Consider the following 56,621-nt stretch of genomic DNA (forward strand, 5'->3'; position numbering starts at 1 on the left):
GGTTCAACTAACCCGCTGATCACCGAGCGCGGCATGAGCGATATGTTCCGCATGTGCGGTCGCGATGACCAGCAGGGACAGGTTGCCAGCGACTTCATCATCGACAAGCTGAAAGCCAAACGCGTGGCGATCATTCACGATAAAGACACCTATGGTCAGGGCCTGGCTGACGCCACCAAAGCGGCGCTGGCAAAACGCGGGGTTCAGGATGTGATGTATGAGGGGTTATCCCGCGGTGAAAAAGACTTTAACGCGCTGGTGACCAAGATTGGCGCGCAAAAACCGGACGTCGTGTTCTTCGGTGGCTGTCACCCGGAAGCCGGTCCGCTGGTTCGCCAGATGCGTGAACAGGGCGTGCAGGCAAAATTCTTCTCCGGCGACTGTATTGTCAACGAAGAGACGGTGACCGCCGCGGGTGGCCCGCAATACACCAACGGCATTTACATGACCTTCGGTAAAGATCCGCGCCTGATCCCGGACGGGAAAGCGGTTATCGAGAAATTCCGCGCCGGTAAATTCGAACCGGAAGGTTACACCCTTTACTCCTATGCCTCAGTACAGGCCATTGCTGCGGCCTTCAAGGCCACCGGTGGCAAGGACTCCGCCAAAGCCAGCGAGTGGCTGAAAGCCAATTCCGTTGACACGGTGATGGGCAAAAAAGCCTGGGACAGCAAAGGCGATCTGAAAGTGTCTGACTACGTGGTTTACCAGTGGGACGACAAAGGAAAATATAAGGAAGTGCAGTAACGGGACGGAGTCACGCTCAACGTCGGCGGGCTTGCCCGTCGGCGCGTAATAAACATCAGGCTGCGCGGCTTGCGCAGCCTATAAAACGAGCGCGCTAAGATGAGTACATTCTTCCTGCAACAGTTAATTAATGGCTTAACGCTGGGCTCCGTCTACGGCCTGATCGCCATCGGTTACACCATGGTGTACGGCATTATCGGGATGATCAATTTCGCCCACGGCGAAGTGTATATGATTTCCGCCTATCTCTGCGCCATTGGCCTGGCGCTACTCTCTTTCTTCGGTCTGCAGTCGTTCCCGCTGCTGATCCTCGGGACGCTGGTGTTCACCATTGTGGTAACCGGGGTGTATGGCTGGACCATCGAACGTATCGCCTACAAGCCGCTGCGCAACTCCACACGCCTGGCGCCGCTGATCTCCGCCATCGGGATGTCACTTATCCTGCAAAACTACGCGCAGCTAAGCCAGGGTCCGCGCCAGCAAGGGGTTCCGACCATGCTGGACGGTGTTATACGCCTGCATCTGGGCGACGGGTTCGTGCAAATAACCTACACCAAAGTGTTTATTCTGGTTGCCTCGTTTGTCGGCATGCTGGTGCTCACCTGGATAATCAACCATACCCGGCTGGGGCGGATGTGCCGCGCGGTACAGCAGGATCGTAAGATGGCCTCCATTCTGGGCATTAACACCGACCGGATTATTTCGCTGGTCTTTGTCATCGGCGCGGCGATGGCCGGTCTGGCGGGGGTGTTGATCACCATGAATTACGGCACCTTTGATTTCTACGTCGGGTTCGTGATCGGCATTAAAGCCTTTACTGCGGCGGTACTCGGCGGCATCGGTTCCCTCCCCGGCGCCATGCTCGGTGGCCTTATCCTGGGCGTGGCGGAAGCCCAGTTCTCAGGCATGGTGAACTCGGACTATAAAGATGTCTTCTCATTTGGCCTGCTGGTCATGATCCTTATTTTCCGTCCCCAGGGACTGCTTGGGCGCCCGATTGTGGCCAAAGTGTGAGGGAGAGAGTGATGACATCACACGGTTTTTCACTTAAACGCTGCAGTCTGGACGCGATTTTTTCCGGGCTGATTGCGCTGATTATCTTCGGTCCCATAGCGGGCGTGGTGCTGGACGGGTACAGCTTTAACTTCGCCGGGCAACGACTGGCCTGGATAGTTGGCATCGTCATGCTCGGGCGTTTTCTGTTGAGCGCCTTTTTAGGTACCGCCGCAGGTGCCCGTTTCCAGGCGCGCTTCGAAGCCGATAGCGCGGGCGTGTATGTCCGGCCACCGGAATACAAAAGCCGCATGCGCTGGATCATTCCTCTGGTGATTACCCTTGCGATTTGCTTTCCGTTTGTCGCCACTAAATATGTGCTGACCGTCGCCATTCTCGGGCTGATCTACGTGCTTCTTGGCCTGGGGCTGAATATCGTCGTGGGTCTGGCCGGTCTGCTGGACCTGGGGTATGTCGCGTTCTACGCGATTGGGGCGTACGGTCTGGCGCTGGGATACGAGTATCTCGGCTTAGGCTTCTGGAGCATGCTGCCGCTGGCGGCAATCATGGCCGCCGCCGCAGGCGCCCTGCTCGGTTTCCCGGTACTGCGCATGCACGGTGACTATCTTGCCATCGTCACCCTCGGGTTCGGGGAGATCATTCGCCTGATACTGAACAACTGGCTGACCTTCACCGGCGGACCCAACGGCGTGTCTGCTCCTCCCCCCACCTTTTTCGGTCTGGAATTTGGACGACGCGCGAAAGAAGGCGGCGTGCCCTTTCACGAATTTTTCCATCTGACCTACAACCCAAACATGAAGTTTATTTTTATCTACGTGGTGCTGTTCCTGGTGGTGATGCTGGTGCTCTATATCAAGCACCGCCTGACGCGGATGCCGATTGGTCGGGCGTGGGAAGCACTGCGTGAAGACGAAATTGCCTGCCGCTCAATGGGGTTAAATCATGTTCTGGTTAAGCTTTCGGCCTTTACGCTGGGCGCGTCGACCGCAGGCATTGCCGGGGTGTTCTTTGCCACCTACCAGGGGTTCGTGAATCCAACCTCCTTTACCTTTTTTGAATCGGCACTGATCCTCGCCATTGTGGTACTGGGCGGTATGGGCTCTACGCTTGGCGTGGTGCTGGCCGCCTTTGTGCTCACGGTAACGCCGGAACTGCTGCGCAGTTTTGCCGAGTACCGCGTCCTGCTGTTTGGCATGCTGATGGTAGTGATGATGATCTGGCGTCCACGCGGTTTGATCCGCATTAACCGCAGCGGGTTTGCCGTGCGTAAGGGCGTCGCGCCATGAACGAAACGATATTACGCGTTGAACATCTGATGATGCACTTCGGCGGGATTAAGGCGCTAAACGACGTCAACCTGGACGTGCAGCGTGGCTCAATCACCGCCCTGATTGGGCCAAACGGGGCGGGAAAAACAACCGTGTTTAACTGCCTGACGGGCTTCTACAGAGCCTCCGGCGGCAACATTTTATTTAATACCCGCAATAAAACGACCAAAGTTATTCAGGTCCTTGGACAAAAATTCCAGCCGGGTGACTGGATTAACCCTGCGCAGTTCGGGCAGCGTCTGTTCTACAAAATGTTTGGCGGAACGCATCTGGTCAACCGCGCAGGGCTGGCGCGCACGTTTCAAAATATCCGTCTTTTTCGCGAAATGTCGGTCGTGGAAAACCTGCTGGTCGCGCAGCATATGCGCGTGAACCGCAATCTGCTCGCCGGGATCTTAAATACGCCGGCATACCGGCGAGCGGAAAGCGACGCCCTGGACAGAGCCTTCTACTGGCTGGAAGTGGTGGATCTGGTGGAGTGCGCCAATCGCCTGGCGGGAGAGATGTCGTACGGCCAGCAGCGGCGTCTGGAAATTGCGCGAGCAATGTGCACCGGGCCGGAAATGATCTGTCTGGATGAACCCGCAGCCGGGCTTAACCCGGTTGAAACGCATAAGCTGAGCAGCATTATTCGCTTTCTGCGGGATCACCATGACCTCACGGTATTACTGATTGAGCATGATATGGGGATGGTGATGGAGATTTCGGATGACATTATCGTGCTCGACCACGGTGATGTTATTGCCAGGGGAAAACCCGAGCAGATCCAGCATGATGAAAAGGTCATTGCCGCCTACCTGGGTACGGATGAAAGTGAGGTCTCTCTATGAGCGAACCACTACTGGCATTTCGCGAGGTGGATGTATTTTACGGCGTCATTCAGGCGCTGAAGCAGGTCTCCCTCGAGGTCAATAAGGGTGAAACCGTGGCGCTGATTGGCGCAAACGGCGCGGGTAAATCGACATTGCTGATGTCCATCTTTGGTCAGCCCCGTATCCGCAACGGGCAGATCCTTTTCGGCGGTGAAGATATCAGTCATAAATCCACCCACTACGTCGCGTCCGGCGGCATTGCGCAGGCGCCGGAAGGCAGACGAATCTTCCCGGATATGACCGTAGAAGAGAATCTGCTGATGGGGACCATCCCCATCGGCAGCCAGTTTGCTGCTGAGGATATGCAAACCATGTTCGACCTCTTCCCTCGCCTTAAAGAGCGACGCAAACAGCGCGCGATGACCATGTCCGGCGGGGAACAGCAGATGCTGGCGATCGCCCGGGCGCTGATGAGCCGCCCGAAGCTGCTGCTGCTGGATGAACCGAGCCTGGGCTTAGCCCCGATTGTGGTGAAACAGATCTTCCAGACGCTGCGCGAACTGGCCCGCAACGGCATGACCATCTTTCTGGTAGAGCAGAATGCGCATCACGCGTTGAAGCTTTCCGATCGCGGGTATGTGATGGTTAACGGGCAGATCCGGCTGAGCGGCAGCGGTGAGGAGCTGCTGGGAAATCAGGAGGTGAGGAAGGCTTATTTGGGCGGGGTGTGAGTGGCGGAAGCTGGTTTTCGACGTCAGCCCCGACAGATCGCCCGCAACTGTTTATCTGCTGAATTTTCCTTTATCCCAACCTTCACCTCGGGCGGTTAAGTCGATTGACGGTGCGACCGCTATTCCCTCTGCGTCATAAAAAAATGCAGAGCTAGTAAAGTCATATATGGTCCCGTGAACAGTGAAAGAGATGTTATTGCCGATCCCATCAACCTTTGCCCGTGGAGTATTCGCCGTGAGCGTCGGGGCGATATTCTGTTTTTCGAGAGCCACCATCGGATCGCCGTCAACCTTGCTTGCTAAAAAATAACGGTAAACGTTGCCCGTCGTCATTTCCGGCTCAGCGTATTCGGTGATGTATAACCACGTCCTTGGTGTGAGCTGGCGAACCTCATAAAGCTTGTCACTTACCGTTAAGCACTGCATATGCTGTAAATAACAGTACCCCGCGATCACAACGGCCATTATTAGAGTGGCGATCCAATGCAGCACTCTAAAAGTGATGCTGTTTAGCATAGTCAATTCCCTGTTTTATCCAGAACTGATCAATCGGGTCATCGCCGAAAGGTGGACCTTGCATGAAATTACCCCATTCTTCTCTTGATGTGCCTGCTTTCCACTGCGCTGCGCCAGCGGCCATATGTAAAATTTTTGCGGGAATACATGCTGCATAACCCACTGAGCCGAAATGGAAGTTACCAAAATCAGCCCATAGCCGATTTTTTTGTTTGTAATCCCACGGCCCGCCATTTCTGACTCGCTGATAAAACCAGATATATGTAAGCGGAGCAGCCATATCCTGTACTTCACGCCGCGCCCTCGCGAGTCTGATGTGTTCCCGCAAAATCTCCAGCCCACGAGGCGGGTAAATTGGTATACATGCCATCATTTATCCCTTTAGCCAGGCAAAGCCTGCAACATAAGAGCAATCGAGGTACGGTGTACTGTCTAAGATCAATTTATTAATTTTATTATTTATTTCAATAAGTAATACATTTCAATCAATAACACAATTTGTATTACATGCGGACCTGTTTTGACCGTTAATTGTCGTTTACTTACCAAAAAGGAGTTTTGAAAATGGCTATTCCTGCTTATCTATGGCTTAAAGACGATGGCGGCGCAGACATCAAAGGATCTGTTGATGTACAGGATCGTGAAGGAAGCATTGAAGTACTTTCTTTTAGTCATGGCTTATTAGTTCCGACCGATAACGGAACTGGCAAAATCACCGGTACGCGCCTCCATGCGCCGCTCGTAATCGAAAAAGAGTTTGATAGCTCAAGTCCGTATCTTTACAAAGCGGTAGCCACCGGACAGACGCTAAAAAGTGCCGAGATTAAATGGTATAAAATTAACGATGCGGGACAAGAAGTGGAATACTTTAACATGCTGCTTGAAAAGGTTCGGGTAGTTAGTATTAACCCTGTTATGCATAACTGCAAAGAGCCAGCGCTACAGATACATAATCACAACGAGGGTATACAGCTCCGTTACGAGCGCATTACCTGGAAGTATTGCGACGGAAACGTCCAATACTCGGACGCATGGAACGAGCGTGTAACAGCGTAAAAGAGAGGCGGTTAATCCGCCCATTGTTTTTCAGCGTCAACACTTCATTAGCCCGCACCGGGTAAGGAGGTTGAGATCGGAAAGATAGTTTGCAGGCACAAAAAAACCACCTTTCGGTGGTTTCACGACACTGCTTATTGCTTTGATTATTCTTTGTTTCCCATGGTAGCCGGAGTGGGACTTGAACCCACACAGCGCGAACGCCGAGGGATTTTAAATCCCTTGTGTCTACCGATTCCACCATCCGGCCAGGGAAGAAAGTGGAGGCGCGTTCCGGAGTCGAACCGGACTAGACGGATTTGCAATCCGCTACATAACCGCTTTGCTAACGCGCCGTAAAACTTTTCAAACTGACACCCGCTGCTGCGCATGCCTTTAATCTGGAGCGGGAAACGAGACTCGAACTCGCGACCCCGACCTTGGCAAGGTCGTGCTCTACCAACTGAGCTATTCCCGCATGTCATCAAGTAAACATCTAACTACTTGATTTCATTATCGTCCGGCTTGCTGTGCCGCCGTTCGATGCGTTGCATTCTACTGATATGACGTTATGAGTCAACGTTATTTTTTGCATCCCCGGATCGTTTGCTGAAAATTACGGCGAAACGATCACTGATCAAGCAGATCCCCACGCGCAGCGTTCAAATATTGCAGCATGGACCACAGCGTCAGCACTGCCGCTACCCACAGCAGACCAATTCCCGCCCATTCAACCCAGGCGTTCGGACGCCAGAGCATCCAGACCAGCGCTGCCATCTGCGCGGTCGTTTTCACTTTACCAATCCACGAAACCGCCACGCTGCTGCGTTTCCCCAGCTCCGCCATCCACTCGCGCAGTGCAGAGATGATGATCTCACGGCCGATCATGGTAGCCGCGGGCAGCGTTACCCACCAGGTATGATAGTGCTCGGCCACCAGCACCATGGCGATAGCGACCATCACTTTGTCTGCCACCGGATCGAGGAAGGCACCGAAACGGGTGCTTTGATTCCAGCGGCGGGCCAGATAGCCATCAAACCAGTCGGTGACCGCCGCGATCAGAAAGAGCAATGCGCAGGCGAAAGGTGCCCAGACGACCGGCAGGTAAAACGCCAGTACAAAGAACGGGATGAGTACAACACGAAAGAGAGTGAGCAACGTAGGGATATTAAATTGCATAGTGACGGTAACTGTTTGTTGTCAGTAAAATTTAGCTCTATGTTGCTACAGAGCCCTCAATGTTTCAACGAGTAGTAGATCTTTTCTGCCAGCCCTTGCGAAATACCCGGCACTTTTGCAATTTCCTCCATGCTGGCGTTGAGTAATCCTTGCAATCCGCCCATATATTTCAGCAGCATCTGGCGACGTTTTGGTCCCACACCTTCAATCGTTTCCAGGCTACTGGTATTTTTCACCTTCGCCCGTTTTTTGCGGTGACCGCTGATGGCATGATCGTGCGATTCATCGCGAATATGCTGGATGACGTGCAGCGCCGGAGAGTCCGGCGGCAGGCTAAAGCCCTCACCTTCCGGCTCGAAGAACAATGTCTCCAGACCGGCCTTACGATCGGCCCCTTTTGCGACGCCAAGCAGCAGCGGATGGTTTTTATCCCAGCTGACATCAAGCGATTCAAATACCGCTTTCGCCTGGCCGAGCTGCCCTTTCCCACCGTCAATCAGGATCACATCCGGGATTTTGCTCTCTTCTATGGCTTTGCCATAGCGACGACGCAGCACCTGATTCATGGCCGCATAGTCATCACCCGGCGTGATCCCGGTGATGTTATAGCGGCGATACTCGGCGCGCAGTGGGCCATTCGCATCAAACACCACGCAGGATGCCACCGTCTGTTCCCCCATCGTATGACTGATGTCGAAACACTCCATCCGTTTCACTTCCGGCAGCTTCAGCAGCGTCGCCAGGGCCGTTAAACGCTGGTTCACCGTCGACTGCTGCGACAGCTTAGTGGTGAGTGCCGTCGCCGCGTTGGTTCGCGCCAGCTTCAGATAACGCGCACGATCGCCGCGCGGTTTGGTTTGTACATTGACCCGACGACCCGCCAGTTCAGAGAGTGAATCGGCCAGCAGGGTTTTATCGTCAAGATTAAAATCGAGCAGGATCTCAGAAGGCAGCGTTCGCATCTGGCTCCCCTGCAGATAGAACTGACCGACAAAGGTTTCCACCACTTCACCCAGCTCGGTACCGCCGGGCACTTTCGGGAAATAGCTGCGGCTGCCGAGCACTTTGCCCTGGCGAATAAACAGCACGTGCACGCAGGCCATCCCGGCGTCAAAGGCCACACCGATGACGTCGAGATCGTCACCGGTGTTCGAGACAAACTGTTTCTCAGTGACTCTGCGCACCGCCTGGATTTGGTCGCGGATCCGCGCGGCCTCTTCGAACTCGAGTGCGGCGCTGGCTTTTTCCATCCGCGCGATCAGCTGCGTTAAGACCTGATCGTCTTTTCCGGCTAAGAACAGGCGCACATACTCGACCTGCTGCGCATACTCTTCTTCACTCACCAGTCCGGCCACGCAGGGGCCCAGGCAGCGTCCAATCTGGTACTGCAGGCACGGGCGCGAGCGGTTACGGTAAACGCTGTTCTCACACTGGCGGATCGGGAAGATTTTTTGCAGCAGCGCCAGCGTTTCACGCACGGCATAGCCGTTAGGGAACGGCCCGAAATATTCACCCTTGGCGTGTTTCGCACCGCGGTGCATGGCGAGGCGCGGATGGGTGTCGCCGCTCAGAAAAATAAACGGGTAGGATTTATCATCACGCAACAGGACGTTATAGCGCGGCTGGTAGAGCTTAATATAGTTGTGCTCAAGCAGCAGCGCTTCTGTCTCGGTGTGCGTGACGGTGACATCAATATTCTGAATGAGTGAGACCAGCGCTTCGGTCTTACGGGAGGCCAGGTTGCTGCGAAAATAGCTGGAGAGACGTTTTTTAAGATCTTTTGCCTTCCCCACATAGATAACCGTACCGCCAGCGTCATACATGCGATAGACGCCAGGCTGGCTGGTTACGGTTTTCAGAAATGCTTTTGAATCGAACACATCACTCACTGACTTAACAACGTCTCCGCATTACACAAACCATGCCGGATGGCCAGATGCGTCAGTTCGACGTCACCATGAATGTTCAGTTTACTGAACATCCGGTAACGATAGCTGTTCACCGTTTTCGGGCTGAGATTCAGCTGTTCCGAGATCTCATTCACCTTCTGACCTTTGGTGATCATCAGCATAATCTGCAATTCACGCTCAGACAAACTCGCAAACGGTGATTCGGTTTTCTCGGGCTCGATCTGACTCAGCGCCATCTGCTGAGCAATGTCGGACGCAATATAACGCTGTCCGGCAAACACGGAACGGATTGCATTGACGACTTCCTGCGGCGCAGCACCTTTACTCAGGTAGCCCGCTGCGCCCGCCTGCATCACTTTCGCGGGCAGTGGGTTTTCGGTATGCACGGTCAGCATGATGACTTTTGTATCAACAAAGGTACGCGCGATTTTGCGTGTGGCTTCAAGACCACCGATACCGGGCATGTTCATATCCATCAGCACCACATCGGCCGAGTTTGTGCGGCACCATTTTACCGCATCTTCGCCACAGCACGCCTCACCGGCAACTTTAATACCTTTAATATCTTCTAGAATGCGTCGTATCCCTGCGCGCACCAGTTCGTGGTCATCAACAAGAAGGACGTTGATCAAAGGAAATGTCTCCAGAATAGGGATAACGCTACTGAGTGATAATTTGGTTTATATTAACGGTTTTCCTCACAAGATTAAAACGTTAAAAAACTGGCTATTCGATTTTGCTCTCGTTTTTGGAAATTAGGCTGTACAGTCCGTGGAAAGAGAGCCCATGCATTCAGGGCTTTTGCAGCTTTTTTTAAGCATCTGTATTCAAAAAGTTACAAAAAACCTGCTGGCTTTCCCTGCAAAAAAACAGATCTCAAATTTTTGTAACAATAATTAACGGCAAGCGAACCAGGCATAGACAATTAATAGCCTTTAAGCAGTTCAGTTTACCGGTGCGTTCTGTTTACGCAATTAAACATTCGCGTAAAAGTACGAAAAACAACCGCTGCATTTTTTGCTTCAGCTTGTGGTATACTCCGCCGCCTTGACTTTCGTCGTCGCGCTTTAGCGCCGTTTAATAATGAGGAAAATAAATGAGCACACCTGAATTTGCCACTGCTGAGAATAACCAGGAACTGGCACAGGAAGTAAACTGCCTGAAAGCGCTGCTAACGTTGATGCTACAGGCGATGGGCCAGGCGGATGCCGGTCGTGTGATCATTAAAATGGAAAAACAAATCGCGGAGATGGAAGACCAGGCTGAATCTTCAGTATTTGCTAACACCGTTAAGCAAATCAAACAAGCCTACCGCCAGTAACAAAAAACGGCTGGATGCAGTGCATTCAGCCGTTCGCTCGTCTGTCACGCAGAACGTATTATCCAGTCAGATCAGTCCCGTTGCCGCCGCGTAGCACGCGATCTGGGTTTTGTTGGGCGCGTTGAATTTCTTCTGCATATTTTTCTGATGGAAGTTCACGGTATTCTCGGAGATGGAGAGAATGATCGCTATTTCCGCAGACGTCTTCCCTTCCGCAGTCCATTTCAGAATTTCGCGTTCGCGTTTGCTGAATTTCATTTCGGGTGGCATGACCATCTCATCTTCAAAACGTATCAGAGAAGTTAAGGCCATTTGCACCAGCATCTGCAGCCGCAGTTCTATTTCCTCACGGGTAAACGGCCCTTCCAGTACACTAGTACAGGAAACTGACAGGAAGCCAAGCGCGTGATTAGGCAGCATCAGACACTGCGTTATTCCCGCGCGTAAACCGTGGTCCTGCGCGCTATGCCATAATTCCTGCGCATCAGCGAATAATGCGTCGGTCCAGGGTAAATGCCCCTGAATGAAATTCTCCGGTTTTAAGACGGGATCAATAGCGAAATAGTTCGCGGACTGATATTGCGCCATCCACTGCTTTGGGTAAGTGGTATGCACAGAGATCTTAGGCCGGGTAAATGGCACGGGATGACGCACGCAGAGCGAATAATAATCAAATTCAAGCGTCTGAGTTTGTCGCTGTAGTTCCTGATATACCTCGTCGGCACAGGTCAATTCCTGAAACCGGTGGGAGCAATCCCGTCGCCAGGTGAAAAAATCTGAATCCTTCATACTTACTAAATGAAGCCTCTGAAAAGATAATCATTATTATGGTGAATATAACCTAACACATAAAACTTTTTTCTAACTACAAAATATCGGCAATAGCACAATTAACTTTACTATTGATAAGGTTTATCCGATCTGGATGGAATAAAAAAACAAAGGACGGCGCACAGGGGGAGAATAATTTGCTCCAGGCTAAATTTCTGGAGCAAATTAGTGCAAAAATGCTACTGCATAAGGAATTTTTCAAGGAACTGACGGGTTCGCGGCTGTTGAGGGTTAGCGAACAGGCTTTTCGCCGGCCCCTGCTCCACAATCCGCCCCTGATCCATGAAGATGGCTCTGTCAGCAACATCGCGTGCAAAGCTCATTTCATGCGTCACGATCACCATCGTCCGTTTTTCCTTTGCCAGCTGGCGAATGGTGTTCAGCACCTCACCCACCAGTTCCGGATCGAGCGCAGAGGTCGGTTCATCAAAAAGGATCACGTCAGGGCGCATAGCCAGCGCACGTGCTATCGCCACGCGCTGCTGTTGCCCTCCCGACAGACGGCGTGGATAGCTGGTCTCTTTCCCCGCCAGCCCGACTTTGGCGAGCAGTTCGCGCGCGCGCGCCGTCGCGTCCTCTTTCGATTCACCTTTTACAATGACCGGCCCTTCAATAATGTTCTCCAGCACCGTACGGTGCGGGAAGAGATTGAAGTTCTGGAACACGAAGCCGACGTGCTGGCGCAGGCGGCGAATCAACCCTTTCTGCTGGCTGATGGATTTTCCGGTATCAATCGTTATCTCCCCTACCCGAATGGTGCCGCCTTCCGGCTGTTCAAGCAGGTTAATACTGCGCAACAGCGTCGTCTTTCCCGACCCGCTCGGTCCGATAATCGCCACCACTTCACCCTGCTCAACTTCAAGATCGATCCCGTGGAGCACCGTTTGACCGTGGAATTTTTTCACCAGGTTTTTGACGTCGATAGCACTCATTTTGGATCACGCTCCTGGCGGTTAAGCTGGTTTTCGAAGTAGTTTTGCAGGGCAGACAGCACCGTCGCCATCACCCAGTAAATCAGCGAGGCGGCCAGATACATGGTAAAGACTTCAAGGGTGCGCGAAGTAATGAGCTGTGCCTGACGGAACAGCTCCGGTACCTGAATCGTTGCCGCCAGGGAAGTATCTTTAACCAGACTGATGAAGCTGTTGCTCAGCGGTGGAAGCGCCACGCGCGCCGCCTGCGGCAGAATGGCCCGGCGCAGCGTCTGCCATGGCGTCATCCCGATACTGGCCGCCGCCTCCCACTGCCCTTTGTCAATGGAGGAGATGGCTGCTCGCAGGGTTTCTGAGGTGTACGCCGCGGTATTGAGCGACAGACCAATCATCGCTGCGGGGATCGGATCGAGCTCGATACCAAACTGCGGTAAGCCGTAGTAGATCATAAAGAGCTGGGCGATAAGCGGCGTACCGCGAAACACGGAGATATAAAAACGCGCCAGCCAACGTACCGGCAGGATGGGTGACATGCGCATTAATGCCAGTACAAATCCCAGCACCAGCCCGAAGAACATCCCGCCGATACTGAGCTGTAACGTAAATACCGCACCTTTCAGCAGATACGGCAGAGAATCAATAACCAGTTGAATACTTTCTTGCATTATTATTTTTCGACCTGATTTTTAGACATGAGGATGGTAGGCAAACAGCGCAGGCGCCCCGCCGGTATGGACAAATAAAATCGGCCCTTCATCCTTAAAGCGTTTCTGCGCAATGCCATCAATCAGTCCGGCCATCGCTTTGCCGGTATACACCGGATCGAGCAGTATCCCCTCAAGGCGCGCCAGCAGTTTCACCGCTTCCATGCCCTCTTCGTTAGGCGTACCGTAACCCGGCGCAAAATAGTCATCCCAGAGCAGAATATCGGCCTTTGCCTTCAGCTCCAGCTGCGCGGCTACCGCCTGCTGTAAAGTGACCACTTTCGGCTTCTGATCCGCGACGCTGCGGGACACCGTCACGCCAATCAGCTCGACATCCGGCAGCAGTTGTTCCAGCCCCACCGCCAGCCCGGCATGCGTGCCCGCACTGCCGGACGCGACAACCACGGAGGAGAGGCTCACCGCCCCCTCGCACTGCTGCGCGATTTCCAGCGCACTTTCCACATACCCCAGCGCGCCCAGCGCATTCGAACCGCCGACGGGGATAACGTAGGGGCGGAAACCCTGCGCTTCCAGACGCGTCGCCAGTTCATCAAGCTGGGCCGTCGGGTCGGTCAACGCATCCACCATTTCGACCTGCACATTAAACAGGTCCAGCAGCAGGCGGTTACCGTTGGTCAGATAGTTTTCTGCCCGCGTGCCAATCGGATTTTCCAGCAATGCCACGCAATGGAGCCCGAGTTTTGCCGCCACTGCCGCCGTTTGACGAACGTGGTTGGACTGGATAGCCCCGGCAGTAATGAGCGTATCCGCGCCTTCGCGCAGTGCGTCAGCCGCCAGAAACTCCAGCTTGCGCAGCTTATTGCCCCCCATCGCCATCGGCGTCACGTCGTCACGCTTAATAAAAATATCGCGCCCTAAATAATCAGAAAATCGTGGCAGGTACTCCAGCGGCGTCGGCGCGCCGATAAACTCCAGGCGGGGAAAGCGCGTTAAATTCTGTAGTGACATGGGTTCTCCGGTAACTCTGACAAAATGTGATATTTTTCATTATGCACGCAGACGCGAAAGAAATAAAAAAGGCGCTTTTAAAAGCGCCTTTTTTTACGTCAGAAACTTATTTCGTGACGTCTGCACCGAACCACTTCTCGGAGAGCGCTTTCAGGCTTCCGTCTTTTTGCATGTCAGCAATCGCGGAATCAATCGCTTTGACCAGGTCTTCGTTACCTTTACGAACGGCCACGCCTGATTCCTGACGAGAGAACGCATCACCCGCTACCGCCAGGGTATTGTTGGTTTTCTTCACCAGATCCAGCGCTGCCAGGCGGTCAACCAGAATGGCGTCGATACGGCCCACGCGCAGATCCTGGTATTTCGTCGGGTCATCATCATAGGTGCGGATATCCACGCCCTGCACGTTCTGGCGCAGCCACTCTTCGTAGTTGGTGCCCAGACCAACACCGACTTTTTTACCTTTCAGGTCCGCGGCCGTTTTAATGGAGCCTTCGTTGCCTTTCTTCACCAGCGCCTGAATACCGGACACGGTGTACGGCGTAGAGAAGTCATATTTCTTCTTACGCTCGTCAGAAATGGTCACCTGATTAATCACCACATCAATACGTTTGGAATCCAGCGACGCCAGCATACCGTCCCATTTGGTCGGTTTCAGTGACGCTTTAACGCCGAGGTGCTTCGCCAGCTCTTCAGCAAACTCCACTTCAAAACCGGTCAGCTTACCGTCATCGCCCTGGAAGCTGAACGGAGGATAGGTTCCTTCCAGCCCGACCAGCAGCGTACCGCGCTCTTTTACTTTATTCAGCAGGTTTTCTGCGGCGAACGTTTTCACGCTCATGCCCGCAACCAGCGCAACGGCCATAACACCCATCAGCGCCTGACGACCCAGAAGTGCAAATTTCATAAATACCCCGATATAGTGGAATTTTTACGTAGTGTAGAGAAATCGCCTGCAACGTCAAAGGCGACTGCGCTACATCTTATTCTTTTTTAATATATATCAGAAGTTGTTCCTGCGTGGGCTTTCTGCTTTATGGCACCCGGCATTTGTACCTTGTATTGTGCATACTTGCGCAGCGCAATCCGGTAGTTGTTGGTGCTGGTCGCAGGCAGCCACGGCTCCAGATTTTCATCCAGATAACCGGTTTTCAGCAGATCGCGAGAAATATTGTTTACGGTCAGATGTTGCCCAAGGCGACGCAGGCGAACCACATATTCGCGAACGGTGCCGTGGCTCATCTCCGTTTGTTCAAACAGGAATTGCTTGAAGCCGATAATGTCGAAGAAGTCGCTTTGCTCTTTGCAGTGGAGATCCCCACAGAAACGGCAAAGCGCCACCCACTCTTTTTGCTCTTCGAGCCATGCTGCTTCGTCCATCAACGTGTCGAGACGCGAAATCGCAATCTTATTGACGATTTCGCCCCGGCGAACCAGCGTGATACGATCGAGTAACTTGTTACAGTGGGCGCAATGCGTCTGGCTGTGTTTAAAGTCTTTCAGGTAGCGGCTTAAAGGCCGTCTTTTAGATTGCTGCACCGTCATGATAACTCCTGGTTGTCAATACGTTGTGCGGCATTTTTCAGGTGAATCAATCACCTATAACTTACCCAGCTTGGTTCGTAAGCGTTTAATGGCCTGGCTGTGCAGCTGGCTCACCCGTGACTCTCCCACCTCCAGAACAGCGCCAATCTCTTTGAGGTTAAGCTCTTCCTGGTAATAAAGGGTCAACACCAGCTGTTCGCGTTCAGGCAGAGCCTCAATAGCCTCCATGACGCGATGGCGTAAATTCCCTTCCATTAAATGGTGTAACGGGTTTTCCTGCTGGTGCTCATCCGTCACCAGCTCGATGCTATCGCCATGCTCTTCGCGCCACTCGTCATAAGAGAAGAGTTGGCTATTATTGGTATCGAGCAACATCTGACGATACTCTTCAACAGCAATGCCAAGACGTTCCGCCACTTCAGTTTCCGATGCGTTACGTCCCAGTTCCTGTTCCAGCTGCCCCATCGCATGCGCCACTTCGCGCGCGTTACGGCGAACACTGCGCGGCACCCAGTCGCGGCTGCGCAGCTCGTCCAGCATCGCACCACGAATACGCTGAACTGCGTAAGTCGTAAATGCCGTTCCTTGCAGAGCGTCGTATCGGTCAACTGCATTCAATAACCCGATACCGCCCGCCTGTAGCAGATCGTCGAGTTCCACGCTCGCCGGCAAGCGCACCTGGAGGCGCAATGCTTCGTGACGCACCAGCGGGACATAACGCTGCCACAGCGAGTGTTTATCCATTACACCTTCAGCGGTATAGAGTGAATTCACGATAAACAGCCCTGCGTTAGTTGAGTTATCGGCATGATTATCCGATTCTGCAGGGCGTTCAATTGGATGAAAAAGGGGGATAAAGTGAGGTTATTCTGAGGTTGCCCACAACAGGGGCAACTTTTCTGCCTAAATTAACAGTTGTAACAATGAAAGATCGTCGCCCAGTTTGACGCTATCTATATGTTGATGAAAGAGCTTTCCCGCTTCCTGATTATGCTGGCTAAGGGAGTGGAAGCTGTAAATAACATCAACGATATTATCTTGTTCAATTTTTCCCGCCACGAGTGCCTGACCGGCAAGTAACGTTTTAAGGAAATAGAACTCCGCAACGATTAAATAAAGATTATTCAACATGCTGCGGCCATTGTTCTGCGGGAAGCCCTGCTCCCAGAGTTTGTATTTAAAAAAGTTCTTAAATAAATGGTCATTGGTCGCCAGGTAACTACCCGCCACATCGCGCCAGACGGACTCGATGTTCTCCATGACCTTCTCTGCCGGCACGGTGTCGCCAGCAGACTCAAATTGTTGATAAAGCTGGGTAAAATAACGGTTTAATACCGCACCGCCGCGGGCTGTCGCTTTCTTCGTAAAGTAGCTCTGAATGAGCGAAATTAACCCGAATTTCAGGCTGTAGTTCTGATTAAATCCGCCTAATTCCGTTTTGATTTTACCGCTCACCAGTTCATTAACCAGTGAGAAATAGACCGTTTCGAGCGTGCCGATATTCTCTTCGAGATTATCGAGCTTTTCAGCCACCATGAGGAATTTCACCACGGCGTAAACCTGTTCTTCAACGCAGACCGTCTCAACGCTGAAAATGTTCTGGCAGAAGAGATTGATGACTTTTGCCTTCAAATCAATCATCGGCGCATTATTGACGTCCTGCTGAACGCTGATGGATTCCATCATCGACATAGACTCCCGATCGTTCAACATAAGTCGGGTCACTTCCGGACACGAGAGGTTCAGCGATTTTTCGATTTCATTTTTATAGACCCGGTTTGTCCGTGGAAACGACGAACAGGTTGGGCTTAAGGCCTGGGCGCCCATGGCGCTATGAATTGAACAGAGTTTTTCCGTATCCATAAACGGGCAGTTTTTACTTTCCGTATGGAAAATCACTTCGCCCCAGTTGCCATACTGTTTTTTGGTGACTTTTATCGCCGTTTTCGCCGTGTGACGAATGGCGGCATTTTTACTGTTCAGATAGCGATTAACGGAGGATTTATCAAACGCGATGGTCCAGCCCTGACAACAATGTTCACGGCATTCCCCACCGACACATGAAAAATCTGCGACCAGCTTTGGTTGAGTGACACTGATTTGTTTCACAGGCGGATTCTCAAATAGCAGAGATAAAAAAACCCCGCCGAAGCGGGGTTTCACGCGTAAAATTAACGCAGCAGAGACAGAACGGTCTGTGGAACCTGGTTTGCCTGAGACAGAACAGAAGTACCAGCCTGCTGCAGGATCTGCGCGCGGGACATGTTGGAAACTTCAGTTGCGTAGTCAGCGTCCTGGATACGGGACTGAGCAGCAGACAGGTTGTTAGAGGTGTTGTTCAGGTTGTTGATTGCAGAACTGAAACGGTTCTGCACCGCACCCAGACCAGAACGTGCTTTATCAACGGTAGCGATAGCTTTGTCGATGGTGCTCAGGTCGGTAGCAGTCATTGCTTTCAGGTCGATTGCGTTCACGCCCAGAGTAGTAGAGTCAGCTTTAGCGCCGCTCAGGTCCAGGTTGATGGTGTCGCCGTCGTTTACGCCAACCTGAATTTTAACCACACCAGCAGTACCTGCAGTGCCGTCCAGCAGTTTGATGCCGTTGAAGTCAGTTTTGCCCGCAACACGGTCGATTTCAGCCAGACGAGCGGTAACTTCATCCTGCAGAGAGGCCAGGTCAGAAGTGCTGTTAGTACCAGTGCTTGCCTGAACAGCCAGTTCACGAACGCGCTGCAAGTTGTTGTTGATTTCGTTCAGGGAGCCTTCAGCGGTCTGCGCCATGGAGATGCCGTCGTTGGCGTTACGTGCTGCCTGAGTCATGCCTTTGATCTGGGAGGTCATGCGGTTTGCAATCGCCTGGCCAGCGGCATCGTCTTTCGCGCTGTTAATACGCAGACCTGAAGACAGACGCTCAATAGCAGTACCCAGAGAAGACTGAGATTTGTTCAGGTTGTTCTGAGTAGTCAGGGACATCAGGTTAGTATTGATAACTGCCATAATTTTCTTTCCTTCAAAAATTGGGTTTTAGGTCCGGTGCCTAACACTCACAGCGTCTCTCACCGTCAACAAGGTTATCGACGGGTCCCCAAAAGACTTTAGAATCAATTTTGAAAAAATTATAACTCAATGATTATTAATACTTTTATTTTTAATAAATCTATTAAGGTCCGCCGAAGGTTTATTATTTACGCTTTTTTAACGCACAAAGAGTTGTCAAAAAAGGCACACACTTATTCCTGTTTTCAATGCACTGAAAATGTCACTAAAGTGCAATCCTTTCATTTACCCCGCCAGGACGCTTCTATTCTTTGGATTATTTTTTTCTCACCATCGTAAACTTTTACGTTGAGAGGCCGATAAGAGTCCTGAACTACTTTCGTATTTTAAGGAAAATATGCATGGCTACTATCAGTAACCTCGGGATAGGTTCTGCAGGACTCGGGGATTTATATAATCAGTTGGAAGCGGCAGAGAAAACCAAGCTGACGACGATTACTTCCCAGCAATCAACGTATAACGCACAGTTAAGTGCTTACGGCAAGCTGCAGAGCGCCATGACATCGCTGCAGACTGCCACCGCTGCACTGGGCAAAGCAACCACCTGGAACTCAACGTCCGTTAGCAGCACCAACACGGCCTTTACTGCCACAACAACGGCTGACGCGTCCGTGGGTTCCTTTGTTGTCAATGTCAATCAGGTTGCAAAGGCACAGGCACTGACAACGGGTTCCTATGCAAACAACACGGATCTGCTGGGCGATACGACAGGTACAACGCGTAAAATCACCATTACCCAGCCGGGTACGAAGACACCTTTAGAGGTTACCCTGGCAGATGGCGATACGTCGCTGGCCGGGATCGCGAGCGCCATTAATAAAGCGAACGGCAACGTCACCGCCAGCGTGATTAAAGCGAAAGACGGTGATTACCGCCTGATGCTGTCATCGAAAACCACCGGTACGGATGGTGCGATGACGGTAAGCGTCACCGGTGATGCCAAGCTGCAAAGCGCCATTGGCTACGATTCAAGCACCAAAACGGGCGCGCTGACGGTGAACACCGACGCGCAGAACGCCATTGTGGTAGTGAACAACATCTCGATTGAGCGTCAATCGAATACCATTACCGATGCGCTGCCTGGAGTCACCTTCTCGGTGAAGGCCGAAAGCAAAGCCGACGAAACCCTTGAGGTTTCACGCGCAACGGATGCGAACCAGAAGGCGATCACGGACTGGGTCACAGCGTACAACTCGCTGCAGTCCACCATTAACAGCCTGACGAAGTATGTTCCGGTCGATGCAGGCGCTGGCGGCCAGTCCACCAGCAACGGCGCACTGGTCGGTGATGCTAACGTGCGCGGGGTCCAGTCTCAGCTGCGCGGCCTGCTGACCGAAGCTCAAACCGGCGCCGTTCAGATCATGGCCCAACTGGGGATTACCCAGGACCCGGCAAAAGGCGCGGACGGTACCGTCGGTAACCTGAAAGTCGATACCGATAAACTGAAAAAAGCGCTGACTGACAACCCTGGCGCCGTACAGCAGTATTTTGTTGGTGACGGGAAAACCACCGGTCTGGCGACCCAGATGAACAACACGCTGACCAACATGCTCAGCACCAGTACCGGTAACGCCGGTGTGATCCAGAACGCGAAAGACGGGATCAACAAAACGCTGAAAACCCTGGGCGAACGATACGATGCCATGGATGCCCAAATTGAAGCCACCATGGCGCGTTACAAAACCCAGTTCACCAGTCTGGACGTATTAGTCACCAAAATGACCAGTACAGCCAACTACCTGACCCAACAGTTCTCACAAAAGTAGTCGTAGCCTTCAGGAGTGGATATGTATAAGACCTCTGGTGTTCAATCCTATCAGCAGATAGGAGTAGAAAGCGCAGTCATGAATGCCAGTCCACACCAGCTGATTGTCATGTTGTTCGACGGGGCGCATAGCGCCCTTGTTCGCGCGCGTTTGTTCATGGAAGCCGGACAAATTCGTGAGAAAGGCGAAGCCTTATCCAAAGCCATCAACATCATCGACAACGGTTTGAAAGCAGGACTGAACATGGAGGTTGAGAGCGAATTGTCCGGTAATCTTGCCTCCTTGTACGAATATATGGTTCGACGTTTGTTACTGGCGAATGTCAGTAACGACGTAGACGCAATTGTTGAAGTCGAGGGTTTATTAAACAACATTGCGGATGCGTGGAAGCAAATCGGCCCCAATGCGTCCTCTATTTCAGGATAATTTTGATGAATAATCCCAGCGCAGCGCTTAGCCACTGGCAGGCGTTACATGCTCAGAGCATTGCTATGCTAAATCTCGCACATTCTGGTCAATGGGATGCGCTTATCGAGCAGGAAATGCATTACGTACAACTGGTGGAAAGGATTTCTCAAACGCCCATCATGTCATGCCCTCCGGCTCAGGTTGAGCAAGCGCGTGCGCTGCTGGAAATGATCCTTGAAAATGAGAATGCGCTAAAGGCACTGCTGAAGGTCCGCATGGACGAACTGCGCAATCTGATTGATCAAACCGGTAAACAGCAATCCATCACGTCTACCTATGGAAAGCTGTCAGGGAATATTCTTTATCCAGAAAGTTTTACCCGCGACACACAACTATGATTTCTTCATCCATACTCCAGAAGTCTGTCAATGGCTTCTGGAGCAAGGATGATGAAAAACCCCACCCTGTTACAATGTTTTCACTGGTATTACCCTGCTGGCGGTGAATTGTGGCGAGAGGTCACGGCGTTAGCTCCCAATCTTAACGAAATCGGCATCAACATGATCTGGCTGCCGCCCGCCTATAAAGGTGCATCCGGCGGGTATTCTGTTGGCTATGACTCCTATGACCTGTTCGATCTCGGCGAGTTTGACCAGAAAGGCAGTATCGCCACGAAATACGGCGACAAAGCGCAGCTACTGGAAGCCATTGATGCTCTCAAAAGCAACGATATAGCCGTGCTGCTGGACGTGGTGGTCAACCACAAAATGGGCGCCGATGAGAAGGAAACTGTCCGCGTTCAGCGCGTGAACGAACAGGACCGCACGCAAATCGATGACGAGGTCATTGAGTGCGAAGCCTGGACTCGCTACACCTTCCCTGTCCGGTCCGGGCAGTATTCGCAGTTCATCTGGGATTACAAATGCTTCAGCGGCGTCGACCATATTGAAAACCCCGATGAAGACGGCATCTTTAAAATCGTCAACGACTACACCGGCGAAGGCTGGAACGATCAGGTTGATGATGAGATGGGTAACTTCGATTATCTGATGGGCGAAAATATCGACTTTCGCAATCACGCCGTGACCGAGGAGATCAAATACTGGGCTCGCTGGGTTATGGAACAGACGCGCTGCGACGGGTTTCGTCTGGACGCCGTCAAGCATATTCCCGCCTGGTTTTACAAAGAGTGGATCGAACACGTACAGGAAGTCGCCGACCAGCCGCTGTTTATCGTGGCGGAATACTGGTCCCATGAGGTGGATAAACTTCAGGCCTATATTGACCAGGTCGAAGGCAAAACCATGCTGTTTGATGCCCCCCTGCAGATGAAATTCCACGAGGCGTCACGTCAGGGCCGGGATTACGACATGAGCCAAATCTTCACCGATACCCTGGTGGAAGCCGATCCGTTTCATGCGGTCACCCTCGTTGCTAACCATGACACCCAACCTCTGCAGGCGCTCGAAGCGCCGGTCGAAGCCTGGTTCAAGCCGCTGGCCTACGCGCTGATACTGCTGCGGGAAAATGGCGTGCCGAGCGTCTTTTATCCGGATCTCTTCGGCGCCAGCTATGACGATACGGGGGGAGACGGCGAAACGTACCATATTGATATGCCGGTCATTGAGCAGCTTCACGAGCTGATCCTCGCGCGCCAACGTTTTGCCCACGGCGTGCAGACGCTGTTTTTCGACCATCCTAACTGCATCGCCTTCAGCCGCAGCGGCACGGAGGACGATCCCGGCTGCGTGGTGGTGCTGTCGAACGGGGACGACGGTGAGAAAGTGATTTGTCTTGGGGAAAACTACGGCAACAAAACGTGGCGGGATTTTCTCGGCAATCGCGAAGAAACCATCACCACGGCGGCGGATGGCGAGGGGACGTTTACCTGTAATGGGGGGAGCGTCAGCATTTGGGTAATAGAGGATGCGTTGTAGAAACAATGCCGGGTGGCGGCTGCGCCTTACCCGGCCTACAAAAGCGCCGTCCCGTAGGCCGGGTAAGCGTCAGCGCCACCCGGCAACAAACGCTTACGGAAGCTTACTCTCCAGCGGATTCTTGCTCAGGTAATCCGCACACTCAACCGTTGGGCGGTCGACCTTCTGCAGCTCCAGCCCGTCGTACTCAAGCACGGATCCATCGCGCTCCAGCGGATAGATATCCAGCTTACGCGTCACGTTGTAATAACTGTCTGAACGCAGCATGATTTTACCCGGCACGGCAATCACGCGCAGCCACTGACGGCAGTCCAGCGTGTCGCCCTCCTCCGTCACCACCAGCGTGGCAATCGCCTTCGGGCTTACCATTTTGCTCTGCGGCCCTTTCGACTGCCAGTATCCCGCCAGATTCGCCGGGACAGGATGCTTGATCACGTCGTTATAGTTATCGACCTGAACGCACCCGGTCAGTGCCAGCAGCGCGCCAGCAATTGCTATTTTTTTCATCATCTTTCCTGCATTCGAAGAAAAAAATATTGTGGCATTAAAGCGCTGCGGCTGCCAGCGAAGATCGACAGGTCTTAAACCTGCATCCCCATCACTTCCTGATACGCCGACACCAGCTTGTTACGCACCTGGATCCCCATCTGCAGGGAAACCGAGGCTTTTTGCAAATCGGTCATCACATCATTCAGCGCCACACCCGGCTCACCGAGGGTGAACTTTTCTGCCTGAGTGCGGGCTGCGGTCTGGGTATCACTGATACGGTCAAGAGCGGCATGCAGTTGCCCTGCAAAGCTGATGCTCGGCTGCTGATCTGCCACATTCTGATTACGGGCCGTCATCGCCGTTGCCTGCAACTGACTGATTACCCCTTCAATGCCCTGTATAGCCATGACTCTCCCCTGAATGGTTTTTTACGCGGTCAAGACTAACAGCTTGTCAATAAGATAATGGCGGTAAATAGCGTGAAAAAACCAGGTTATTTGACGCATAGAAAATCACGAATCATCAAATAATGGCAGGGCCATCAATATGGAACTTTTGTCGTGTTTGCCGACCCGGGAGTCAGTTTTGTTTCTCTACACGAATAACGTAAACCACCAGGATTTAAGAGGTGCGCAATGAGTGCAACAGCATCGACAGCGCCGCAGAATAAATCACTCGAGTGGATGAACCGCCTTCGCGCGAATCCTAAAATCCCGTTGATCGTGGCAGGCGCTGCCGCAATTGCGATCCTTGTAGCGATGGTCCTGTGGGCGAAAAGCCCTGATTACCGGACGCTCTACAGTAACCTTTCCGATCAGGATGGCGGCGCCATCGTCACCCAGCTTACCCAGATGAACATCCCTTATCGCTTTGCCGATAATGGCGGTGCGCTTGAGGTACCGGCAGATAAAGTGCACGAACTGCGTCTGCGTCTGGCTCAGCAGGGGCTGCCGAAGGGCGGCGCGGTTGGCTTTGAGCTGCTGGATCAGGAAAAATTCGGTATCAGCCAGTTCAGCGAGCAGGTGAACTATCAGCGTGCGCTGGAAGGTGAACTGGCCCGCACCATTGAAACATTAGGCCCGGTAAAGAGTGCCCGCGTGCACCTGGCGATGCCTAAACCTTCTTTATTTGTCCGTGAACAGAAATCACCTTCGGCTTCCGTTACCGTGAACCTCCAACCTGGCCGCGCGCTGGACGAAGGGCAAATCAGCGCGGTGACGCATCTTGTCTCCAGCGCCGTCGCCGGTCTGCCGCCGGGTAACGTGACGCTGGTTGACCAAAGCGGTCACCTGCTGACGCAATCCAATACCGCCGGTCGCGATCTGAATGATGCGCAGCTGAAGTATGCCTCCGATGTCGAAAACCGCCTCCAGCGCCGTATTGAAGCCATCCTCGGTCCGGTCGTGGGTAACAGCAACGTGCACGCGCAGGTTACCGCGCAGATCGACTTCGCTAATAAAGAACAAACTGAAGAACAATACAGCCCGAACGGCGATGCGGCTCAGGCGGTCATGCGTTCACGCCAGATCAATTCGAACGAGCAGGTCGGCGGTGCATACCCAGGGGGCGTGCCGGGCGCGCTGTCTAACCAACCTGCCCCGGCTAACGCGGCACCGATTTCTACGCCTCCGGCCAATCAGCAGAACGGTCAGCAGACCACCTCAACGACCAATAATGCCGGTCCGCGTACCAGCAGTCGTAACGAAACCACGAACTACGAAGTGGATCGGACGATTCGCCACACTAAACTGAACGTGGGCGATATCCAGCGTCTTTCTGTTGCGGTGGTGGTGAACTACAAAACGCTGGCGGACGGTAAACCGTTGCCGCTCACTGCCGAGCAGATGAAGCAGATTGAAAACCTGACCCGTGAAGCGATGGGTTACTCCGAGAAGCGCGGCGATACCCTCAACGTGGTGAACTCACCGTTCAACTCGGTTGAAGAGACCGGCGGTGAACTGCCGTTCTGGCAACAGCAGGCGTTTATCGATCAGCTGATGTCTGCAGGACGCTGGCTGCTGGTGCTGATTGTCGCGTGGCTGCTGTGGCGTAAGGGCGTTCGTCCGCAGCTCCAGCGTCGTGCTGAAGCTGAAAAAGCGGTTCGCGAACAGATGTCTACGCGTCAGGAAACGGAAGAAGCGGTTGAAGTCCGCCTCAGCAAAGATGAACAGATGCAGCAACGCCGTGCTAACCAGCGCATGGGCGCTGAGGTGATGAGCCAGCGCATTCGCGAAATGTCAGATAACGATCCGCGCGTCGTGGCGCTGGTCATCCGCCAGTGGATGGGTAACGAACATGAGTAATACGCTTACAGGCACCGATAAAAGCGTCATCCTGTTGATGACCATTGGCGAAGATCGCGCGGCAGAGGTGTTCAAACACCTCTCCCAGCGAGAAGTGCAAATTCTCAGTGCGGCGATGGCCAACGTGCGTCAAATCTCCAATAAACAGCTGACCGACGTGCTGTCGGAATTTGAACAGGAAGCCGAACAGTTTGCCGCGCTGAACATCAACGCCAACGACTACCTGCGTTCCGTGCTGGTCAAGGCGCTGGGCGAAGAGCGGGCTGCCAGCCTGCTGGAAGACATTCTGGAAACGCGCGATACCGCCAGCGGTATCGAAACGCTCAACTTTATGGAACCGCAGAGTGCCGCCGACCTTATTCGCGACGAGCACCCGCAGATTATCGCCACCATCCTTGTCCACCTCAAACGTGGCCAGGCGGCCGACATTCTGGCGCTGTTCGAAGAACGCCTGCGCCACGATGTGATGCTGCGTATCGCCACCTTCGGCGGCGTCCAGCCGGCCGCGCTGGCGGAACTGACCGAAGTGCTGAACAACCTGCTCGACGGTCAGAACCTCAAGCGCAGCAAAATGGGCGGCGTGAGAACGGCAGCGGAAATCATCAACCTGATGAAAACGCAGCAGGAAGAGGCCGTCATTACGGCGGTTCGCGAATTCGACGGCGAACTGGCACAGAAAATCATCGACGAGATGTTCCTGTTCGAAAACCTCGTCGAAGTGGACGACCGCAGCATCCAGCGCCTGCTCCAGGAAGTGGATTCCGAGTCGCTGCTTATCGCCCTCAAAGGTGCCGAGCAGCCGCTGCGCGAGAAGTTCCTGCGCAACATGTCTCAGCGTGCGGCCGATATCCTGCGCGACGACCTTGCCAACCGCGGTCCGGTTCGTCTGTCTCAGGTGGAAAACGAACAGAAAGCCATTCTGCTTATTGTTCGTCGTCTGGCGGAAACCGGCGAGATGGTGATTGGCAGCGGAGACGACACCTATGTCTAATGAGCTGCCGTGGAAGCGCTGGACACCGGACGATCTGGCGCCTCCCCTCTCTGAGTTCACGCCGGCCGTCATCGCAACCGAGGAGCTTGACCCGGACGTCGAGCAGCCCGAGCTGAGCGAAGAGGAGCAGCAGGCACAGATGCTGGCTCAGCTGCAAATGCAGGCGCACGAGCAGGGCTATAATGCCGGTCTGAACGAAGGCCGGCAGAAAGGCCACGACCTTGGGTATCAGGAAGGTCTGGCTAAAGGGTTAGAGCACGGGATCGATCAGGCGCGCCAGCAGCAGGCGCCGATCCATGCCCGCATGCAGCAGCTGGTCAGCGAGTTTCAGCACACGCTGGACGCGCTGGACAGCGTGATTGCTTCGCGACTGATGCAGATGGCGCTGGAAGCCGCGCGTCAGGTTATCGGCCAGACGCCCGTGGTTGATAACACTGCGCTGATCAAACAAATTCAGGGTCTGCTTCAGCAGGAGCCGCTGTTCAGCGGGAAGCCTCAGCTGCGCGTCCATCCGGACGATCTGCAGCGCGTTGAAGAAAGCCTGGGCGCGACGCTAAACCTGCACGGCTGGCGTCTGCGCGGCGACCCGTCGTTACATCACGGCGGCTGCAAAGTCTCTGCCGATGAAGGTGACCTGGATGCCAGCGTCGCCACCCGCTGGCAGGAACTGTGTCGCCTGGCGGCACCGGGAGTCGTCTGATGACTGCGCGCCTCACCCGCTGGCTCACCACGCTCGACAACTTTGAGACGAAGATGGCGCAACTGCCATCTGTTCGTCGTTATGGCCGACTGACGCGCGCCACCGGTCTGGTTCTCGAAGCCACCGGCCTGCAGCTGCCCCTGGGCGCGACCTGCGTCATTGAGCGTCAGGATGGTCTGGAAACGCGTGAAGTTGAAAGCGAAGTGGTCGGGTTTAACGGCCAGCGCCTGTTCCTGATGCCGCTTGAAGAGGTGGAAGGCATTCTGCCCGGCGCGCGCGTGTATGCCAAAAACATTTCCGGCGATGGGCTGCAAAGTGGGAAACAGCTGCCGCTTGGCCCTGCCCTGCTGGGCCGCGTACTGGACGGCAGCGGTAAACCGCTCGACGGGCTGCCCTCCCCGGACACCACCGAAACCGGCGCGCTGATCACCCAACCGTTCAACCCCCTGCAGCGTACCCCTATCGAGCATGTGCTGGACACCGGCGTGCGCCCGATTAACGCCCTGCTGACCGTAGGACGTGGACAACGTATGGGCCTGTTCGCCGGGTCAGGCGTGGGCAAATCCGTCCTGCTCGGCATGATGGCGCGCTATACCCAGGCCGATGTGATCGTCGTGGGGCTGATTGGCGAACGTGGTCGTGAAGTAAAAGACTTTATTGAAAACATTCTGGGTGCGGAAGGCCGTGCCCGCTCGGTGGTCATCGCCGCGCCGGCGGATGTGTCGCCGCTACTGCGTATGCAGGGTGCAGCGTATGCCACCCGTATCGCCGAAGATTTCCGGGACCGCGGCAAACACGTGCTGCTGATCATGGATTCCCTGACCCGCTACGCGATGGCACAGCGTGAAATCGCGCTGGCCATCGGTGAGCCGCCGGCGACCAAAGGCTACCCGCCTTCGGTCTTTGCCAAACTCCCTGCCCTGGTTGAACGTGCCGGGAACGGCATCAGCGGCGGCGGCTCCATCACCGCGTTCTATACGGTGCTGACGGAAGGCGATGACCAGCAGGACCCGATTGCCGACTCCGCGCGCGCGATCCTTGACGGTCATATTGTGCTGTCGCGTCGTCTGGCCGAAGCCGGGCACTATCCGGCCATTGATATTGAAGCCTCTATCAGCCGCGCAATGACGGCGCTGATAACCGAGAAGCACTACGCCCGCGTGCGTAACTTCAAACAACTCCTCTCCAGCTTCCAGCGCAACCGCGATCTGGTCAGCGTCGGGGCGTATGCCAAAGGCAGCGACCCGATGCTCGACAAAGCGATTAGCCTGTGGCCGCAGCTGGAGGCATTTTTGCAACAAGGCATTTTTGAACGTGCCGACTGGGAAGATTCAATTCAGGCACTGGAGCTGATTTTCCCGCAGGTGTAACACAGGTGGAGGGCGAAGGTCATGGCGCAAAACAGCGCGTTATCAACGCTGAAAGATCTGGCAGAAAAAGAAGTTGATGATGCCGCATTGCAGCTTGGCGCAATGCGACGCGGGTGCCAGCAGGCTGAAGAACAGTTGAAGATGTTAATCGACTATCAGCATGAATATCGCACCAACCTCAATACCGATATGACACAGGGCATTGGAAGCCAGCGCTGGATTAACTATCAGCAGTTTATCCAGACGCTGGAGAAGGCGATAGATCAGCATCGTCAGCAGCTTAACCAGTGGACCCAGAAAGTCGATACCGCGCTGAATTTCTGGCGTGAGAAGAAGCAGCGACTGCAGGCCTGGCAGACTTTACAGGACCGACAGATCGCGGCAACGACCCTGGCGGAAAACCGTCTGGATCAGAAGAAAATGGATGAGTTTGCCCAGCGCGCATCAATGAGGAAACCGGAATGATCACACTGCAACAACTGCTGATGAGCGACAGCGACCTGTCAGGCGGCACGCAAACAGGGAAAGGCACCGACGGTGCACAGGACTTTCTCTCTCTGCTGGCGGGCGCCCTGTCGGACGCAACGGGCAAGGGCAAAGATGCGCCGCTGACCCTGGCTGACCTGAAAGCCGCCGGCAGTAAACTGTCAAAAGTGGCTCAGGACGCCAAAGGTGATACCACCCTGCAAGCCAAAATTGCCGACCTGCTCTCGCGTCAAACCGCGCTGAATGGCGATGAAACGTCGCCCGTCACGTCGCTTGATACGCTGGTTTCCGGGCTGGTGCCGCTGTCTAAGGGTGACGCCCTGAAGACGCTCAATGCGGCGAACAGCAAAGATGACGGTAAAAGCGAGCTGAGCGAAGAAGAGCTGGCCGGATTAAGCGCGCTGATGGCAATGCTGCCGCACCAGCAAACTACCGCCTCTCGCGTGGCAGGCAGTGACGGCGTTTCCGTTACCTCAACGCTGAATTCCGCGACGCTTTCGCACAATGGTGCGGGCCAACCGTCCCTGAACGCGTCTGCGGGAAGCCACGATAAAGCGCAGAATTCTACGCCTTATCAAAGCCAGGTGAAAAATAACGACCCGGCCCTGTCGGGCAACGCGCCGGCAACCCCGGCCGTGGCCGCGGCAGCAGAGAAGCAGGAACTCGCCAGTTCTTCCTCCTCAGCATCCCCAACGGCCACCCTGGCACCGATTATGTCCAGCCATGCGACCAGTCAGATGGCCGCCACCGTCGCCACCGCGCCGGTGTTAAGTCAGCCTCTGGGGACCCACGAATGGCAGCAATCCCTGAGCCAGCACATCACCCTGTTCACTAAGCAGGGTCAGCAGACAGCAGAGCTGCGTCTGCACCCGGAAGATCTGGGCCAGGTGCAAATTTCGCTTAAGCTGGATGATAACCAGGCACAGTTGCAGATGGTCTCTGCGCATAGCCATGTTCGCGCGGCTCTGGAAGCCGCGCTGCCGGTACTGCGGAGCTCACTGGCGGAGAACGGCATTCAGCTTTCGCAGAGCAGCGTCAGCAGTGAGAGCTTCGCCGGGCAGCAGCAGTCCTCATCCCAGCAGCAGCACCAGGCTTCGCGTTCCGGCAACACCGGCGGTTTTAATGAAGAGAGCGATGAATTACTGCCTACCCCTGCCGCCCTGCAATCCGCAGCGCGCGGTAACAGTGCCGTAGACATCTTCGCTTAAACGCCAGAGGTAGCGTGATTATCCCCGTCTTTTCCACGCTTTGACGACAGCAGGACACGGGATAATCACCTTATTAAGCTGTACCGAAACAGGAAGCTCGTATCAGATGACTGACTCCGCTATCACCAAAAAAAGTAAGCGTTCCATCTGGATCCCGCTGCTGGTGTTGATCACGCTCGCCGCCTGCGCCACCGCGGGCTATAGTTACTGGCGTATGCAGCAGGAACCTACCACCGCTGCAGCCAAGGCTGAAGCGCCACCTCCGCCGGCTCCAGTGTTCTTCCCGCTGGATACCTTCACCGTCAATCTGGGTGATGCGGATCGTGTGCTTTATGTTGGCATTACGCTGCGCCTGAAAGATGAAGCCACCCGTTCACGTCTGAACGATTATCTTCCTGAAGTGCGCAGCCGCCTTCTGCTGCTGTTCTCTCGTCAGGACGCTTCGGCGCTGGCTACCGATGTGGGTAAGCAAAAGCTAGTCGATGCCATTAAACAAACGCTGGCGACCCCGCTGGTAAACGGCCAACCTAAGCAGGAAGTCACTGACGTTCTGTATACAGCATTCATTCTGCGGTAACGACATGGGCGACAGTATTCTTTCTCAGGCAGAAATCGATGCGCTGCTCAACGGCGACAGCGATAACAATGATGATCCTAAACCGGGTATTGGCGGCGATAGCGATATTCGTCCCTATGACCCGAATACCCAGCGTCGCGTGGTACGTGAACGTCTGCAGGCGCTGGAGATCATTAACGAACGTTTTGCACGTCAGTTCCGTATGGGGCTGTTTAACCTGCTGCGTCGTAGCCCGGATATTACGGTCGGTGCGATCCGCATTCAGCCATATCATGAGTTTGCCCGCAACCTGCCGGTGCCAACCAACCTTAACCTGATTCATCTGAAGCCGCTGCGCGGCACCGGTCTGGTGGTGTTTTCGCCAAGCCTGGTGTTCATCGCCGTGGATAACCTGTTCGGCGGCGACGGGCGTTTCCCGACCAAAGTAGAAGGTCGGGAATTCACCCACACCGAACAGCGCGTCATTAACCGCATGCTGAAGCTGGCGCTGGAGTCTTATAGCGACGCGTGGAAAGCGATTAACCCGCTGGAAGTGGAGTACGTCCGTTCTGAGATGCAGGTGAAATTTACCAATATCACCACCTCCCCGAACGATATCGTCGTTAACACGCCGTTCCACGTGGAGATCGGTAACCTGACCGGCGAGTTCAACATCTGCCTGCCGTTCAGCATGATCGAACCGCTGCGCGAGCTGCTGGTTAACCCGCCGCTGGAGAACTCCCGCAACGAAGACCAGAACTGGCGAGAAAACCTGGTCCGCCAGGTCCAGCATTCGCAGCTTGAGCTGGTGGCGAGCTTCGCCGACATCCCGCTGCGGTTATCTCAGATCCTGAAATTACAACCCGGCGATGTTTTGCCGATAGAAAAACCCGACCGCATTATTGCCCATGTGGATGGTGTCCCCGTGCTGACAAGCCAGTACGGCACGATTAACGGTCAGTATGCGTTACGCGTTGAGCACTTGATCAACCCGATTTTGAATTCGCTGAATGAGGAACAGCCCAAATGAGTGACATGAACAATCCGTCCGATGAAAACAGCGGAGCACTGGACGATCTGTGGGCTGACGCGTTAAACGAGCAAAAAGCACCCCCGGCCAAAAGTGCAGCGGATGCCGTATTCCAGCAGCTCGGCGGCGGTGATGTCAGCGGCACGCTGCAGGACATCGACCTGATTATGGATATCCCGGTTAAGCTGACCGTTGAACTGGGACGCACCCGTATGACCATTAAAGAGCTGTTGCGCCTGACGCAGGGTTCCGTGGTGGCCCTTGACGGTCTGGCCGGCGAGCCGCTGGATATTCTGATCAACGGTTATCTGATTGCCCAGGGTGAAGTGGTGGTGGTTGCCGATAAATACGGCGTACGTATCACCGACATCATTACCCCGTCTGAACGTATGCGTCGTCTGAGCCGTTAAGCATGAAAACCCAGGCAACAATATCACAACCTTCTGCCGTTCCCGGCTCGCCTCTGCTCCAGGTGAGCGGGGCATTGTTCGGTATTATTGCCTTTATTCTTATCGCCGCCTGGCTGGCGAAGCGCTTTGGCCTGGCGGGTAAAACCGCCGGTGCCCGCGGCCTGAAAGTCAGCGCCAGCACCACGCTGGGGCCACGCGAACGCGTGGTCATCGTCGAGGTGGATGACGCGCGTCTGGTCCTGGGCGTAACAGCCTCAAACATCAGCGTATTACATAAACTGCCGCCCGCCCCTGTTGTGGTGGACGAGCGCGCAGACGCCCCTGCGGATTTTCAGTCCGTCATGAAGAGTTTGCTTAAGCGTTCCGGGAGATCCTGATGCGCCGTTTGTTATCCCTGACGCTTGCGGGCGTTGGCCTGTTTGCTCCCGCGGTCTATGCGCAATTGCCCGGTCTGGTCTCAACCCCTCTCGCGGGCGGCGGACAAAGCTGGTCGCTTCCGGTCCAGACGCTGGTGTTCATCACCTCGCTGACGTTTATTCCGGCCATTCTGCTGATGATGACCAGCTTCACCCGCATCATCATCGTCTTTGGTCTGCTGCGAAACGCGCTGGGAACCCCTTCCGCACCGCCAAACCAGGTTCTGCTTGGGCTGGCGCTGTTTTTGACCTTTTTTATTATGTCGCCGGTTATCGATAAGATTTATACCGACGCCTATCAGCCGTTCAGCGAAGACAAAATCTCCATGCAGGAGGCGCTGGATAAAGGCGCACAGCCGCTGAGAGAATTTATGCTGCGCCAGACGCGCGAAGCGGATCTGGCCCTCTTTGCCCGCCTGTCCAATACCGGCGAGCTGCAGGGACCGGAAGCGGTGCCCATGCGTATTCTTCTGCCCGCCTATGTCACCAGCGAGCTGAAAACCGCATTCCAGATTGGCTTTACCATCTTTATTCCGTTCCTGATTATCGACCTGGTGATCGCCAGCGTCCTGATGGCGCTCGGGATGATGATGGTGCCGCCCGCCACCATTGCCCTGCCCTTTAAGATCATGCTCTTTGTTCTGGTCGACGGCTGGCAGCTGCTGGTCAGTTCGCTGGCGCAGAGTTTCTACAGTTAAGGAACGGCAATGACACCCGAATCGGTCATGATGATGGGCACGGAAGCGATGAAAGTCGCGATTGCCGTTGCCGCGCCACTGCTGCTTGTCGCGCTGGTTACCGGTCTGATTATCAGTATTCTGCAGGCCGCCACGCAGATTAACGAAATGACGCTGTCATTCATCCCGAAAATCATCGCCGTGTTCGTGGCGATTATCGTGGCCGGGCCGTGGATGCTGAACCTGTTGCTGGACTATATGCGCAACCTGTTTACCAATCTGCCGTACATCATCGGCTGACCTGACGATGCTGCACTTCACCAGCGACCAGTGGGTTCAGTGGCTCGGCATCTATTTCTGGCCGATGCTGCGCATCATGGCGTTGATATCCTCCGCCCCCATTCTCAGTGAGAAATCGATACCCAAGCGCGTCAAGGTGGGGCTGGGCATAATCATCTCCATTATCGTCGCGCCCTCTCTCCCCCCCGTGGATATTCCGATCTTCTCGGCGAATGCGGTGTGGGTGGCCTTGCAGCAGGTGATGATTGGCGTCGCCGTCGGCTTTACCATGCAGCTCGCCTTTGCCGCAGTGCGTACCGCAGGGGAACTGATCGGCCTGCAGATGGGGTTATCGTTCGCCACGTTTGTTGATCCCGGTAGTCATCTCAACATGCCCGTGCTGGCGCGAATTATCGATCTGCTCGCCATGCTGCTGTTCCTGTCGTTCAACGGCCATCTGTGGCTTATCTCCATGCTGGTGGATACGTTCCATACGCTGCCGATTGGCGAAAATCCGGTGAACAGCAACGCCTTTCTGGCGCTCACTCGCGCTGCGGGGCTGATATTCCTGAACGGGCTGATGCTGGCGCTGCCGATCATCACCCTGCTGCTGACCGTCAACCTGGCATTAGGTTTACTCAACCGAATGGCACCGCAGCTTTCAGTGTTTGTCATTGGTTTTCCGCTGACGCTGACGGTTGGAATTTTATTAATGTCATTGCTGATGCCACTTATCGCTCCCTTCTGTGAACATTTATTCGGCGAGATATTCAACCTGTTAGCGGATATTGTCAGCGAACTGCCACGTAAATAATAGCCCGCACTGTTGCTATTGTCTTTCTGAGGATATTCCTAAAATAAAACACGAAAAACATCTTCCAGGATATATCTGACGCGGTTTAATTGTTTCTAACCATCTCACAATACTTAATATTTACTTTACTTTAAGAAGATTCCTGGCAAATTATACGTAACTTTACGGGATAGTGAGTCCGCCTGAAAGTCTTTGTCATGCTCACAGGTTTATTATTTTTTTCCATCCCGTATGGCTGTTTTGAGCTCTCAGGCAGATGGTGAATTATCGTTACGCATTGAGTGAGGGTATGCCATGTCAACGATCATTATGGATTTATGCAGCTACACCCGGCTAGGGTTAACCGGGTACCTGGCAAGCAGAGGGGTAAGAAAGAGAGACATCAACGATGCACACACCGTTGACGAACTCGCAGCCGCTTGTGACGAACTAAAACCAGGCGTGGTGTTTATTAATGAGGACTGTTTCATTCACGATCCAGCCAACAGTCAGCACATTAAGCAAATCATTAATCAGCATCCAAAAACCCTGTTTATTGTTTTTATGGCGATCGCGAATATCCATTTCGATGAGTATTTGTTGGTCCGTAAAAATTTATTGATCAGTTCTAAATCGATTAAACCTGAGTCGCTGGATGACATTCTGGGTGATTATTTGAATAAAGAAGTTAAAAATGTAGGAGCGGTTAACTTACCCACCCTATCATTAAGCAGGACTGAATCAAGTATGCTGCGAATGTGGATGGCGGGACAAGGAACTATTCAGATCTCGGACCAGATGAATATTAAAGCGAAAACCGTTTCGTCACACAAAGGAAATATTAAAAGGAAAATTAAAACGCATAATAAGCAAGTGATCTACCACGTGGTACGCCTGACCGATAATGTGACGAACGGGATTTTCGTCAACATGCGTTAGTCTCTTAAGACCCTGTGCACCCTACCTTTGATCTCTGGCCTGGCCAGAGATTTTTGCTTCTATGAGGTTGTCGGGCACGCGCTGTGCTACCCGACGCCGTGCTAGTCTACTTTCTCAACAAAAATGCCGTCCGGATGCCCCAGTTCGTTAAAAAACCAGATGCCAAGCGGGTAGTCTTCCAGTGATACCAGGTACATTGTGCCTTCGCTAAACTCTTCAATTGCCAGTACCACACCCGGGCGGCGCGGCCCACCGTCCGTTTTAACGGTTACCCGATCGTTGACCTTCATACATTCCTCCTCTGGTTTTGAGCCAGTGTAGAACAAAACGCAAAAACGCACATCGCCGCCCGGTGTGAATGGCGTTTTTATGCACAAGCTATACTTAGCCTTGGACACGTTTATAGGTTGAAAGAGGAACCCGTAATGAAGACCGATAAAGAGTACAGCGACACCATCAAGCGCGATGTCGAGGTGGATGTCGATGCCCTGCTGGCCGCCATCAATGAGATCAGTGAGTCAGAAGTCCGCCGGACGGACGACAATTCGGACCGCGTCATTGTCAACGGAAGGGATTATCACACCTATCGTGAGCTGGCGGAGGCCTTCGAGCTTGATATACACGACTTTAGCGTGTCTGAAGCCAATCGGTAGGGCGAAAAAAATCCCGGTCATGGGGATGGCCGGGATCAAAACTTGCTTATGCAAGAAGCACTTGAAAATTCGTTACACCAGGAAATCTGATGTACATGCCACACTATCCCCAACGAATTTGGCTGACAAGCATATATTCTTATGATGAATATAATATTTTTAACATAATGCTTTTTGTTATGAGCAATAACACACGCCGAATGCGGGTTTGCCAGGGACATCTCTTTTTTCCCCGGTTAACAACTCGGTTATTTTTTAGGAATTTTCTTAGATCGCGACGCAGCCGTTATCAGGAGTCACTATGCCTTCACTGCGGGATACATTGCTGATTTTTTCTGACCTGGATGGCTCGTTGCTGGATATTCATACCTATGAGTGGCAACCCGCAATGCCCTGGCTGGACAGGCTGCTGGATAACCAGATTCCGGTCATTCTCTGCAGCAGCAAGACTGCGGCAGAGATGCTGGATATCCAGCAGGATCTGGGGCTGGAAGGCTTGCCTTTTATTGCCGAGAACGGCGCGGTGATTCAGCCTGACGTGCGTTGGGAGAAGGTTCAGCGCCAGATCAGGGGGATGACGCACCGGGATATTCGCCCGCGGATCGAGCAAATTCGCCTGCAGACGGGCTTTAAATTCACCACCTTTGACGACGTGGATGAGCACGTTATCAGCGAGTGGACCGGACTGACGCGCTACCGTTCGGCGCTTGCCCGCAAGCATGAAGCGTCTGTTACGCTCATCTGGCGCGATACCGACGAGAAAATGGCCCAGTTTGAAGAGGAGCTGGCGCACAGCGGCCTGAAATGTCTGCAGGGGGCGCGCTTCTGGCATATTCTGGACGTCCGCTGTGGCAAGGATGTTGCGGTTAACTGGCTGATTGCGCAGTACCGCGAGCAGGAAGAGATCGAACCCACCACGCTGGGACTCGGCGACGGCCCCAATGATGCGCCGCTGCTCGACAGCGTTGACTTCGCGGTGGTGATTAAGGGCATTAACCGCCAGGGCATCACGCTACGGGACGATAACCCCGCCCGGGTTTATCACACCCGGCAGCCCGGCCCGGCGGGCTGGCAGGAGGGACTGGATCACTTCCTGTCCTAATCCCGCCAGACGACCCGGTTACGACCACACTGTTTGGCCTGGTACAGCCGGGCGTCCGCAATGGACTGCAGCTGTTCAAATTCGTAGTTGCCCGCTTCATCCGCGCTGCTGACCCCCAGTGACGCGCTGATGCGCAGGGTTATGCTTTTCTTCACCAGGATCTCCTTACTGTTGATCCGGCAACGAATGCGGTCCGCAACCCCTCTCGCCTCTTCCAGACCGATCCCCGGCAGGACGACGCAAAACTCTTCCCCGCCTACACGCCCTGCCACATCATTCTTGCGTAACGCGCTGGCAATCAGTCCCGCCGTGTGGGAGAGCACCTTATCACCGGCCTGATGGCCGAAACGGTCGTTGATGTTTTTAAAATGATCGAGATCGATCTGAATCACCGAGAACGGCAGCGACTGCTGGCGACAGGTTTCCGCCAGCTTTCTTGCGCGGTCGAACAGCGCGCCGCGATTATTCAGCCGGGTAAGCGGGTCATGCTAGGCCTGCCACTGGAGCGAGTGCTGAAGCGTGTACATGTTACTCACCATCCGACGGATCACCAGCCACGAGATCAATAGCATGGCGGTAAAGAGCGCCCACAGCAGTGCCAGCACGATACTGATGCTGCCGAAGTCATCTTGTACCCCTTCATGCAGGGTGTGGATCCGCAAGACGACACCGTCGAAGTGATCGAGCCGCTCCCAGCTAACAAAACGGCTTCCGAGGCGGATCCCGCCGCCGGTGGCGTGCTCAATCGCCTGCGCAATTTGCGCCGTTTCGCGTTCGTCAAAATGGTTAACCGCGTTTTCCGCGTGGGCTGAGGTGGCAATCATATTGAGCCGGGTATCGTACAGTTGATACTCCCCCTCCGTTCGATCTTCCGTCGCTTCGGCCAGCAGACGCTGCATCGTGCTCAACGTAAAATCCATCGCCACGACGCCATACCAATAATGATCGAAATAGATGGGGACGCTGGCGGTGATCATACGTTCATCCCCGGTCCAGAATGAAGGAGTAGAGATAAACCAGCGCACCGCGCGAGCGCGATTGTTACGTTCTGACTGCTGGGTAAACCAGGACTGTGTGACCAGATGGTAATAGCGGGAGGTAATGTCGCCTGCCTGGTCCGGCGTATCCGTGGAAATGAAAAACCCGGCGCGGGACACGTAGATCACACGCGCTTCCGTTTGCGCTCTCGACGACGCCAGCCTGAGCAGATACCCCACTTCGAGCGTGGCAGAAATTTCATGACTGAGGCGCTCAGCGTCACGATTCAGAAGCGTGGTTTTTTCGACAAACGCATCCGAGACACCGTTAATGGGAAGGGTGCGTTTTTTATCAACGGCAAGCTGCCAGGTGGGGAGCATGCGGACGGTGTTAAAGCGTGACACCGCATTCTGTAATACATCAAATGCCAGCGGCGTCTGGATCGCATCACGCATGCCCTGACGGAACAACAGCATCCTGTCCACGCTGTTCTGTAACTGCCTGTCCAGCGAACTGGCCACCGTATCCAGATGGTTACGCTGGCTGGAGATATACACCTCTTCGAGGACCACCACCTCACGCCAGGTCAGGAGAGTGGAAAACACCAGAACGACCAGAAAACAGAGATTAACAATCAACCCCGGATTGCTACGCTTATGCAGCCATTGCAAAAATGATTGTCTTACAACAAAGGTATCGCGCTGCACACACACTCCATGATGACTGCCTTACACCCGGTACTTGAGATAAAAACGCCCGGCAAAGCCGGGCGTTATGTGATTAAGCCTTGTCCCGCTTGTGCTGCCCGTCCCCCGGCTGAAGCTCATCTTCACGAAATGCTTCCCGCTTGATGCTATAGCCATCGTGCCACCGACATTCCACCATTCCGCTGGAATACCCGGTGACAATCATACGTGGGCCGCCCTTCTTAGGCTTAACTTCATCACTGACCAAAAAGACCATACCTGCCTCCTGTATCAGGGTGAAACTGTTTCAATTTAGACGAGGAATGGTCTTTTTGCATCCCACAATGGGGAATAATTAGTGCGACGTGCCGCGTATTTTTTCAACCAGCTTCACCGCCGCGACCACGATAGCGCCAATGATAAAGCCCAGCACAAGATTAAGCAGCGTGGGCAGAATTGCCGCGACAACGGCACCCTGCGCCGAGGAAAAATGTTCGATAGCATGGTGCAGCGGAGCGATACCGTGAACCACGATCCCGCCGCCCACGAGGAACATCGCCAGCGTGCCCACTACCGACAAACTCTTCATTAGCCACGGGGCCAGCACCAGCAGGCTTTTGCCGATGCCTCTTGCCACCGCGCTCGATTTCTCCTCCAGCCAGTAGCCGATATCATCCAGCTTCACGATCAGTCCCACCAGGCCGTACACGCCGACGGTGACCAGAATGGCGATGCCGGAGAGGATAAGAACCTGATTCAGGAGCGGCGCGTCTGACACAATGCCCAGCGTAATAGCGACAATCTCCGCAGACAGGATAAAGTCGGTCCGAATGGCGCCTTTGACCTTATCGCGCTCGAAGGTTTTCGGATCCTGAGCGGCCAGCGCTTCAAGACGCTGCTGGCGCATCTCCGGGGTATCGCTCTCCTTGCGCGCGCTAAAGGAGTGCAGAACCTTCTCCACCCCCTCGAAGCAGAGAAATGCCCCGCCAATCATCAGCAACGGCGTGATGGCCCAGGGAATAAACGCGCTGATCAGCAGCGCCAGCGGCACCAGAATCACCTTATTCAGGAAGGAGCCTTTTGCCACGCCCCATACCACCGGCAGTTCACGGTTAGCCCTTACCCCACTCACCTGTTGGGCGTTAAGCGATAAATCATCCCCCAGTACACCTGCGGTTTTTTTCGCCGCCAGTTTACCCATCACTGAAATGTCATCCAGTAAGGTGGCAATATCATCCAGCAATGTTAATAAGCTACTTCCTGCCAAAATCTTAATCCTTCATTTTTTGGTAATTAAGTGAATAGTATGGAGCAAAAGCGCAAACCCGGAAACAGGCACCTCACGTCAACAAAAAATTCACATCAGCTACACAATTAAAGGGCTCGCCAGCGCGATAGTTTTCGCGTTTACTATCAGCGACCTTTTTATTTCGTCGTGAGGGATTATGCGTTTCCGGCAATTGCTACCGCTCATTGGGGCACTCTTTTCGCTGTACATCATCTGGGGCTCAACCTACTTTGTCATTCGCATCGGCGTGGAAAGCTGGCCGCCGCTGATGATGGCGGGCATTCGTTTCCTCTCGGCTGGCGTCTTGCTGCTCGCGTTTCTTCTGCTGCGCGGACATAAGCTTCCCCCGCTGCGTCCGATGCTGAATGCCGCCCTGATTGGCCTGCTGCTGCTGGCGGTGGGAAATGGGTTTGTGACGATTGCCGAGCACCAGAACGTACCGTCCGGGATCGCCGCCGTGGTCGTTGCCACCGTACCGCTGTTTACCCTCTGCTTTAGCCGCCTTTTCGGTATCCGTACCCGCAAGCTGGAATGGCTGGGGATTGGTATTGGCCTTGCCGGCATTATTCTGCTGAATAGCGGCGGTAACCTGAGCGGGAATCCGTGGGGCGCCGTCATCATCCTGATTGGCTCGATGAGCTGGGCGTTTGGTTCCGTCTACGGTTCGCGTATCGAACTGCCGACAGGCATGATGGCAGGCGCGATAGAGATGCTTGCCGCCGGAATTGTGCTGCTGCTGGCCTCTACGCTGACGGGAGAGAAGCTGACCACCCTGCCGCCGCTGTCGGGCTTTCTGGCGGTAGGCTACCTGGCACTGTTTGGCTCCATTATTGCCATTAACGCTTATATGTTCCTGATCCGTAATGTCTCCCCGGCTGTCGCCACCAGCTATGCCTACGTCAACCCGGTCGTGGCCGTGCTGCTCGGGACGGGATTGGGGGGAGAAACGCTCTCTTCCGTTGAATGGCTGGCATTAGGGGTAATTGTTTTTGCCGTCGTGCTGGTCACCCTGGGCAAATATTTACTGCCCGCAAAACCGGTGGTCACGCCTTGCGAGGTGGAGAAACCTTAAGCAGGTGAATACCCTGCGTGTCGATCTGCGCGGTCTGACCGCCGCCGCAGATCCACTCTTCCAGCCGTTCGGTCAGATCGGCATCGTTCAGTTTTAATCTGCCTCTCAGCGCACACTCCCAGACGATCAGCACCCGCCAGCCCTGCGCAATCAGCGCGCTGAGATCCCGGTTGTCACGCTCGACGTTCTTGCCAATTTTATCCAGCCAGAAATCGGTGCGCGTCGCGGGAACTTTAAACAGATAGCAGTCGTGATGGTGCCAGAAACAGCCGTGAGTAAAGATGATGCACTGCCAGGCGTCAATGACGAAATCCGGACGACCTGCCAGCGCGGGATCCTGCACACGGAAATCAAACCCCGCCTGCGTCAGCAGCCCGGCCAGGCGCTTTTCGATGGCGGTGTCACGCGTGCCGATGGCACGCATATTTTTGCTGCGTGTCGCCTTATCGTGAACATCCGTCATTGACGGCCTCACCCTGACGGAGTGCCACCGCTTGTCTGATGCGCGAGGCCAGCAGTTTTGCCACGGCCGCGAACGCGGGAACCACCACCGAATTACCAAACTGGCGGTACGCCTGGGTATCCGAAACCGGAATGCGGAAGCGGTAACCCTGCGGGGACTCAAATCCCATCAACCGGGCGCATTCCCGCGGCGTTAAGCGTCGCGGACGGTGACGCTGGTTGTGCGGATCGTCGAAATCTTTTTCACCCAGCGCCTTGTCCCAACCTCTGTCGATCAGGATTTCCGCGCCGTCTTTGTAATAGCGAGCAGACAACGTACGGGTCACGCTGTGCGGATCGTTCGGGTTTACCATCCCAAAACCGAAGCCGTTGCCCTTCGCCTGATGCTTCTTGGCATAGCGGTAGAGGTATTTCCACAGCACCGGGGTAAGGATAAATTTCGCGTCAACGACAGGTTCCAGCAGGTCGGCCACGGCAGGACGATGCTCGGGATACAAAGACGGGATATCCCGAAGGGTGAAATCGCCTTTCAGATTGAGATCGCGGCGGAAACCCACCAGCACAATACGTTCGCGATGCTGGGGCAGGAAATGTTTCCCATCAATGATTTTGGGATCGTCCGCGCCCATGTCCCGTGAATCGGCCACGTCATAACCCAGTTCATCCAGCGTTTGCATGATAATGCGGAAGGTTTTTCCGCCGTCGTGGCTCTTAAGATTTTTGACATTTTCCAGCACAAAAATGGCCGGACGACGGGCGTCAATAATGCGCGCCACGTCAAAAAACAGCGTTCCCTGGGTATCGCAGGCAAAGCCGTGGGCGCGTCCGAGGGCATTCTTTTTTGAAACGCCGGCCAGCGAGAAGGGCTGGCACGGAAAGCCGGCCAGCAGCACGTCATGCGCCGGGATCGTCTGCCGAATGTGATCGGCGGCCTGTTCATCGCTCACGCCGCTTTTATGGCTTAGGGTCACATCGCGGATATCCGCGTTGAAATGATGCTCGTGCGGATCGCAGTACCAGTTAGCCTTGTAGGTCCGTACGGCATGTTTGTTCCACTCGCTGGTAAACACGCACTGTCCGCCGATAGCTTCAAAACCGTGTCGGATACCGCCGATACCGGCAAACAGATCGATAAAGCGGAAGGCATAGTTCGGGTGCGCGGCAGAAGGACGCGGAAGCAGGTTTTGCAGATAACGAAACTCGCCTTCACTGAGGCGACGCCCTGCGCGTTCGCTGGTCAGCAGACGTTTAAGGATCGCCGGGCTCCAGTGGCTCTCGCCGTGCGCCACCAGCAGATTGGCCAGCGTTTTAGCATCATAGATATCCAACAGCTGGCGCAGTAACGCCTGCACCGTTGCCGTTGATTTCTCAGCCTGCTCAGGCGCGGGCTCTGTCACTGATCGATTTTCCTGCATTCTTTTAACCGGAGAATAAAGACTGGGAACAGATTACCACAGTTCAGTTGCGCAAACTGCGACGGAAGCGGTTCAACACCTGGCTATCCAGCCCGATGCAGTCGCCGTGTAATTCGGCACTGAGTTTCGCCATAAACTGGATCAAAAAATCGGCATTGTGGCGTGCCAGCTCGCGGCCCATTTCCGTTTGCATTGTATCAGGCAATCGCAGCAGCTTGGTCTGAAAATGGTCGAGGGCAAACGCACGGTCGTCAAGGGTACGCGCATCGGCAAAGGGATCGTCGGCATCAAAAAGCGGCACGCCCAGTGCGCCCGAGACGGCAAAGACGCGCGCCAGACCGATAGCGCCTAACGCTTCCAGTCGGTCTGCGTCCTGCACAATTTTGGCTTCCATGCTCTGCGGCGCAATCCCGGCGCTGAAGCTGTGTGCCTCAATCGCGTGCGCGACGGCGGCAGCGTGCTCTGGCGGAAAATCAGGGAAGTCGCGGCGCAGTATGTCACCCGTCTTGCGCGCAGCCAGTTGTGACGACTGGCTGCGTTCGGGATGATTTTTCGGCAGGCTGACAATATCGTGGAAATAGCATGCGGTCAGAATCACCAGCGGCTCTACCGCCTGGTGAACCATGATTTTTTGCGCCGTCATCCAGACCCGACGAAAATGCGAAATATCATGTGCGGTATCGTCGGTGCTGTGGTTTTCCTCAAGCCAGCGCTCAAATCTGTGCTGCCACCGGGCAAGTTCCATCGTCATGTCCTGTTTGTTTAAAAGAGAATGAATTATAACACAGACGAATTAAACCAATTAAAAAATAGAATTGCGAAATACTTAATAATAATTACATCATATAAATTCAATGAATTAATTCACCAGAAAAATAAAGAGATTAATAGAAATACTTAGCAATATTTCATCGAATTTAATTACATTTATTTTTGAAACTAAATGACATCTCCTGGAATAGTATCGACCTTGTAATCACGGAGAGTGATTACATATATTCATATAAATTATCTTTTAAGGGAATATATAATGAAAAGAAAAGTTCTGGCAATTCTTGTACCCGCGTTATTAATGGCAGGCGCAGCAAATGCGGCTGAGATGTACAACAAAAACGGCAACAAAGTTGACCTGTACGGCAAAGTCGATGCGCGTCACACCTTCTCTGACAACGCTGGCGACGACGGCGACGAAACCTATGTGCAGATTGGTTTTAAAGGCGAAACCCAGATCGCTAACGACCTGATCGGTTACGGCCAGTGGGAATACAAAACCTACGCTAACGACACCGAAGGCGCGGGTGACAAATCGTTTAACCGCCTGGCGTATGCTGGCCTGAAATATGGCGAATACGGTTCATTCGATTATGGCCGTAATTACGGCGTCGTGTACGACGTTGAAGCCTGGACCGATATGCTGCCTGTATTTGGCGGTGACTCTTACACCTGGACCGATAACTTTATGAACGGTCGTGCGAACGGTCTGGCAACTTACCGTAACCAGGATTTCTTCGGCCTGGTTGAGGGTCTGAATTTCGCGCTGCAATATCAGGGCGCGAATGAAGGCCAGGATGCAACAGAAGATCAGGAAGGTACTAAAAACGGTCATGATGATGTTCGTTTCCAGAACGGCGACGGCTTCGGCATGTCTACCACCTATGACTTCTCTGGCGATCTGTCTGGCCTGAGCCTCGGTGCGGCGTACTCGTCTTCTGACCGTACCAACAAGCAGGTTGGATTCGGTAAAAGCTCAGAAGGCATCGGCTACGCGGGCGGTGAAAAAGCTGAAGCCTGGACCGTTGGCGCAAAATACGATGCAAACAGCGTCTACCTGGCGATGATGTATGCGGAAACCCGCAACATGACACCAATTGGTAACTTTGGTATCGCCAACCAGACTCAGAACTTTGAAGCGGTAGCGCAATACCAGTTTGACTTCGGTCTGCGTCCTTCTCTGGCATGGGTTTACTCAAAAGGTAAAGATCTGGACGGTAAGGGATTCAATCAGGATCTTGTTAACTACATTGATCTGGGCATGACCTACAGCTTCAACAAAAACTTCTCCACCTATGTTGATTACAAAATCAACATGCTGGACAACGATGAAACGCTTTATGACGCATACGGTATTTCCACCGATGACATCGTTGGCGTCGGCATGACCTACCAGTTCTAATTCCCCAAAATACCAAAGGCCGCAATTGCGGCCTTTTTTATGTCATTTATCAGGCTCTATGGCGCTTCCTGCAGTGCCACGCGGATAAACCCGTTATTCTGCGCCAGCAGCTCATGGGCTTTCCACGCATCCAGCCCTGTCAGCACCATCAATACCGCCGTTTTACAGTTATGGTTACAGCTCTCCAGCGCGGCTTTTGCCTCTGTCCGGGAGCATCCCCCCGCTTCCACCACAATCGCGATTTGCCGTTCAGCCCATTTGGTCGTGCTTGCCTCGAGATCCACGCGCAGGTTGCTGTAAACGCGTCCGGTTCGGACGGCCAGCCCGGTGGCGATCATCGAGAGGATCATTTTCTGCGCAGTCCCCGCTTTGGTGTTGATATAGCCTGCGACGACATCGGCTCCCAGCTCGGGAGCAATGATCAGGCTTGCCAGCTGCGCGGCTTCACTTTGCGCATCACCGGTAATAATGGCGACCGGTGAACCCAGCGACCACGCATGCCGCATTGCCCCCCAGACCCACGGCGTTTTTCCGCTGACGGTGACGGCCAGCATCATATCGTGCTCACCAAACTTGATGGCCTGCAGATCGGCAACACCGCGCTCGTAGCTCCCTTCCCCTTCTTGTGCCGTAACGGCAATCACAGGGGTTTTACCCGGCGCATAGTCATCGGCAACCTGTTGCGCAACGCGCCCTGACGGCCCCGCGCCAACGATGACCAGGCGACCGCCGTGGCTGAGCGTCGCGGCGGCGTTGTCCACTACGCGAGCGAGGGTGTGTAAACAGGGGGTGATCGCAGCAGAAATGAGTGCATCATCCTGGTGAATGACTTTCAGCATGTCCAGCGTGGACAATCTATCAATATTCATCGTGCTGGCGTGCCGTCTTTCCTTGACCGAACCGGTAAGCATAATGCTCATAAACAGCCTCCTTATTATGAGTACCCACACACTATAAAGTGTTTTATATGGATGACCTGCGAGGAGGGTCACGAAAAGAGGACCAAATACACGCCTTTACATGGCTTTAAGAAAAGCGCGTCATCGGCGATAATTACCCCCTTTCTTAATCATCGTGGAGTGTTGATGAGCGATTTGCAGCCTTTCCTCCTGACGCGCAAGCGCCCCATGAAACTGAATACGCTGGTCACGTTGATGGTGTGCGCGATTATTGCCTCTGTGCTGCTGGTGGTCTTTGCGCTCTACTCCGTACAAATCACCCGGGCGACCCGCGATGATGTTAAAGATACGGCTCTGGGTATCGCCAGAACGCTGGCCAACACCCCGGAGATCCAGCGCGGCCTGATGCAGCCTCCGCAGGCGGATATCATTCAGCCCATCGCCAAAGCCGTCACCCAGCGCAACGATCTGCTGCTCACCGTGGTGACCGACATGCGAGGGATTCGCTACTCGCACCCGAACGAAGCGCTCATCGGCCTGCACTTTATTGGTAACGACCTGGAGCCAGCGCTGGAAGGTAAAGAGAATGTCTCTGTAAACCGCGGCGCCCTCGCCGAAGCGCTTCGCGTCTTCACCCCCGTTTACGACAGCCAGCACGACCAGATCGGTGTGGTGGTGGTCGGTATCTCCCTCAAAAAAGTGGAAGATCAGATTGCCCGCGGGCGGCTAAACGCCGTCTGGACCATTTTATTCAGTATTTTTATGAGTTCCATGGCGATTTGGGGTCTGGTGCGGGTACTGAAACGCATCCTGTTCGGGCTCGAACCTTACGAAATTTCCGCCTTGTTCGAACAACGTCAGGCGATGCTGCAGTCGCTTCGCGAGGGGGTGCTGGCCGTCGATATTCACGGGCGCGTGACGATGATCAACCAGACTGCCAGAGAAATATTGCTTCTCCCCTCCGGCAAGCAGACCGAAAACGCCAGTGCGCCTCTGCTGGCCAGCCTGCGTGAAGTCTCTAAGACGGGCGTCGCGCGCCAGGATCAGGAGATCAGCTGTAACGGGCGTCTATTGCTGTGCAATATGGTGCCCGTTAAAAGTCAGGATCGGGTGATCGGCGCCATCACCACCTTCCGTGATAAAACGGAAATCAGCCAGCTAATGCAGCGTATTGATGGCATGGTTAACTACGTCGATGCCCTGCGCAGCCATACCCACGAGTTTATGAATAAACTGCATGTGATCCTGGGCCTGCTGCACATGAAGCGCTACGACAAGCTGGAAGAGTACATCATTCAGACGGCACATAATTACCAGACGGATATCGGTACGATACAGAGCAAGGTAAAATCCCCGGTAATTGCCGGGTTCCTGCTGGGTAAAATCAACCGGGCGAAAGAAGCGGGCATCACCCTGACACTGGCGGATGAATGCCAGATACCGGATACCGCGAGTGAAGAGCAGGTCGCGGTGCTGATCACCGTGCTGGGTAACCTCATTGAAAACGCGCTCGACGCGATGGAAGGACAGCAGGAAGGTGAGATCGGCCTGCTGCTGCATTATCAGAATGGCTGGCTCAGCTGCGAAGTCAGCGACGATGGCCCCGGCATTGATCCCACTCAGCTGGAGGCTATTTTTACAAAGGGCTTCTCAACAAAAGGTGAAAACCGCGGCGTTGGGCTGTTCCTTGCTCGCCAGCAAATCCAGAACCTCGGCGGCGATATCACCGTCGAGTCTGAGCCAGGCGTATTTACCCAATTTTTTGTTCACATCCCCTGGGATAGCGAGAGGAATATCGCGTGATAAATGTATTAATTGTCGATGATGACGCCATGGTAGCCGACCTCAACCGTCTGTATGTCAATCGTGTTGAAGGCTTTAGCTGCTGCGGTGTCGCCTCCACGCTAAACCAGGCCGAGGCCATCATTAATAACCCCAGCCAGCCTGTCGATCTGGTGCTGCTGGATGTCTATATGCAGCAGGATAACGGGCTGGATCTGCTGCCCGTTATTCGTGCATCCGGTCGCCCAATCGATGTGATTATGATTTCGTCGGCTGCCGATGCCGCCACGATCCAGACCTCCATTCATTACGGCGTGGTGGATTATCTGATAAAGCCGTTCCAGTTCCCGCGCTTTGAAGAGGCGCTGAACGGCTGGAAGGCAAAGCATAACCTGATGGGTTCGCACCAGTATTATGAGCAGGCCGACGTCGACCGGCTGATCCACGGCGGGGCGCCGGAACTGGCGGACAGTAAAAAGCTGCCGAAGGGGTTAACGCCGCAAACGCTGCGCACGATTTGCCAGTGGATTGATGCTCACCCGGAGACGGAATTTTCCACCGATGACCTGGCAAACGCCGTCAATATCTCTCGCGTGTCCTGTCGCAAATACCTGATTTGGCTCGCGCAAATCAACATTCTGTTCACCAGCATTCACTACGGCGCCACCGGCCGTCCGGTGTATCGCTACCGTCTCCAGCCGGAGCAAACCGGCCTGCTCAAGCAATACTGTCAGTAACGCAGTAGTCGTTATCCAGCAGGGTAAAGCGGAAGTGGTGTGCTGAAGAGAACACCACTTCTTTTGTTTTGGTCACAAAGATTGCTTCAATATCGGGGCGCGCGCGCAGGGCGGCACAGCCCTTATCCACGCCCATGCCGTACATCAGCGTGGTCCAGATGTCGCCGTCGATGGAGTTTTTAGAAATAATCGTCACGCTGTCCAGCTCGTTGTCCAGCGGATAGCCGGTACGCGGGTCGAGAATGTGGTGGTAGCGTTTGCCGTTCTGTTCGAAGTAGCGCTCGTACGTTCCCGACGTCACGACGGACAGGTTCTCTACGGTCATCGTGCCGATCAGCGCGTCACCGGCGAACGGTTTTTTCAGCCCCACGCTCCAGCCTCCTTCCGGTGAGCCTAACGTCTGAATGTTTCCGCCGAGGTTGATCAGCCCCCGCTCCGCGCCCTCTTTATGAAGGTAATCACGCACCCTGTCGGCGATATAGCCTTTGGCGATGGCCCCCAGATCGATCTCCATCCCCGCTCTGGTCAGAAACACGCTGCTGCTGGCCTCATCAAGAAGAACATCCTCAGGACGGGTAATCGCCAGCAGCGACGCAATTTCATCAGCGGGCGGTACGCTGTCACCCTGAAAACCAATTTTCCAGCGCTTCACCAGCGGACCTATGGCCAGGTTAAAGGCGCTGTCTTTAAGCAGGCTTGCCGCTTTTGCACAGCGGATCAGCTCAAACACCGGCCGGCTGACGGTAACCGGATGCTGACCAGCCACATGATTGATGTCCATGACCTGCGAGTGCGCGCGATTAACGGTGAGCAGATCTTCATACTGTTTGATCAGGCGAAACACGCGGGACGCGAGGGCTTCGTCATGGGAGAAGAGTTTCAGGAGGATGGGTGAGCCCATCAGGACGGCGGAGTAGCTGTAAACGCGATGGCTGTCAGGCATGGCATGAGTCCTCAGATGTAGCCCCGGCAAGCACCGTGCCGCCGGGGAAAATGCCGGATAGCGCTGTGCGTATCCGGCCTGGGAAACAGGTGCCTTACCTCTTTTTCGAACGCATAGCCGCCTGATGTCCTGCAAGCGTACCAAAAATAATGATATCTGCCACTGCGTTACCGCCGATACGGTTACCGCCGTGGATCCCGCCGACCACTTCACCGGCCGCAAACGCGCCTGGCAGCACGTTGTGGTTGCTGTCCAGCACGCAAGTTTCGGTGTTGATGGTCACGCCGCCCATGGTGTGGTGCACGCCTGGCGCAATCTGAATGGCGTAGAAAGGCCCTTCGTTGATGGGCGCACGCAGCGCGGTGGTACGACCAAAATCGTCATCGTGCTGTTTTTCTACGAAACCGTTGTAACGTTCCAGCGTCGCCAGGAAAGCGTGGTAATCCATACCCAGCGTTTCAGCCAGAGCTTTTGGTGAGCTGGCGCTGGTCACGAAACCTTTCGCGATGTACTCATCTGCGGCTTTGTTTTTGGCACGGACGTGCTCATCAAAGACGATGTAAGCGTATTTCTCTGGCAGGGCGATGATTGACGCCGAGACTTTATCGCGGGTCGACATTTCGTTGTAGAAGCGTTCCCCTTTCTGATTGACCAGAATCGCCCCGCCGCCGCGAATGGATTCGGAAATCAGGTACGAGGTTTTCTGCTCCACGGTTGGGTGAATTTGAATTTCGCCCATATCCACGGTACCCGCCCCGATGCGCTCCAGCAGCGCGATGCCGCCACCGGTTGCCCCTTTGTGGTTGGTGGTGACGAACCCTTCCAGATCCGGACGGTATTTCACCACCATCTGGCTGTTGGCGCTGAAGCCACCGGTGGCGACAATCACGCTTTTGGTTGCCACGGTGACGGTTTCGTTCTCTTCGGTAGTCAGACGTACGCCGGTCACCTCACCGTTTTCGAAGATGATGTCGCTTACGGAGGTATCCAGCATCACCTCGATGTTGCGTTTGTTGACGTTACGCACCAGGCCGCTGATGAGATAGCCCCCCACCGCAGAACCGTCTTTTGGGCGGTGAGTACGGTCAATGCTCATCCCGCCGGTGGTGGTGATGTCGTTCAGCATGATGCCGCGCGTTGCCAGCCATTCAATCGCCTGCGGCGCGTTCTCGACAAAGCGACGCAGCAGTTCCGGGTTGTTCTTGTTGCCGCCACCTTTCAGGCTTTCCTGGTAGAACAACTCTTTGCTGTCCTGAATGCCCTTCACGCGCTGGAAGCGGGTTTCGGCGGCGTTCATACCGGCAGAAGCTTTGATGGTGTTCCCGCCGATGGTTGGCATTTTCTCGACAATCAGCACGTTCGCGCCTTCGTCGTGAGCCTGAATCGCCGCCGCCAGACCGGCGCCGCCGCTGCCGACAACGACCACGTCCACGCTGCGGGTTTCATTCAGGTCAACGCCCTCTTCCGCCGCCAGCGCTTTGCTGGATTTCAGCATCGCTTTAGAGACCGCTTTCTTCACCGCTTCACTCTGGCTGGTTGCGCCGGTGATGGCATCCACATGCGGGGTATTGGCATCCAGAATGCGGGTACGGATCTCTTCAAAGCTGGTCACAAACTCAACGTCTTCACTCGGGCCGGAAGCAAGCTCAATGTCCGCAATGCGGTCAGTTTCCAGACTGACGTTAATCACCAGTTCGTTAGCGTCATCCTGCACTTTCTCAGCAAAGGTACCCGGTTTGAATTTGGATTCGCCCATGCTCATGTCGCGGATCATCGCTTCTACCAGCGAGAAGCGCCACAGCGGTTCAGGAATGCTCAACGCCTCGCGCCTGGTGCTGTCCATAAACAGCTCAAGGCTTTCGCCGGCCGCGATGCGGTCGGTCCAGTCCGGATAAGCGATGGTGGCGCGGCCAACCGCAATCAGGTCGTAACCGTGGTCCAGCGCTTCATCCACATCTGAAGCATTCACCACGCCGCCCACGCCCATGACAGGAACCTGTGCCAGCGTTTCAGAACGCATCGCGCAGTATTTTTCGATAAGCGGAGTCGGGTCCTGGGTGTCGACAATGGACGGACGCAGGGTCGCGCCGACGGAGAAGTGCAGATAGTCCACGCCGCGCGCTGCCAGTTTTTCCAGCAGGTACATGGTGTCGTCAAAGCGAATGCCCGGGACTTCCATCTCTTCCGGGGAGAAGCGGTAGCCAATAATAAACGCGTCGTCCGCGTACTGGCGCACCATTTTGTGGGTGATATCCAGCACCGCCAGCGGGAACTTCGCGCGGTTATCGCGGTTGCCGCCCCACTCATCATCGCGCTGGTTAGAGTTTGGTGAATAGAACTGCTGAATCAGATAGGTGTTCGCCCCGTGGATTTCCACGCCGTCGAAACCGGCCTGGATGGCGCGGCGCACGGCCTCACCAAACTTGCCGATCATGCCTTCCACTTCTTCAGCGGTCAGGGCTACCGGCGTTGCGGCACCTTCACGCGGCGCGGCTACGGCACTTGGGCCAACCGGGGTACGGCCACCAATCAGTTTTGGATCGACCATGCGGCCGCCGTGGTAGATCTGCAGCAGCGCCTTAGACCCTTTGGATTTAATGGCCTCTGCGATTTTCGCCAGCCCGGCAATTTTCTCGTCATTATCAATACCAATCGCGCCCGGGAAGGCGAGACCAAGATCGTCGACGAAGCAACACTCCACAATGATGGTACCAATGCTGCCGGAACGGGCCCGATAATACTCCACCAGCTCACTGGTGACGGTGCCGTCAAAATAGCCGGTACAGGTTGTCATAGGGGCCATTAACAAACGGTTTTTCAGTTCAGTGCCATTCGGTAATGTGAAGGGGCTAAGAATGCGTTCGTTAGTGCTCATAATAGAAACTCCAAACTTTTAAAAATTAAGAATTCGTTATCGGATTGATTTTTTATTTCGTCGTTATTTGCCGATGTCATGATATTAATATAATGATTTTTTTAGTTTCCAAAGCTATTACGTTAGTTAAAAAACTATTTAATCCCTGCGATAACACAAATAACACATTGGTGTTAGCAATTATAATTTAGCTATTCACAATAATTTAAAAATCGTTAAATTATTAATGGTAAAACCAATTCACCAAAACATATATAAACCAAATAAAAACAACACATTATGAATACACCAAAACCAAAATTGTTAAAAAAATGATAAAAAATACGCGAAAAACACACAATACCCACATACGCCAGAGTGGTTATTAATAAAAGCATAAAAATAATGCTGCAATTCTATTTTTTTGATCGCGATCAATAGTTATGGCATTCAAAAGCGCAATATAAAAACATCATCATTTTTTAATTTAACGCAGACAAAAACGCGTTAAATCGCTATTACTGAAAACACAAGAAAGCACCTTTAATAACTAAAAAAAGCAAAGAAACTTAAGAAAGTGATTTTGTTTTTCAGTGCGACCGAATTTTTGACAACTTAAGACGTGAAACTATGAATACAAAAACTGCTGTAACGCCCCCTGTGGCGAACCAGGCATCAAATGGAAACGCAAAACGATTGCTGATGATGGCATTACCCATCGTCGTCGCCGTACTGCTGCTGTTTGTTCCCGTTCCTGAAGGCTTGCCGCCTTACGCATGGCACTACTTCGCCATCTTTGTCGGCGTGATCGTCGGTCTGATCTTCGAACCGCTGCCGGGTGCGGTGATCGGCCTGACCGGCGTCGTCGCCATCGCCCTGTGCAGCCAGTGGGTGCTGTTCAGCCCTGACCAGCTGGCTGACCCGAAATTCAAGCTGGCAGGCGCCTCCTTTAAATGGGCGGTGAGCGGGTTTGGTAACTCTACCGTCTGGCTGATTTTCGGTGCCTTTATGTTCGCCGCAGGCTATGACAAAACCCGCTTCGGCCGCCGTCTGGCGCTGATTCTGGTGAAGTACCTGGGACGTCGCAGCCTGACGCTCGGTTACGCCATTACGTTTGCTGATCTGCTGCTGGCACCGTTCACCCCGTCCAACACCGCGCGTAGCGGCGGGACCATCTACCCGATTATCGCTAACCTTCCGCCGCTGTACGGTTCAAAACCTAACGATCCAAGCGCACGCAAAATCGGTTCGTACCTGATGTGGGTGGCGATCACCGCGGCCTGTATCACCAGCTCAATGTTCCTCTCCGCCCTCGCGCCAAACCTGCTGGCCCTGGCGCTGGTGAAAAGTACGGTTGGGATTGATATCTCCTGGGGCACCTGGTTCCTCGCCTTCCTGCCGCTGGGTATCCTGCTGATTCTGGCCATGCCGCTGCTGGCCTACTGGTTCTACCCACCCGAAGTCAAAGTGAATAACGAAGTGCCGCTGTGGGCGACCCGCGAGCTGGAAAAACTCGGCAAACTGTCCCGGAATGAAATTCTGCTGCTGGTGTTCGTGTGCTGTGCGCTGCTGATGTGGATCTTCGCTGCCGCGTGGATTGAGCCTGCCATGGCGGCCCTGCTCATCGTCGGTCTGATGCTGTGGACCGGCGTGCTGGAGTGGAACGATATCACCGGTAACAAAGCCGCATGGAACACCTTCGTCTGGTTCGCCACCCTGGTGGCCCTGGCGGATGGCCTCTCCTCTACCGGCTTTATCAGCTGGTTAGGTAAAGAAGGCGGCCTGCTGATGAGCGGTATCTCCCCGGGCGTGGCGACTATCGTCCTGCTGCTGGCGTTCTACCTGCTGCACTACCTGTTTGCCAGCACCACCGCGCACACGACGGCGCTGCTGCCAGCGATGCTGACCATCGCCTCCACCATTCCGGGCATGAATATGGAAGTGTTTGTCCTGCTGATGGTGACCTCGCTGGGCGTGATGGGGATCATCACCCCGTACGGTACTGGCCCAAGCCCGATTTACTACGGTAGTGGCTACCTGCCAACCAAAGACTACTGGCGCCTCGGCACCATCTTCGGTGCCATCTTCCTGGCGGCCCTGCTGCTGATTGGTTATCCGTGGATGTCCATGATGTTCTGATTCCTGACCGCCGGACTTCTCCTCCGGCGGTTTTATTTTTGTGGAGCAATACGCTATGTCAAACAAACCGTTTATCTACCAGAACCCCTTCCCTCTCGCGCACGATGACACCGAATACTATCTGCTGACCAAAGAGCACGTTTCCGTTGCCGAGTTCGACGGCCAGGAAGTGCTGAAAGTGGAGCCGGAAGCCCTGACCCTGCTGGCACAGCAGGCCTTCCACGATGCCGCGTTTATGCTGCGCCCTTCCCACCAGAAGCAGGTTGCCGCCATTCTCAACGACCCGGAAGCCAGCCAGAACGACAAATACGTTGCCCTGCAGTTCCTGCGTAACTCTGAAATTGCCGCCAAAGGCGTGCTGCCAACCTGCCAGGATACCGGCACCGCTATCATCATGGGTAAAAAAGGCCAGCGCGTCTGGACCGGCGGCGGTGACGAAGCGGCGCTGAGCCAGGGCGTGTATAACACCTATATTGAAGATAACCTGCGCTACTCTCAGAATGCGGCGCTGGACATGTATAAAGAGGTGAATACCGGCACCAACCTGCCCGCGCAGATCGATCTCTACAGCGTGGACGGCGACGAATACAAATTCCTCTGCATGGCAAAAGGCGGCGGCTCTGCCAACAAAACCTATCTCTACCAGGAAACCAAAGCGCTGATCACCCCGGCGAAGCTGAAAAACTACCTGGTTGAGAAGATGCGCACCCTGGGCACTGCGGCCTGCCCGCCTTACCATATCGCGTTTGTGATTGGCGGTACCTCTGCCGAAAGCACCCTGAAAACCGTGAAGCTGGCCTCCACGCGCTACTACGACGCGCTGCCAACCGAAGGCAACGAACACGGCCAGGCGTTCCGCGACGTTCAGCTAGAACAGGAACTGCTCCAGGAAGCCCAGAACCTCGGCCTCGGCGCGCAGTTCGGCGGTAAATACTTCGCCCACGATATCCGCGTGATCCGCCTGCCGCGCCACGGCGCCTCCTGTCCGATCGGCATGGGCGTCTCCTGCTCCGCAGACCGCAATATCAAAGCGAAAATCAACCGCGACGGGATCTGGATTGAGAAGCTGGAGCACAACCCGGGCCAGTATATTCCTGAATCACTGCGCCAGCAGGGTGAAGGCGACGTGGTCAGCATCAATCTGGACAAACCGATGACTGAGATCCTGGCACAGCTTTCCGCGCATCCGGTCTCTACCCGCCTGTCGCTGAACGGTACCATCATCGTGGCGCGCGATATTGCCCACGCGAAGCTGAAAGAGCTGCTCGACAACGGCGAGGAACTGCCGCAGTACGTTAAAGATCATCCGATTTACTACGCAGGCCCGGCCAAAACGCCGGAAGGCTACGCGTCTGGCTCACTCGGCCCGACCACGGCGGGACGTATGGACTCATATGTGGACTTACTGCAATCCCACGGTGCGAGCATGATTATGCTGGCGAAAGGCAACCGCAGCCAGCAGGTGACCGACGCCTGCCATAAGCACGGCGGCTTCTACCTGGGCAGCATTGGTGGCCCGGCGGCGGTGCTGGCGCAAAACAGCATTAAGAGCCTGGAATGCGTCGCGTATCCGGAGCTGGGAATGGAAGCCATCTGGAAAATTGAAGTCGAGAACTTCCCGGCTTTTATCCTGGTGGATGACAAAGGCAACGATTTCTTCCAGCAGATCCAGAACAAACAGTGCAAAGGCTGTTCACAGCGCTAGGTTGAGACAGGTCGGGCGGCGCAACGCTGCCCGGCAGTCGCAGACAGACATGAGCCTGCGTTATGTCACAAAACCGTGATATCAGCCACTTAGCAAAAAGTGGTGAATAAAAAATCAATCAATTGTTAAGTTATTGTTGCCATTAATTGTATTTATCCGGCGAATGATATTCATGCAAAAAATGCATCAGCCGATGCGACATTTGCGCTTATCTATTTCCTCATCCTGATCCAGTTTTCAGAAACAGACGCGTAAAACGTCAACAATAAACTGGAGATAACCATGTTTTCCTCAACCTCACCTGCAACCGTACGCTCGAAAGCGGGCGCGATACTTCGCGTGACG

59 protein-coding genes, 3 tRNA genes and 2 pseudogenes (2 of these 64 cut by a window edge) are annotated in these 56,621 nt (G+C 54.2%); 35 read left to right on the forward strand and 29 right to left on the reverse strand.

All coding sequences use genetic code 11. The annotated features are described in order from the left end of the window. From FU672_RS02405 to FU672_RS02425, 5 genes are all read left to right on the forward strand, one after another. On the forward strand, positions 1-747 hold the 3' portion of the coding sequence (locus tag FU672_RS02405) for a branched-chain amino acid ABC transporter substrate-binding protein (RefSeq protein ID WP_148241998.1). 375 nt of this gene lie to the left of the window's left edge; 747 of the gene's 1,122 nt are visible here — the last part of the coding sequence; its start codon lies off the left edge, out of view; the stop codon is at positions 745-747. A 99-nt stretch (positions 748-846) separates the two neighbouring features. After that, positions 847-1,761 (forward strand): ABC transporter permease subunit, encoded by a 915-nt coding sequence (locus FU672_RS02410; protein WP_121424252.1) that lies wholly within the window; start codon positions 847-849, stop codon positions 1,759-1,761. 11 nt (positions 1,762-1,772) lie between these two features. Further along, entirely contained in the window at positions 1,773-3,047 is a 1,275-nt protein-coding gene (gene livM / locus FU672_RS02415) for a high-affinity branched-chain amino acid ABC transporter permease LivM (RefSeq protein ID WP_148241999.1), read from the forward strand. Then, positions 3,044-3,919 carry an ATP-binding cassette domain-containing protein gene (locus FU672_RS02420; protein WP_148242000.1) on the forward strand — a complete coding sequence of 292 codons (876 nt, stop codon included), beginning with the start codon at positions 3,044-3,046 and terminating at the stop codon, positions 3,917-3,919. Before livM ends, FU672_RS02420 begins: the two co-directional genes overlap by 4 nt. Then, on the forward strand, positions 3,916-4,632 hold the full coding sequence (locus FU672_RS02425; RefSeq protein ID WP_023336152.1) for an ABC transporter ATP-binding protein: 717 nt from the start codon (positions 3,916-3,918) through the stop codon (positions 4,630-4,632). Before FU672_RS02420 ends, FU672_RS02425 begins: the two co-directional genes overlap by 4 nt. A gap of 51 nt (positions 4,633-4,683) precedes the next feature. Here FU672_RS02425 and FU672_RS02430 read toward each other — a convergent pair whose 3' ends face one another. Next, a complete protein-coding gene (locus FU672_RS02430) occupies positions 4,684-5,148 on the reverse strand; it encodes a hypothetical protein (RefSeq protein WP_148242001.1) in 465 nt (154 codons plus the stop codon). Continuing rightward, positions 5,126-5,428, reverse strand: coding sequence for a polymorphic toxin type 44 domain-containing protein (locus FU672_RS02435; RefSeq protein ID WP_262348994.1), 303 nt, complete (start codon positions 5,426-5,428; stop codon positions 5,126-5,128). Before FU672_RS02435 ends, FU672_RS02430 begins: the two co-directional genes overlap by 23 nt. A 284-nt stretch (positions 5,429-5,712) precedes the next feature. On the opposite strand from FU672_RS02435, the gene FU672_RS02440 reads away from it, so the two are divergent. Beyond that, a complete protein-coding gene (locus tag FU672_RS02440) occupies positions 5,713-6,204 on the forward strand; it encodes an Hcp family type VI secretion system effector (protein WP_148242002.1) in 492 nt (163 codons plus the stop codon). Positions 6,205-6,367: 163 nt separating this feature from the next. On the opposite strand, the gene FU672_RS02445 is transcribed toward FU672_RS02440, so the two are convergent. The 6 genes from FU672_RS02445 to uvrY all read right to left on the reverse strand — a co-directional run bounded on the left by FU672_RS02445 (position 6,368) and on the right by uvrY (position 9,904). Further along, a tRNA-Leu gene (locus FU672_RS02445) sits at positions 6,368-6,454 on the reverse strand. Positions 6,455-6,465: 11 nt separating this feature from the next. Then, positions 6,466-6,539, reverse strand: a tRNA-Cys gene (locus FU672_RS02450). Between the two features lie 46 nt (positions 6,540-6,585). Then, a tRNA-Gly gene (locus tag FU672_RS02455) sits at positions 6,586-6,661 on the reverse strand. 152 nt (positions 6,662-6,813) lie between these two features. Next, positions 6,814-7,362: a CDP-diacylglycerol--glycerol-3-phosphate 3-phosphatidyltransferase gene (pgsA, locus tag FU672_RS02460; protein WP_023312285.1), complete on the reverse strand. Its 549-nt coding sequence runs from the start codon at positions 7,360-7,362 to the stop codon at positions 6,814-6,816. 56 nt (positions 7,363-7,418) lie between these two features. Then, on the reverse strand, positions 7,419-9,251 hold the full coding sequence (gene uvrC, locus FU672_RS02465) for an excinuclease ABC subunit UvrC (RefSeq protein ID WP_148242003.1): 1,833 nt from the start codon (positions 9,249-9,251) through the stop codon (positions 7,419-7,421). Further along, positions 9,248-9,904 carry a UvrY/SirA/GacA family response regulator transcription factor gene (uvrY, locus tag FU672_RS02470; RefSeq protein WP_013096026.1) on the reverse strand — a complete coding sequence of 219 codons (657 nt, stop codon included), beginning with the start codon at positions 9,902-9,904 and terminating at the stop codon, positions 9,248-9,250. The genes uvrC and uvrY overlap by 4 nt, the downstream gene beginning before the upstream one ends. Before the next feature lie 370 nt (positions 9,905-10,274). Between uvrY and FU672_RS25540 the strand changes: the two are divergent. Both FU672_RS25540 and FU672_RS02475 read left to right on the forward strand, forming a co-directional pair. Continuing rightward, positions 10,275-10,343 (forward strand): annotated as a pseudogene (locus FU672_RS25540) (hypothetical protein); the annotation flags it as partial. Between the two features lie 25 nt (positions 10,344-10,368). Beyond that, on the forward strand, positions 10,369-10,593 hold the full coding sequence (locus FU672_RS02475) for a DUF2594 family protein (protein ID WP_148242004.1): 225 nt from the start codon (positions 10,369-10,371) through the stop codon (positions 10,591-10,593). Positions 10,594-10,659: 66 nt separating this feature from the next. Here FU672_RS02475 and sdiA read toward each other — a convergent pair whose 3' ends face one another. The 9 genes from sdiA to FU672_RS02520 all read right to left on the reverse strand — a co-directional run bounded on the left by sdiA (position 10,660) and on the right by FU672_RS02520 (position 18,570). After that, complete coding sequence (gene sdiA, locus FU672_RS02480) at positions 10,660-11,382, reverse strand: quorum-sensing transcriptional regulator SdiA (RefSeq protein ID WP_148242005.1); 723 nt, start codon at positions 11,380-11,382, stop codon at positions 10,660-10,662. A 221-nt stretch (positions 11,383-11,603) separates the two neighbouring features. Then, the gene (gene tcyN, locus FU672_RS02485) at positions 11,604-12,356 is read right to left on the reverse strand and encodes an L-cystine ABC transporter ATP-binding protein TcyN (protein ID WP_148242006.1); all 753 of its coding nucleotides are present in this window, start codon (positions 12,354-12,356) and stop codon (positions 11,604-11,606) included. Then, positions 12,353-13,021, reverse strand: a complete 669-nt coding sequence (tcyL, locus tag FU672_RS02490) for a cystine ABC transporter permease (RefSeq protein WP_014884380.1) — start codon at positions 13,019-13,021, stop codon at positions 12,353-12,355. Before tcyL ends, tcyN begins: the two co-directional genes overlap by 4 nt. A 21-nt stretch (positions 13,022-13,042) precedes the next feature. Then, a complete protein-coding gene (gene dcyD, locus FU672_RS02495; protein ID WP_023336162.1) occupies positions 13,043-14,029 on the reverse strand; it encodes a D-cysteine desulfhydrase in 987 nt (328 codons plus the stop codon). A gap of 106 nt (positions 14,030-14,135) precedes the next feature. Beyond that, complete coding sequence (gene tcyJ, locus FU672_RS02500) at positions 14,136-14,936, reverse strand: cystine ABC transporter substrate-binding protein (RefSeq protein ID WP_047652374.1); 801 nt, start codon at positions 14,934-14,936, stop codon at positions 14,136-14,138. Between the two features lie 86 nt (positions 14,937-15,022). Beyond that, positions 15,023-15,574 (reverse strand): flagella biosynthesis regulatory protein FliZ, encoded by a 552-nt coding sequence (gene fliZ / locus FU672_RS02505; RefSeq protein WP_008500339.1) that lies wholly within the window; start codon positions 15,572-15,574, stop codon positions 15,023-15,025. 54 nt (positions 15,575-15,628) lie between these two features. Next, a complete protein-coding gene (locus FU672_RS02510) occupies positions 15,629-16,348 on the reverse strand; it encodes an RNA polymerase sigma factor FliA (protein ID WP_148242007.1) in 720 nt (239 codons plus the stop codon). Between the two features lie 129 nt (positions 16,349-16,477). Beyond that, positions 16,478-17,683, reverse strand: coding sequence for a flagellin lysine-N-methylase (gene fliB / locus FU672_RS02515; protein WP_148242008.1), 1,206 nt, complete (start codon positions 17,681-17,683; stop codon positions 16,478-16,480). 62 nt (positions 17,684-17,745) lie between these two features. Beyond that, entirely contained in the window at positions 17,746-18,570 is an 825-nt protein-coding gene (locus FU672_RS02520) for a flagellin N-terminal helical domain-containing protein (protein ID WP_148242009.1), read from the reverse strand. Between the two features lie 401 nt (positions 18,571-18,971). Here FU672_RS02520 and fliD point away from each other — a divergent pair, with 401 nt between their 5' ends. Genes fliD through amyA form a run of 4 tightly spaced genes read left to right on the forward strand, consistent with a single transcriptional unit; the run spans position 18,972 to position 22,741 of the window. Further along, entirely contained in the window at positions 18,972-20,396 is a 1,425-nt protein-coding gene (gene fliD, locus FU672_RS02525; protein ID WP_148242010.1) for a flagellar filament capping protein FliD, read from the forward strand. A 21-nt stretch (positions 20,397-20,417) separates the two neighbouring features. After that, a complete protein-coding gene (gene fliS / locus FU672_RS02530) occupies positions 20,418-20,822 on the forward strand; it encodes a flagellar export chaperone FliS (protein ID WP_023312296.1) in 405 nt (134 codons plus the stop codon). 5 nt (positions 20,823-20,827) lie between these two features. After that, positions 20,828-21,202: a flagella biosynthesis regulatory protein FliT gene (fliT, locus tag FU672_RS02535; RefSeq protein WP_008500332.1), complete on the forward strand. Its 375-nt coding sequence runs from the start codon at positions 20,828-20,830 to the stop codon at positions 21,200-21,202. Between the two features lie 51 nt (positions 21,203-21,253). Then, positions 21,254-22,741, forward strand: coding sequence for an alpha-amylase (gene amyA / locus FU672_RS02540; RefSeq protein ID WP_148242125.1), 1,488 nt, complete (start codon positions 21,254-21,256; stop codon positions 22,739-22,741). A 93-nt stretch (positions 22,742-22,834) separates the two neighbouring features. On the opposite strand, the gene yedD is transcribed toward amyA, so the two are convergent. Together yedD and fliE are read right to left on the reverse strand one after the other, a co-directional pair. Next, complete coding sequence (gene yedD / locus FU672_RS02545) at positions 22,835-23,248, reverse strand: lipoprotein YedD (RefSeq protein WP_148242011.1); 414 nt, start codon at positions 23,246-23,248, stop codon at positions 22,835-22,837. Positions 23,249-23,322: 74 nt separating this feature from the next. Next, positions 23,323-23,637: a flagellar hook-basal body complex protein FliE gene (fliE, locus tag FU672_RS02550; protein WP_008500329.1), complete on the reverse strand. Its 315-nt coding sequence runs from the start codon at positions 23,635-23,637 to the stop codon at positions 23,323-23,325. Positions 23,638-23,865: 228 nt separating this feature from the next. Between fliE and fliF the strand changes: the two genes are divergently transcribed. The 14 genes from fliF to rcsA all read left to right on the forward strand — a co-directional run bounded on the left by fliF (position 23,866) and on the right by rcsA (position 35,388). Beyond that, a complete protein-coding gene (fliF, locus tag FU672_RS02555) occupies positions 23,866-25,533 on the forward strand; it encodes a flagellar basal-body MS-ring/collar protein FliF (protein WP_148242012.1) in 1,668 nt (555 codons plus the stop codon). After that, on the forward strand, positions 25,526-26,524 hold the full coding sequence (gene fliG / locus FU672_RS02560) for a flagellar motor switch protein FliG (RefSeq protein WP_148242013.1): 999 nt from the start codon (positions 25,526-25,528) through the stop codon (positions 26,522-26,524). The genes fliF and fliG overlap by 8 nt, the downstream gene beginning before the upstream one ends. Continuing rightward, a complete protein-coding gene (gene fliH / locus FU672_RS02565) occupies positions 26,517-27,224 on the forward strand; it encodes a flagellar assembly protein FliH (protein WP_148242014.1) in 708 nt (235 codons plus the stop codon). The genes fliG and fliH overlap by 8 nt, the downstream gene beginning before the upstream one ends. Further along, a complete protein-coding gene (gene fliI, locus FU672_RS02570) occupies positions 27,224-28,594 on the forward strand; it encodes a flagellar protein export ATPase FliI (protein WP_023336182.1) in 1,371 nt (456 codons plus the stop codon). The genes fliH and fliI overlap by 1 nt, the downstream gene beginning before the upstream one ends. A 21-nt stretch (positions 28,595-28,615) precedes the next feature. Further along, positions 28,616-29,059: a flagellar export protein FliJ gene (gene fliJ, locus FU672_RS02575; protein WP_023312304.1), complete on the forward strand. Its 444-nt coding sequence runs from the start codon at positions 28,616-28,618 to the stop codon at positions 29,057-29,059. After that, complete coding sequence (gene fliK / locus FU672_RS02580; protein WP_148242015.1) at positions 29,056-30,288, forward strand: flagellar hook length control protein FliK; 1,233 nt, start codon at positions 29,056-29,058, stop codon at positions 30,286-30,288. Before fliJ ends, fliK begins: the two co-directional genes overlap by 4 nt. A gap of 106 nt (positions 30,289-30,394) precedes the next feature. Next, positions 30,395-30,865, forward strand: a complete 471-nt coding sequence (gene fliL / locus FU672_RS02585) for a flagellar basal body-associated protein FliL (RefSeq protein WP_023312306.1) — start codon at positions 30,395-30,397, stop codon at positions 30,863-30,865. 4 nt (positions 30,866-30,869) lie between these two features. Continuing rightward, entirely contained in the window at positions 30,870-31,874 is a 1,005-nt protein-coding gene (gene fliM / locus FU672_RS02590; RefSeq protein WP_023336184.1) for a flagellar motor switch protein FliM, read from the forward strand. Then, positions 31,871-32,284, forward strand: coding sequence for a flagellar motor switch protein FliN (gene fliN, locus FU672_RS02595; protein ID WP_023312308.1), 414 nt, complete (start codon positions 31,871-31,873; stop codon positions 32,282-32,284). Before fliM ends, fliN begins: the two co-directional genes overlap by 4 nt. 2 nt (positions 32,285-32,286) lie before the next feature. After that, positions 32,287-32,661, forward strand: coding sequence for a flagellar biosynthetic protein FliO (gene fliO, locus FU672_RS02600; protein ID WP_023312309.1), 375 nt, complete (start codon positions 32,287-32,289; stop codon positions 32,659-32,661). Then, positions 32,661-33,398, forward strand: coding sequence for a flagellar type III secretion system pore protein FliP (gene fliP / locus FU672_RS02605; RefSeq protein WP_008500316.1), 738 nt, complete (start codon positions 32,661-32,663; stop codon positions 33,396-33,398). Before fliO ends, fliP begins: the two co-directional genes overlap by 1 nt. A 9-nt stretch (positions 33,399-33,407) precedes the next feature. Continuing rightward, positions 33,408-33,677, forward strand: coding sequence for a flagellar biosynthesis protein FliQ (fliQ, locus tag FU672_RS02610; RefSeq protein WP_003859587.1), 270 nt, complete (start codon positions 33,408-33,410; stop codon positions 33,675-33,677). Between the two features lie 7 nt (positions 33,678-33,684). Next, the gene (fliR, locus tag FU672_RS02615; RefSeq protein ID WP_148242016.1) at positions 33,685-34,470 is read left to right on the forward strand and encodes a flagellar biosynthetic protein FliR; all 786 of its coding nucleotides are present in this window, start codon (positions 33,685-33,687) and stop codon (positions 34,468-34,470) included. Between the two features lie 294 nt (positions 34,471-34,764). Continuing rightward, positions 34,765-35,388, forward strand: coding sequence for a transcriptional regulator RcsA (rcsA, locus tag FU672_RS02620; RefSeq protein ID WP_008500313.1), 624 nt, complete (start codon positions 34,765-34,767; stop codon positions 35,386-35,388). Positions 35,389-35,489: 101 nt separating this feature from the next. On the opposite strand, the gene dsrB is transcribed toward rcsA, so the two are convergent. After that, positions 35,490-35,678: a protein DsrB gene (gene dsrB / locus FU672_RS24835; RefSeq protein WP_187360768.1), complete on the reverse strand. Its 189-nt coding sequence runs from the start codon at positions 35,676-35,678 to the stop codon at positions 35,490-35,492. A 135-nt stretch (positions 35,679-35,813) separates the two neighbouring features. Between dsrB and yodD the strand changes: the two genes are divergently transcribed. Both yodD and FU672_RS02635 read left to right on the forward strand, forming a co-directional pair. Continuing rightward, positions 35,814-36,041 carry a YodD family peroxide/acid resistance protein gene (gene yodD / locus FU672_RS02630; RefSeq protein WP_148242018.1) on the forward strand — a complete coding sequence of 76 codons (228 nt, stop codon included), beginning with the start codon at positions 35,814-35,816 and terminating at the stop codon, positions 36,039-36,041. Between the two features lie 301 nt (positions 36,042-36,342). Beyond that, positions 36,343-37,143: a mannosyl-3-phosphoglycerate phosphatase-related protein gene (locus FU672_RS02635; RefSeq protein ID WP_148242019.1), complete on the forward strand. Its 801-nt coding sequence runs from the start codon at positions 36,343-36,345 to the stop codon at positions 37,141-37,143. Here the strand turns inward: FU672_RS02635 and dgcQ are convergent. The 3 genes and pseudogenes from dgcQ to FU672_RS02650 all read right to left on the reverse strand — a co-directional run bounded on the left by dgcQ (position 37,140) and on the right by FU672_RS02650 (position 40,074). Further along, positions 37,140-38,828 (reverse strand): annotated as a pseudogene (dgcQ, locus tag FU672_RS02640) (cellulose biosynthesis regulator diguanylate cyclase DgcQ). The gene FU672_RS02635 and the pseudogene dgcQ sit on opposite strands and share 4 nt — an antisense overlap. 73 nt (positions 38,829-38,901) lie before the next feature. Then, positions 38,902-39,084 (reverse strand): YodC family protein, encoded by a 183-nt coding sequence (locus tag FU672_RS02645; RefSeq protein WP_008500307.1) that lies wholly within the window; start codon positions 39,082-39,084, stop codon positions 38,902-38,904. 78 nt (positions 39,085-39,162) lie between these two features. Then, positions 39,163-40,074, reverse strand: coding sequence for a DUF808 domain-containing protein (locus FU672_RS02650; protein ID WP_148242020.1), 912 nt, complete (start codon positions 40,072-40,074; stop codon positions 39,163-39,165). A 178-nt stretch (positions 40,075-40,252) separates the two neighbouring features. Here FU672_RS02650 and yedA point away from each other — a divergent pair, with 178 nt between their 5' ends. Then, complete coding sequence (gene yedA, locus FU672_RS02655; RefSeq protein ID WP_148242021.1) at positions 40,253-41,167, forward strand: drug/metabolite exporter YedA; 915 nt, start codon at positions 40,253-40,255, stop codon at positions 41,165-41,167. Here yedA and FU672_RS02660 read toward each other — a convergent pair. The 3 genes from FU672_RS02660 to FU672_RS02670 all read right to left on the reverse strand — a co-directional run bounded on the left by FU672_RS02660 (position 41,139) and on the right by FU672_RS02670 (position 43,789). Continuing rightward, a complete protein-coding gene (locus tag FU672_RS02660) occupies positions 41,139-41,630 on the reverse strand; it encodes a very short patch repair endonuclease (protein ID WP_148242022.1) in 492 nt (163 codons plus the stop codon). The two genes, yedA and FU672_RS02660, sit on opposite strands and share 29 nt — an antisense overlap. Then, a complete protein-coding gene (locus FU672_RS02665; protein WP_148242023.1) occupies positions 41,611-43,026 on the reverse strand; it encodes a DNA cytosine methyltransferase in 1,416 nt (471 codons plus the stop codon). Before FU672_RS02665 ends, FU672_RS02660 begins: the two co-directional genes overlap by 20 nt. 61 nt (positions 43,027-43,087) lie before the next feature. After that, positions 43,088-43,789: a phosphohydrolase gene (locus FU672_RS02670; RefSeq protein WP_148242024.1), complete on the reverse strand. Its 702-nt coding sequence runs from the start codon at positions 43,787-43,789 to the stop codon at positions 43,088-43,090. Positions 43,790-44,074: 285 nt separating this feature from the next. On the opposite strand from FU672_RS02670, the gene ompC reads away from it, so the two are divergent. After that, a complete protein-coding gene (gene ompC, locus FU672_RS02675; protein ID WP_148242025.1) occupies positions 44,075-45,217 on the forward strand; it encodes a porin OmpC in 1,143 nt (380 codons plus the stop codon). Positions 45,218-45,273: 56 nt separating this feature from the next. On the opposite strand, the gene FU672_RS02680 is transcribed toward ompC, so the two are convergent. Then, positions 45,274-46,137: an N-acetylmuramic acid 6-phosphate etherase gene (locus FU672_RS02680; RefSeq protein WP_148242026.1), complete on the reverse strand. Its 864-nt coding sequence runs from the start codon at positions 46,135-46,137 to the stop codon at positions 45,274-45,276. Between the two features lie 165 nt (positions 46,138-46,302). Between FU672_RS02680 and FU672_RS02685 the strand changes: the two genes are divergently transcribed. Both FU672_RS02685 and dcuR read left to right on the forward strand, forming a co-directional pair. Then, complete coding sequence (locus FU672_RS02685; RefSeq protein WP_148242027.1) at positions 46,303-47,919, forward strand: sensor histidine kinase; 1,617 nt, start codon at positions 46,303-46,305, stop codon at positions 47,917-47,919. Then, a complete protein-coding gene (gene dcuR, locus FU672_RS02690) occupies positions 47,916-48,635 on the forward strand; it encodes a two-component system response regulator DcuR (RefSeq protein WP_024909745.1) in 720 nt (239 codons plus the stop codon). Before FU672_RS02685 ends, dcuR begins: the two co-directional genes overlap by 4 nt. On the opposite strand, the gene FU672_RS02695 is transcribed toward dcuR, so the two are convergent. Next, positions 48,616-49,578: an FAD:protein FMN transferase gene (locus FU672_RS02695; RefSeq protein WP_148242028.1), complete on the reverse strand. Its 963-nt coding sequence runs from the start codon at positions 49,576-49,578 to the stop codon at positions 48,616-48,618. The genes dcuR and FU672_RS02695 overlap by 20 nt on opposite strands. Before the next feature lie 94 nt (positions 49,579-49,672). Beyond that, entirely contained in the window at positions 49,673-52,453 is a 2,781-nt protein-coding gene (locus FU672_RS02700; protein WP_148242029.1) for a flavocytochrome c, read from the reverse strand. Between the two features lie 609 nt (positions 52,454-53,062). Here FU672_RS02700 and FU672_RS02705 point away from each other — a divergent pair. From FU672_RS02705 to FU672_RS02715, 3 genes are all read left to right on the forward strand, one after another. Next, positions 53,063-54,571, forward strand: coding sequence for an anion permease (locus FU672_RS02705; protein ID WP_074147235.1), 1,509 nt, complete (start codon positions 53,063-53,065; stop codon positions 54,569-54,571). Positions 54,572-54,626: 55 nt separating this feature from the next. After that, positions 54,627-56,276 (forward strand): class I fumarate hydratase FumA, encoded by a 1,650-nt coding sequence (fumA, locus tag FU672_RS02710; RefSeq protein ID WP_148242030.1) that lies wholly within the window; start codon positions 54,627-54,629, stop codon positions 56,274-56,276. Between the two features lie 282 nt (positions 56,277-56,558). Beyond that, positions 56,559-56,621, forward strand: partial view of an MFS transporter gene (locus FU672_RS02715; RefSeq protein WP_148242031.1) — the start only. It continues 1,251 nt past the right edge of the window; only the first 63 of its 1,314 coding nucleotides appear in the window; the start codon lies at positions 56,559-56,561; its stop codon lies off the right edge, out of view.

The sequence above is a fragment of the Enterobacter asburiae genome, from assembly GCF_008080435.1.
Taxonomy (GTDB): Bacteria; Pseudomonadota; Gammaproteobacteria; order Enterobacterales; family Enterobacteriaceae; genus Enterobacter; species Enterobacter asburiae_C.

Bases quoted from the DNA above. Each gene is read 5' to 3' on its own strand.
- fliO (WP_023312309.1), top strand. From the start codon at position 32,287: ATGAAAACCCAGGCAACAATATCACAACCTTCTGCCGTTCCCGGCTCG.
- FU672_RS02670 (WP_148242024.1), bottom strand. From the start codon at position 43,789: ATGGAACTTGCCCGGTGGCAGCACAGATTTGAGCGCTGGCTTGAGGAA.
- FU672_RS02695 (WP_148242028.1), bottom strand. From the start codon at position 49,578: ATGCCTGACAGCCATCGCGTTTACAGCTACTCCGCCGTCCTGATGGGC.
- fliG (WP_148242013.1), top strand. From the start codon at position 25,526: ATGAGTAATACGCTTACAGGCACCGATAAAAGCGTCATCCTGTTGATG.
- fliH (WP_148242014.1), top strand. From the start codon at position 26,517: ATGTCTAATGAGCTGCCGTGGAAGCGCTGGACACCGGACGATCTGGCG.
- FU672_RS02660 (WP_148242022.1), bottom strand. From the start codon at position 41,630: ATGACGGATGTTCACGATAAGGCGACACGCAGCAAAAATATGCGTGCC.
- FU672_RS02410 (WP_121424252.1), top strand. From the start codon at position 847: ATGAGTACATTCTTCCTGCAACAGTTAATTAATGGCTTAACGCTGGGC.
- FU672_RS02680 (WP_148242026.1), bottom strand. From the start codon at position 46,137: ATGAGCATTATGCTTACCGGTTCGGTCAAGGAAAGACGGCACGCCAGC.
- dsrB (WP_187360768.1), bottom strand. From the start codon at position 35,678: ATGAAGGTCAACGATCGGGTAACCGTTAAAACGGACGGTGGGCCGCGC.
- fliQ (WP_003859587.1), top strand. From the start codon at position 33,408: ATGACACCCGAATCGGTCATGATGATGGGCACGGAAGCGATGAAAGTC.
- FU672_RS02520 (WP_148242009.1), bottom strand. From the start codon at position 18,570: ATGGCAGTTATCAATACTAACCTGATGTCCCTGACTACTCAGAACAAC.
- tcyL (WP_014884380.1), bottom strand. From the start codon at position 13,021: ATGCAAGAAAGTATTCAACTGGTTATTGATTCTCTGCCGTATCTGCTG.
- fliS (WP_023312296.1), top strand. From the start codon at position 20,418: ATGTATAAGACCTCTGGTGTTCAATCCTATCAGCAGATAGGAGTAGAA.
- FU672_RS02645 (WP_008500307.1), bottom strand. From the start codon at position 39,084: ATGGTCTTTTTGGTCAGTGATGAAGTTAAGCCTAAGAAGGGCGGCCCA.
- FU672_RS02425 (WP_023336152.1), top strand. From the start codon at position 3,916: ATGAGCGAACCACTACTGGCATTTCGCGAGGTGGATGTATTTTACGGC.
- ompC (WP_148242025.1), top strand. From the start codon at position 44,075: ATGAAAAGAAAAGTTCTGGCAATTCTTGTACCCGCGTTATTAATGGCA.
- fliZ (WP_008500339.1), bottom strand. From the start codon at position 15,574: ATGACGGTGCAGCAATCTAAAAGACGGCCTTTAAGCCGCTACCTGAAA.
- yodD (WP_148242018.1), top strand. From the start codon at position 35,814: ATGAAGACCGATAAAGAGTACAGCGACACCATCAAGCGCGATGTCGAG.
- pgsA (WP_023312285.1), bottom strand. From the start codon at position 7,362: ATGCAATTTAATATCCCTACGTTGCTCACTCTCTTTCGTGTTGTACTC.
- fliJ (WP_023312304.1), top strand. From the start codon at position 28,616: ATGGCGCAAAACAGCGCGTTATCAACGCTGAAAGATCTGGCAGAAAAA.
- fliT (WP_008500332.1), top strand. From the start codon at position 20,828: ATGAATAATCCCAGCGCAGCGCTTAGCCACTGGCAGGCGTTACATGCT.
- fliI (WP_023336182.1), top strand. From the start codon at position 27,224: ATGACTGCGCGCCTCACCCGCTGGCTCACCACGCTCGACAACTTTGAG.
- FU672_RS02635 (WP_148242019.1), top strand. From the start codon at position 36,343: ATGCCTTCACTGCGGGATACATTGCTGATTTTTTCTGACCTGGATGGC.
- FU672_RS02440 (WP_148242002.1), top strand. From the start codon at position 5,713: ATGGCTATTCCTGCTTATCTATGGCTTAAAGACGATGGCGGCGCAGAC.
- amyA (WP_148242125.1), top strand. From the start codon at position 21,254: ATGAAAAACCCCACCCTGTTACAATGTTTTCACTGGTATTACCCTGCT.
- tcyJ (WP_047652374.1), bottom strand. From the start codon at position 14,936: ATGAAATTTGCACTTCTGGGTCGTCAGGCGCTGATGGGTGTTATGGCC.
- livM (WP_148241999.1), top strand. From the start codon at position 1,773: ATGACATCACACGGTTTTTCACTTAAACGCTGCAGTCTGGACGCGATT.
- FU672_RS02475 (WP_148242004.1), top strand. From the start codon at position 10,369: ATGAGCACACCTGAATTTGCCACTGCTGAGAATAACCAGGAACTGGCA.
- FU672_RS02430 (WP_148242001.1), bottom strand. From the start codon at position 5,148: ATGCTAAACAGCATCACTTTTAGAGTGCTGCATTGGATCGCCACTCTA.
- yedA (WP_148242021.1), top strand. From the start codon at position 40,253: ATGCGTTTCCGGCAATTGCTACCGCTCATTGGGGCACTCTTTTCGCTG.
- fliE (WP_008500329.1), bottom strand. From the start codon at position 23,637: ATGGCTATACAGGGCATTGAAGGGGTAATCAGTCAGTTGCAGGCAACG.
- rcsA (WP_008500313.1), top strand. From the start codon at position 34,765: ATGTCAACGATCATTATGGATTTATGCAGCTACACCCGGCTAGGGTTA.
- fliK (WP_148242015.1), top strand. From the start codon at position 29,056: ATGATCACACTGCAACAACTGCTGATGAGCGACAGCGACCTGTCAGGC.
- fliL (WP_023312306.1), top strand. From the start codon at position 30,395: ATGACTGACTCCGCTATCACCAAAAAAAGTAAGCGTTCCATCTGGATC.
- FU672_RS02700 (WP_148242029.1), bottom strand. From the start codon at position 52,453: ATGAGCACTAACGAACGCATTCTTAGCCCCTTCACATTACCGAATGGC.
- FU672_RS02420 (WP_148242000.1), top strand. From the start codon at position 3,044: ATGAACGAAACGATATTACGCGTTGAACATCTGATGATGCACTTCGGC.
- fliR (WP_148242016.1), top strand. From the start codon at position 33,685: ATGCTGCACTTCACCAGCGACCAGTGGGTTCAGTGGCTCGGCATCTAT.
- tcyN (WP_148242006.1), bottom strand. From the start codon at position 12,356: ATGAGTGCTATCGACGTCAAAAACCTGGTGAAAAAATTCCACGGTCAA.
- fliF (WP_148242012.1), top strand. From the start codon at position 23,866: ATGAGTGCAACAGCATCGACAGCGCCGCAGAATAAATCACTCGAGTGG.
- fumA (WP_148242030.1), top strand. From the start codon at position 54,627: ATGTCAAACAAACCGTTTATCTACCAGAACCCCTTCCCTCTCGCGCAC.
- sdiA (WP_148242005.1), bottom strand. From the start codon at position 11,382: ATGAAGGATTCAGATTTTTTCACCTGGCGACGGGATTGCTCCCACCGG.
- dcyD (WP_023336162.1), bottom strand. From the start codon at position 14,029: ATGTCACTACAGAATTTAACGCGCTTTCCCCGCCTGGAGTTTATCGGC.
- FU672_RS02435 (WP_262348994.1), bottom strand. From the start codon at position 5,428: ATGGCTGCTCCGCTTACATATATCTGGTTTTATCAGCGAGTCAGAAAT.
- FU672_RS02705 (WP_074147235.1), top strand. From the start codon at position 53,063: ATGAATACAAAAACTGCTGTAACGCCCCCTGTGGCGAACCAGGCATCA.
- fliP (WP_008500316.1), top strand. From the start codon at position 32,661: ATGCGCCGTTTGTTATCCCTGACGCTTGCGGGCGTTGGCCTGTTTGCT.
- fliD (WP_148242010.1), top strand. From the start codon at position 18,972: ATGGCTACTATCAGTAACCTCGGGATAGGTTCTGCAGGACTCGGGGAT.
- yedD (WP_148242011.1), bottom strand. From the start codon at position 23,248: ATGAAAAAAATAGCAATTGCTGGCGCGCTGCTGGCACTGACCGGGTGC.
- FU672_RS02685 (WP_148242027.1), top strand. From the start codon at position 46,303: ATGAGCGATTTGCAGCCTTTCCTCCTGACGCGCAAGCGCCCCATGAAA.
- fliM (WP_023336184.1), top strand. From the start codon at position 30,870: ATGGGCGACAGTATTCTTTCTCAGGCAGAAATCGATGCGCTGCTCAAC.
- fliN (WP_023312308.1), top strand. From the start codon at position 31,871: ATGAGTGACATGAACAATCCGTCCGATGAAAACAGCGGAGCACTGGAC.